A 57,671-nucleotide genomic window follows, 5' to 3' on the forward strand; every position below is an offset into this window, starting at 1 on the left:
CTAGACGACTTGACGTACGATCCACTGTTTAACTAGGAAAAAGCATAATTGTAAAATTGTGGATAAGGACTGCCGTTTTACTTGCCTGTTGTCCTTTTTTCACTTTGACCTGAACAACACAAATTCTGAATGTTCAGACTTGTACAGGTGACTAAAAAACAGTGATTTGACATTAGTAGAATTTATTTATGCAATGCTACTGAAAGACGATAAAAAATTCATAGCCGAAATTATGTAGAACAATAAAAAGAATAAATATAATTGAGGCAACAATAATAGAATATTTACCCTTTTTATTATTAAATGTAACCATTTAATAATAAAAAGGGTAAACGCAATTACAAATAAAACGATAAGTCCTGTAAATAAAAAATGGTATATTATTGCTCCTGAATCTCCATGAATTACCATCCATACACCTCCTTCTATCAAGAACATCGCACATCTATCACTTAATGTTAACATATAATTGGTTAAATTATGGTGATTTCTTCTTCCGTTACCCTGCCTCGTTAGCTGAATAACTTCAATAAAAATGCTTCACCCGTTCATGTTCAACGCACCCATTATGGAAAAGAGAAATAGGCTCTACTTGTTCCCTATTTCTCTTTTAAATTCATTTATCTGTAGAGATTCACTGGCTGTAAAATCCTCAATTATTTCTTGCTGACGCTCATTCCAGTTCTTCATTGGATTTTCATTTTGTTCATACTCCATTAGCTTTTCCCTCATTACAGCATGAGCATAAGAACTAAGCATATATTCATTCCAATAATCATCTTCAGAAATCCCTAATTGTTCAATTTCTTCTTGAATGCTAATCAGTACCTCTTTAACATTTTCAGCCTCTTCGTACTCCAACGTCTCTCTAGTTTCTTGAGACTTCTGCAACGCTTCCTCTTCTGAAACATTGATACCTACGTCAATTGCTCTATTGATTACTGCTACTTCATTCAATTGAACACGAAAAGCTTCTTCATCAGCTTCCTCTTTGGTTAGCCCTCGTTCATCTTGAAGCCTCTCTGCATATTTTGCATGTTCCTGTAATGAAAACTCGCTATTAACCAAACTATGCCCTTGACTATCTTGATTAACACTCGACGAGTTTCCGCTTGCCGCTAATAACAAAACAATAATTAAACTAAAAGCACTAGCACCAACTTTATTGATAATGAATCTCCCCTTTAAAAACTATTTTCTTATACAACTCTTCTGTCCAATAGTAAGACTGCTGCTTGTTCAGCAATCGCATCCGTTAGTTTAATTACTCTTTTATAGTATCTACTTCTTTTATTGCATTTGTTACATTTATCGAATTTTTATTCAATGTATGACCCTCTACAATTGAGATAAAGTATTCTTCGTTGGACAGGCTAATGAAGTTTGGTTTTTCATTAGTCTTTTCAAGAAAGATAGTATATTCGTTACCATCCATTGTGATTAGTTCCCAAGCAGCACCTATCTCCATATGAACACTTGCAGATATTTTAGAAGCATAAAATCCTTCGTCATCTTCCTTTAGTTCACCAACAAAATATATATTCTCGCTCGACTGTGCAACTAATAGTAGTTCATTCTTTGTTGTTGTAACTAAGTCAATGTTCCCTCTTATATTTTCCTTTTCAATAAAATGTCCTAACGTTTCTTCTTGAGTAGAAAAATGTCTGATTTCATCTTTAATATTTGAGGAACTTTCAGAACAACCCACTATTAGCATAAGCGTAATCACTAACAGCAAACTCACTTTAAATTTTTTAATGAAAACCGCCTCCTTTACCATACATTTAATCATAAAAAACCAATTACCTTGTTGAAGTAATGCACCCTTTCGTATTATAAGGTTAACCAGATAAGAGAATATGGTTGACCTTTTTTTATATGGTCTTATTATAGCAGTAGCCAGGGTAGAACGTCCGCCCCCGTGGGACTTAGATCCCGTCAACTAAACCGTTCACCCCCTACTGGTAGAAACATGTTTGTGGCTGGTTGGGACTTAGATCTCGTATAACAAGCGAAGCTATGATACTACTAGGAACCATTCCTGTAATGAAGGTATTTGAGGATGAAACAAAAAGAGCCCTCTTGGTACAGTACGAGGTGTCCTAAGCTTCGAAGCAAAAATGCCCCTAATTAGTAACCAAGGAGGACACAAAATCTGAAAATCTCTCAAATCACAACATCAACTCTTATCATTGGAAGTCGTATTTTTGGAGTAGAACTTATATGATTTTAACGACTGGTGGTGCGCCAATCGAAGTGATAAAGGAATACATTGAAAACCAAGGAAAAGAAGAAACGCCTAATCCCACTAAATCATAGATTTTGAAGGGGAATGCGGCGTTCATTTTTGTTCAAAATATAAAAGTTTCATAGGCGAAATTCTTAAACGATCACCTGTTTTTGCTGGATATCGTTTAAGGTGATCTATCGGATAGATTTCTTTCCTATCCTAACTCACTGTTTTTTCTCTCTCTTTTTTAATTATTGCTTTATTATTTTGCTCTTTAAAGTCTTGATTAAGTGCTTTTATCAAACCATAGCACATGATTAAGATAATGAATGTTAGTGGTAACGCACTAACAATGATAGCTGTTTGTAAACCAGCTAATCCCCCTGAAGCCATTAATACCACGGTAGAGGCTACTAAGATTAAGCCCCATGTGACCTTTACTTTGTTTGAAGGGTTTAGGTTTCCGCCAGTCGTCTGCATCCCCAAAACAAAAATTGCTGAATCTGCAGAAGTAACAAAAAAGGTTATGATAAGGGCCACCGTCAGAATGGACAGTATTATCCCAAAAGGAAATTGTTGGTAAACGTAGAATAACGCAGTTTCAATTCCTTGTCCAGATACGTTTACACCCTCGATAAATTCTAAATAAATACCTGTTCCACCAAAAACAGTAAACCATAGAGCGCAAACAAGGGATGGAATGAGGAGAACAGCCAGAATAAACTCTCGTATTGTGCGACCTTTTGAGACACGGGCGATAAACATTCCGACAAACGGAGTCCAGGAAATCCACCATGCCCAATAAAAGATTGTCCAACCTTGTGTCCAAGCCGCTTCGTTGGCATCAAAAGGAGACAATCGCAATCCCATTAATGCTACATTTTGTACATAACTGCCTAATGTTGATGTAAACATATTAAGCAGGAATAAAGTAGGACCAAGAACAAACATCGTAATAAATAGTAAAACGGCAATGGACATATTTACGTTACTTAAATACTTAATTCCTCTTGAAATACCTGTATTTGCTGAAATGATGAAGAGCACTGATATCATAGCTATAATCATGATTTGTACCATAAAGTTATTAGGAATACCTACAAGATATTCTAATCCGGCATTGATTTGAATTGATCCTAACCCTAGAGAGGCTGCTACCCCAAACAAAGTTGCAAAAACAGCCACCACATCGATCGTTTGACCGAGAGGACCTTTCACCTTTTCACCAAATACAGGATAGAGCGCGGCGCTCATTAAACCTGGTGCATTTTTTCTAAACTTTTGATAAGCAAAGGCTAACGCTACGATTGCATAGATGGCCCAAGCATGTAATCCCCAATGAAGCCATGTATACCTCATACTCAGAATGGCTGACTCCTCTGTACTTCCCTCTCCTAAAGGAGGGGCGGTAAAATGAGCAATTGGTTCAGAGACACCATAGAATAGGAGACCTATTCCCATTCCGGCAGAAAATAACATTGCAAACCAAGTGGGACGGCTGTACTCGGGTTTAGAATCAGGTTTACCAAGTTTGATTTTCCCATATTTGCTGAAAATCATAACAAAAGCAAATATAAGAAAAAAAGTAGCGACTAACTGATAAAACCAACCAAATGATTCAAGAATAAAACGTTGAACGACTGTCATTGCAGCAGCAAACTGTTCTGGTATAAGCACACCAACTAATAAAAAAATAGTAGCTATACCTACTGAAATTTTGAAAGTCGACCTATCGTTACGTTCCAAAACACATCACTTCCTTTTTCAGATCTTCTCTTAGAATTTATCCTTATGGTTCTTTAATTCTTCAATTGATTGAACATCAACAGCTGTTCCATGTTCAATCTCCTCTCTCCTATTAAAAAAACTACCTTTTTAAAGAAGGGTTTGACACGTATAACTTTAGTACAACGTGTCAAACCAGATTGATTATTCGACTTTCATACCTATTGACTCTAAGACAAAATCGTAAAATTTGGTAACGTGTTGTTCAATCGGTACTAAAATTCCGCCATTCTTGTATGCTCTTGATCCCATGTTTTCTTGACACCACTCGCACGCATCAAAATCTTGCATATTCACTCGATGGAACAATTCAACAGCATCTTCTAGATCAAAATCTGATTTTTCCATTTCTTCTGGATCAAATAACCAGTCACAAACTACTTTCGATTTCTCCGCACTAATTGGAATGATACGATGAACAATGACATGGTCCGGTGTTAAATTAATAAATCCGAGCGGAAGAATCGTTATGCCATAATATAAACGATCATCTTCTGGAAGCAATCCTTTTAGCATCGGACGATTGCCTTTGCCGCTTATTGAGAAAGCATCTAGCTCATCATTAAACACGGCTCCTCCACCGACTGAATTTTGAGTACCAATACCTGAACGGAATTCCGGAAGAGTCGCTGTTAATTCAGGATGAATAGAAGAACAATGATAACATTCTTGGAAATTTTCCACGATAAGTTTCCAATTTGCTGCTACCTCGTACTCTTTACGATGAGCGACTTTTAAATCTTGAATTTGATATCTACTAAATGTAGTAAGCTCGCCAAAACGGGCAAATATTTGCGTATCTAATTGTTGTTCAACCGGTAATGGATTTTCTGCTAGGTTCAGCCAAATCATTCCGTGCCATATTTGAAGGTGCACAGGCTCTAAGCCATAGTTTTCATTGTTAACCAACTCATCACGGCATTCACTTGTATTTGGAACTCCAAGCAAAGAACCATCAAGACCATAACTCCAAGAATGGTATGGACAACGAATAACTCCCGTTTTGCCGCAAGGGTCATTACAAAGTGTCGCTCCACGATGACGACACGCATTTATGAATGCACGAAGCACATTGTCTTTTCCTCTGACAATTAAAATATTTTCGTTCTGCACCTTTGTTGTAATGTACTGGCCTGGCTTCCCTACCTCATATTCAAAGCCAACTAAAGTCCATGTTTTAGCAAAAATCTGCTCTTTTTCTAGTTCAAAGATTTCCGGAGATGTATACAGCTCTCCTTTCAATGTTTCCTTTAATTTCCCTTTTTCACTTGCTACAGTCTGATTCATTTCCATCTGTCTTTCCTCCTTTATCGTCTAAAAAAAAATGTATTGCCGTAAAAAAACCTACTGATAGATAAAACGTTGGGGTTTGAATAAATCTATTGGATGACTGGTTTGCCCATTAATAACTAAGTCTGCTAAAACCTCCCCTACAACACTTGCAAACTTAAATCCATGCCCGGAAAATCCAGCTGCAACCGTTACTTGCGGGTGAGCCGGGTGAGCAGAAATGACAAAATGCTCATCAGGTGTGTTCGTATACATACAAGTTTTCCCTTGTAAAAAACGACCATTTAACTTTGGAATGCCTTGGGCAAGATAGCTTCTCATCATTTCTACTTCATCGTCATACACGTTTCGATCAATGGTGTCTGGAGTACAAGGTTTTCCCTTACGGAAGAAGGCGACTTTTGCTCCTTCAGCTCCTAGTGCTGAAGAAGGAAAACCATATAATTGCACATTATCTTCTGCTTCCCATATATAAATCGGCTGTTTTCCAACACGGAAGGGTTCAATTCCTCCAGTTGGCTCAAAGAACATTTGAATATGACGTTCGACTTGTAAACTTACACCTAAGTCGTTCAATAGCTGAGGTGCCCAAGCTCCTGCAGAAATAATTATTTTTCCTGCTTCATACGTTCCGTTAGCTGTCACAACACGTACACCTTCACCAGAAGGATGGGCTTCCCAGGATTGAACTGCTTCAAAGAATCGTAGGTCAGCTCCGTGTTTTTCCGCTTGAAGAAGATGACTATAGACACTTAGTTCCGGTCTGACAAATCCAGCCTTTGCTTCATATAAGGCTAGGGTATTATCAGATGGGTTAAATAACGGGAAACGTCTACGAATATCATTTGCCTCCAACACCTCATAAGCAAGATTCCACTGCTTTGCACTTTCAATGCTCCCAGATACCGTTAAGCTATCAGGAGGACCCATCATTAATCCGCCTGTTACCGTCAAAATCTCTTCTCCACTTTCTCGTTCAATCTCGTCCCATAATTCATAGGCGCGAAGCAATAAGGGAACATAAGCAGGATCTTCAAAATAAGATTGTCGAATAATCCTTGAGCCGCCATGACTCGAACCTTGATCATGTGCCGGGCCAAACTGTTCAAGCCCAAGTACCCGTTGACCTCTCTTCGCTAATTGATAAGCAGCCGTACTCCCCATTGCTCCTAAACCGATGATAATGACATCATACATTTTCGACATAGGACACCTCCTGTTTTCTCATTTTTTTATTAGACAGTCACAACAGATTCTCTGATGATTTTTGCTGTGTAACGCTCTCCAAAGTATTCAATACTTAATTCCTTGCTTGCTTTTACAGCTTCAGGTAATACCAATACATGTACAACCCCTTTGCCGAGATGATATGCATATCCAGCACTTGTGACAAAACCAACCGCTTTATCTTCATCAAATACAGGTTCATACCCCATTACAACCATTGAAGGGTCATTCAGTTCTAATGTAATTGCCAGAAGTTTCGGTCCCTCATCATTACGTTCAAGCAACGCTTCTTTTCCAATGAAAGTTTGTTTGTTAAGGTCAACCATATGATGAAGCCCTACTTCATATGGGCTATGCTCACTCCAAAAGTCTTTACCACTTCTTAACTTAAGTGATTCGATTCGAAGATTTTCAAGGGCACGATCTCCAACGGCAATGAGCTGGTATGGTTGTCCGGTTTCAACTAATCGATCCCATAATTGCAATCCTTGATCGAAAGTCGTAAATAACTCCCATCCTTCTGTACCAAGATAGGAATCATAAACAGCTAATACGGTAACATTTCCAATAAACAATTCTTTTGCTTGTCCAGGCTGCCATACCTTTGATGTAAAGGCTTCAGGAGCAAGAGATTGCATCACGTCGTTTGCCTTTGGACCGATTACACCAAGACCGCATATACCAGCTGTTACATCTTGAATCTTTACTCGGCTTGATGTTGGTAATTGTCTTTTGATCCAACTAGCTTCAACCGCTCCCGTACAAAGTACAAGGAAGGTGGAAACGCCTGTACGGATCACTCTTATTTCATCTTTTATTCCTGCTAATTCATGCAGCATTAACGTATTCGTTACTTGACCAACTGACATATCAATATTGCTTGTTGTCAGTTGTTGTAAAAATCCAACTGCGTCTTCACCGCTGATTTCGAGTCGCTTTTTGGTAGCTGTCATATCATAAAGTCCAACATATTTCCTTGTATGTAGGTGTTCAGCCTCGATCGTTGGTGACCAATACTTAGCTGCCCATCCTTTATGCTCCAAGATGTTTTTTTTATACATTGCAACAAGCGAATCATTTTCTTCATACCATTGTGGCTGTTCCCATCCAGATCTTTCGTTAAAGTAAGCCCCCAATGATTTTTGACGCAGATAATAAGGGCTCACACGCATGTCGCGTGATGTTTCTGGCGTCTCGAACGGATGATGGATATCATATATTTTTTCAAAATTTTCAATGGAACGCTTTTTATAATAAGTTGGACTTAGTGCGTATGTGTCAAAACGATTAATATCACATAACTCCAAATCAAGGGTTGGTACCCCATTAATAATCCATTCAGCCATTGCTTTCCCAACACCTGCAGACTGGGTTACCCATATAGCTTCTGCCACCCAAAATCCACGTACGTTCTGCGACTCTCCAAGCAGTGGCATTCCATCAGGCGTAAACGAGAAGATGCCGTTGATTCCTCTTTTTAAACCCGCTTGTGTTAATGCAGGAAACAATTTAAGTGAATCTTGCCATGGTTTTTCAAAATCTTCCGGTGTAAACGGCTTTACAGATGGCATTTCTTTCGTTTCGCCATATTTGGTAACTTCACGAATCTCAACAGGCAATGGACGGTGTTGATAAGAGCCAATGCCCAAACCGTTGAACACTTGACGATAATACATAGCATGATCTTGATCACGGATAAGAGGAGCTGTTACTTCTTCTGTTTCGTCAGCTAATTCCTGTAAATCATTCGTAAACACATATTGATGTGCCAGTGGTTGAAGAGGAATCGTCACACCTGCCATCTCCCCAATACGAGGTCCCCAAAATCCTGCACAGCAAATAACGATATCCGCTTCAAATCTTCCAGCCGTTGTTTCAACCGCTTTTATTTGGCTATCTACAACATCAATGGCGGTTACTTCTGTGTGACTATAAAATACCGCGCCTTGAGATATAGAAAATTCAGCCATTTTTTCATTAGCACGAAGCGGTTTGGCTATTCCATCTGACGGTACATATAGTCCGCCATAAATATTTTCCGAATTGATGAGTGAACACTTTTCCTCACATTCTTCTGGTGAAAGAATAAATGATTCCATTCCCCACGATGCAGCTAACCCTGCCTTACGTTTCAAATCCTCTAACCGTTCGGGAGTACTAGCCACTTCAATACTTCCAACAGAATAAAAAGATGGGTTTTCGTCAGAGCTTAACTCTTTAAAACATTCGACTGTTTGATTGGCCAAGGTTGTTAATAGCTTTGAAGGATTAAGTTGAAACACAAGTCCAGGGGCATGCGATGTCGACCCCCCTGTTTCAAATAATGGTCCTTGCTCAATGACCGTAATGTTTTGTTGACCCATTTTGCTTAAATAGTAGGCAGTGCTGCATCCAACAACACCTGCTCCAATGATGACAATTTTCTTTTGATCCATAACGCGGCATCCCTCTCCCTCTTGCTTATTACAAAATTAATTTGTTGAGGGAATTATAACTCCAATACTCAGAAGATTTAAATAATTAAAGTCAGAAAATTTAACACATAATTTTTAAGCTCTTTTTTTCTAATCGTTCGTAAAATGACCCTTTTTTTTCTTGTATAGCTCAAATAAACAGCAATTTCACAGGGATAACGAACTTTTTTCAGGATGGAATTTTCTACAAGTTAACTTAGCTTGTTTTGGTTTGATGGAGGGAGCAGGAAAAACTAGTTGGTTGATCATGAATTTGCATCTAAGGATCGAAACGTAATTATGCCAATATGAGCTTCTCATTTTTTGGTAGAGTGGATCCTTTACCGAATTAGACAAACACGCATGCTACTATATCAACTCCGTTCTTCCATAGTATATTTTTCGTAACTATATGATTTCAAAGTGCGTACTTATTTTTTGTCAGCATCTCATCTACACTAAAAACCATATCAACTAAACTACATTATTAAGAAGTAAACATTTTATGGCACTTCAGTTAGCTTTAGATCTTGTAAACATTCTAGTAAAAGAGGTTCAGAAGCATATTGATGTTGTAGAAATGAGAACACCTGTTGTGATTAACGAAGGTCTTCGTGCGGTTAAAGAAATCAAAGAAGCTCTTCCTTCTTTAAGAGTGTTGGCTGATTAAAAATTATGGACGCTGGTGCTTATGTGGTGTCATGTACTTTTGGCGATGAGAATGAAGGAAATGAGGAATCTTGAATGTTTAAAAGGCTATTTTCCAACGAAAGGACATTAGAGAAAATTGTAAACCTCCCCCCATTAAAAACGACCCATTTAAATTCTAATAATGCACTACATTTTTTATCGATTCTAATTGATTTGCGTGTAGAAAATATCAAAATCGGTATTCGTAACTATTCAATGACTTATTGGGACCAATTAGATATTACAACTTGCATAGCAGAAGAAAAGAAAAGTGTGCTTTTGAATAAGATAGAGTTAAATTTGGAAGCAGACACTCACGATATAGATTTCCAGTGGAAGGATGAAGTAACTTTCATGTTATCCATATATAATAAAAGGATTTCTGGGATCGTTGGAGTCATTCTCATTGGTGAAATCCCTATCAATAAGAAACCACTTCTCATTTCTAGCTCCAAGGCCAATACAGCGGACTGAAAATAAGACTTATTGTTGTAAGGAATTACGTGTATTGTGAGTCCATCCCATTTGTGTATTTACAAAATAAATATCGATTACTCATACCAACCTGAATGTAGATAGGTTGCTGAATCAAAAATAAATTTATAATAGGCTAAATCTTTCAAAGGTGAAACTCCGATTATAAAACATGGTAGATATTGTCGAAGTTGTACTAAAGAGGCGGATTTCATGTATCTTTTAAAAAACTTTTTCTAACAGTATACTTTTAGTCACTATATGATATTAAAGTGCGTACTTACTTTATTGAAAAATATAACCTAGAATAAGTTATAGAAACATCATAATAAAAATTCAAATGAGGAGTGAAGGAAGATATGAAACTTCAATTAGCATTGGATCTTGTCAATATTCCAGAGGCAAAGGAAGTAGTAAATGAGGTACAGGAGTATGTTGAAATTGTAGAGATTGGTACACCAGTTGTCATTAATGAAGGGCTTAGAGCTGTAAAAGAAATCAAAGAAGCGTTTCCTTCTTTACAAGTATTAGCCGATTTAAAAATCATGGATGCAGGTGCATATGAAGTGATGAAGGCATCTGAAGCTGGTGCTGATATTATTACTGTACTTGGAGCAACTGATGATGCAACAATCAAAGGGGCTGTGGAAGAAGCTAAAAAACAAGGGACACAAATTCTTGTCGATATGATTAATGTAAAAGACTTAGAACAGCGTGCATATGAAGTGGATGCACTTGGTGTGGATTATATTTGCGTTCACACAGGCTATGATCTTCAAGCAGCTGGTGAAAACCCTTTTGAACAGCTTCAAGCCATTAAGCGTGTCGTAAAGAATGCAAAAACAGCAGTAGCAGGCGGGATTAAATTAGACACACTTCCAGAAGTGGTACAATCACAGCCTGATCTTGTGATTGTAGGCGGTGGTATTACAGGACAAGAAGATAAAAAGGCAGTTGCTGCTCAAATGCAAAGAGTAATTAAACAAGAAACTTTTGCATGAGAAGAGGAAAATCATTATGCAGACAACTCAATATCTCACTGAAATCATAAAAGAATTAAATCGTACCGCTGACTTACTAACTGCTGACTTACTAACTAATGAAGAAGCTGAGAAAATGGTAGACCATGTCCTTGAATCAAAGAAAATTTTTGTGGCTGGTGCAGGGCGATCTGGATTTATGGCTAAGTCCTTTGCAATGCGAATGATGCATATGGGTTTAGATCCTTATGTAGTAGGCGAATCCGTCACCCCTAACTTAGAAAAGGACGACATTTTGATTATTGGATCCGGATCAGGAGAAACGAAAAGTTTAATATCGATGGCTGAAAAAGCAAAAAGCTTAGGTGCAACCGTAGCGCTTGTGACCATTTTTCCTGAATCAACGCTTGGAAAAGTAGCCGATATTTCTATTAAATTACCTGCCAAATCTAAGGCCGAAACAGACAGTGAATTTAACACCATACAGCCAATGGGATCATTATTTGAACAAACGCTCCTATTATTCTTTGATGCCATTGTCTTAAGAGCTATGGAGAAAAAGGGATTGAATTCCGAAACTATGTTTGGCAGACATGCCAATCTTGAGTAGAAAAAGAAATTTTGGTTAGATCTTAGATAAAGTAGTAAAAAGGCTCCGGACTTAATAAAAAATCCGGAGCCTTTTCAATGCAACATAATAGTTTCGTATATTTATATATATCTAATCTCCTGCTTTAAACTCACTTTTGATAAGTCTCATAACATGCTGTTTATATTTTCAGCAAGAATTGAGTTATTTAAATAAACCAGACTAAAACTGAGCTAAGCCGTTATATAGAAGAAAAAGATTTTTCAATTGATTAATTCAATTTTTTCTACCCTTTGTTTCATAACAGTCTCCTTATGGTGTTTTCCCCATTCGTACATAGAATCAAGAATCGGCATCAGAGTTTTTCCTTTTTCACTAAGTGAATATTCCACTTTGGGTGGAACAACGGGATAAACTTTACGCTCAACAATGAAGTCTTTTTCCAACTCTCGCAACTGATTAGCAAGCATTTTTGGGGTAATATCTGGGATAACAGACTTCAGTTCACTGAATCGTTTCGTTCCCTCTTTACCCAAGTACCATAAAATAGGTAACTTCCATTTACCTCCAATAATAGAAAGTGTTAACTCCTTTTCACAGTTAAACATCTTATCACAAGTATTATACCCCATGTGTTTCCCCCCTAGGAAAAATAACTAACAATATGTCTTTTTCGAAACTACTATATTATTAATTCATTTTAAATTGTTTTTTTTAATTACATTACAATTATGTCAGAGTTCCTAACATAAATTTATGTATTCCGGCCAAAAGATCAGATAACAGATGGGTTTAAAGAAGTGTACCATTGATGGAAAGCAGGAGAGATAACAGCTGTGAAGTCCATGTAGGAAGTAGGTCTAAAAAAGACGACCTTTTATAAATCTGTCAGGGAGGATGAAGAAGGAGCACAAAAATAAATCTATATAATAGGAAGAAACTCGTCAAAATATTAACATCTGTCGGTCACTGTCGGTCAGCAGCTGCTTTTTCATCTCCCCGTGTTTAAAGGGTGATTTGCATCCAAAACAGCTTACCTTGAGAAAATAATGAAAAAAAGAAAGGCGATCAAAAAAGTAACCCTCCATATCAACCGGAACAAAGGGTTACTTTTTGAAAAACAATATAACTGTATACTTAAAACGCTTTGTTTTTAATACACATCACGTTGATAACGCCCTTGCTTCTGCATATGTTTAAGATACGCTTCAGCTGCATCGCGGGCCATCGCGCCTTCTTTTTCAATAACAGTAATGAGCGCATCGTTAACGTCTTTCGCCATATGTTTCTTATCCCCACAAACGTAGACATACGCTCCTTTTTCAATCCATTCAAACAATTCTTTGCTATGTTCGAGCATTTTATGTTGCACATAAATTTTTTGAGACGTATCACGGGAGAAGGTAGTATCAAGTCTTGTCAATACCCCATCTTGTTGATATTTTTCCAACTCATTTTGATAAAGGAAATCTGACGCTGCATGCCGGTCTCCAAAAAATAGCCATGACCGGCCAGTAGCTTTATTCACTGCTCGTTCTTGGATAAAAGAACGGAATGGTGCAATGCCTGTCCCAGGCCCAACCATTATAATATCTTCATCTTGAGACTCTGGCAAATAGAAGTGTTTATTTGCTTGAACAAAGACTGGAAGCGTATCTCCTTCTTGAACACGTTCTGCACATAAAACAGAACAAACGCCTTTTCGATCACGTCCGTGCGCCGTGTAGCGTACAGCACCGATGGTTAGATGAACTTCATCTGGATTAGCAGCAATACTGCTTGCAATAGAATAGAGACGCGGTGTCATTTTTCTTAATAATGAGACGATTTCTTGGGCAGAAGCCTTCCATGGACCAAAATCACGTAACATATCAAGTAAATCACGCCCATAACAATATTCCTTTAGTTGAATTACATTTTCAACCAGCACAAGCTTTTGCAGCTCTTCGTTTTCTGAAAATACAGCTGCCTGTTGTAAAATCTTCTTCGTCAGCAGTGTAATTTCAAAGTAGCTTATTAACGCTTCCTTCAGTGGCAGTGTCTCACCTTGCTTACTAACAGTTACAACCGCTTCTTCATCCCATTCCATTTCCTTAATAAGAGAAGCCACAAGCTCTGGATCATTTGATGGGTTAACGCCAAGTGCATCACCTGGGACATAAGAAAGGCCTGACCCTTGTAATGATAACTCAATATGCCTTGTTTCCTTACTAGAGCCAGCTCCATTTAAATTAATATTTTTTAAAATCTTTGCTTGAAATGGATTGGTCCTTGAAAATGGGAGTTTCTCACTTTTGGCTTTTTTACAATCTTCTAAATTAAGTTTCATAGCTCTTACCTCCAAAGGTAGTATATATAGCACCATAATGTGATCGAATTTGACTGTACGACTTCTTTACGAAGAAAAAACATATCCAAAACATAGCCAACATACCCCATTTAACATTCGATACGAGCTCTGTTCTATCAATGTCCCTTTAAGCTTTTCTTTTTAATTTAATCGTCCCACTGTGCACATGCAGTTGAACTTAAGGTTTCTCCAATAAGAAAGCCACGTTCAGCTGTATAATCAATTTCGACCTCTTCATCTAAATAACGTTTCGTAAAACGATCCATTCGAATCGGGATCCCCTCGTACTCAATAATCGTATCGTTTCGTCGCGGTTCATCAAAAACTAGCGTAAACTTAACAGTCATCCCGCATCCCCCAGCTATATCAGCGTCAATTCGAGGAGATTCTTCGTCCTTGAACACTATTTCTTTTAGCTGTTTCAACGCCACCTCTGTTAACGTAATAACCATCGGATTCTCTCCTTCTCACCAGTGTCCTACCTTTTAATATTACACATTCGCTTTTGCTGCACGGACCTGTTCATCTGCATGGTAGGAAGAGCGAACGAGCGGGCCTGCTTCACAGTGACTAAACCCTTTTAACAATGCAATTTCCTTTAATTCATTAAACTCCTGTGGACTCCAATATTTTTGTACGTTTAAATGACGTTTCGTTGGCTGTAAATATTGACCAATTGTCATAATATCAACATCGTTAGCACGAAGGTCCTCCATCGTTTCTATGATTTCTTCTTTCGTTTCTCCAAGACCAATCATCATGCTTGATTTCGTTGGAATATTGGCATTCATTTGTTTTGCACGTCTCAAAAACTCAAGCGAACGTTCATATGTTGCACGTGCACGAACTGTCGGCGATAAGCGTCTGACGGTTTCTATGTTATGATTTAAAATGTCTGGTTTTGCATCCATTAATGTTTTTAAGTTGTCATATTCTCCACCCATATCAGATGGAAGGACTTCAATACTGCAAAATGGAGTGCGACTCCTCACCTCTCGTACCGTCTCCGCAAAAACTCCAGCCCCACCGTCTTTTAGGTCATCCCGGGCAACGGCCGTAATCACGACATGCTTTAAGCCCATTTGCTCCACTGATTCTGCCACACGTTTTGACTCTTCCCAATCAAGCTCTGTCGGAAGCCCTGTTTGAACCGCACAGAATCGGCAAGCACGTGTACATATACTTCCTAAAATCATAAAGGTTGCCGTTTTGCGTACAGCCCAGCATTCATGAATATTAGGGCATTTTGCTTCTTCACAAACCGTATGAAGCTTTTTTTCACGCATCATTTTTTTTAGGCCTGTATACTGTTCATTGGTATTTAATTTAATTTTGAGCCACTCCGGTTTACGGACATAATCGATGGTCATATCTTTCACTCCTATGAACGAAACATAAAATTGGCTTAAATCAGTGGGGGATGCTCCCCCCACACTGATGGAAGATTTATTTTATGCCTTTACAGTTTCTTTTTCTTTCTCTACCGCTTCCTCTTTTGTATAACGCAAGATAGGTTGTCTTGCTGCTTGAACTTCGTCCAATCGGCCAATGACCGTGGTATGTGGTGCCTCTAATACGATACCTGGATTTTCTTCCACTTCTTTAGCGATTTGAATCATCACATCAGCAAAGGCATCCATTGTTTCTTTTGACTCTGTTTCGGTCGGTTCAATCATTAAACATTCCTCTACATTTAAAGGAAAGTAGATTGTTGGTGGATGGTAGCCGAAATCAAGCAGACGTTTAGCCATATCAAGTGTTCTCACACCGAGCTTTTTCTGTCTAGATCCGGATAACACGAATTCATGCTTACAAATTTGGGAATATGGTGCATCAAAATACGGTTCAAGCTTTTTGCGAAGGTAATTCGCATGAACCACTGCCCCTTCAGATACTTGACGCAATCCTTCAGGACCCATCGTGCGAATATAGGTGTACGCACGAACCAAAATACCAAAGTTCCCATAATACCCCTTTACACGGCCGATAGAGAGCGGGTGACTAGAGTTCAACACAAATTTCTCACCGTCTTTTTCAATACGCGGTACTGGTAAGTACGGAATAAGTTTCTTTTTCACACCGACAGGACCAGCTCCGGGACCTCCTCCGCCATGAGGCGTTGTAAACGTCTTATGAAGATTTAAATGTACGATGTCAAAGCCCATTTTCCCTGGTGTTGTTTTCCCTAAAATCGCATTAGCATTCGCGCCGTCATAGTAAAGTAATCCGCCTGCTTCATGAACAACTTTAGCGATTTCTACAATTTCTTTTTCAAACAACCCAAGTGTATTAGGGTTTGTTAGCATCAATGCAGCTGTATCATCGTCAACATGCTTCTTTAATTCTTCTAAGTCCACCAAACCATTTTCATTGGATGGGATGGTGACCGTTTTAAAACCAGCAACGGTGGCACTCGCAGGATTTGTACCGTGCGCTGAGTCCGGAACCAATACCTTCGTTCTTTTTTCTCTTTTCTGTTCAAGATAGGCCTTTACCATCATTAAACCGGTCCATTCTCCTTGAGCCCCTGCAGAAGGCTGTAACGTCACCGCATCCATGCCTGTGATTTCAGCCAATTCTTCCTGCAATTCATATAAAAGCTCTAGTGCACCCTGTACCGTTTCAGCTGGCTGATATGGATGGATGCGGCTAAAGCCTTCGAAGCGTGCCACATCTTCGTTAATTTTCGGGTTGTATTTCATCGTACAAGAACCAAGCGGGTAGAAACCATTATCAATCCCGTGGTTTTTATTAGAAAGTGCTGTGTAATGGCGCACAAGCTGAAGCTCTGATACTTCCGGGAGTTCCGCAGGCAAATCACGAATCAAATGCTTCAAAAACTTATCATGTAAATCAATGCCTTCTACGTCACTTTCCGGAAGGCTTGAACCGACACGCCCTGGACGACTGATTTCAAAGATTAGCTCATTGTATTCAACCATTTACAACCGCCTCCAATATCTGTACAAATTGGTCAATCTCTTCTTTTGTTCGCTGTTCAGTCACCGCAATGAGCATTTGATTGTCAAAGCCGTAATCACTTCCTAAGTCAAATCCTCCGATGATTCCTGCCTCAAGCAATTTTGCGTTGACCTCCTTGACCGAACAAGGAAGCTCGACCACAAATTCATTAAAGAATGGTGCTTGATTCTTAACAATAAAGTTCTTCTTTTGAAGACATCTTGCCATGTAATCGGCTTTCTCAACATTTAGCTGTGCCATATGTCGAATTCCTTGCTTTCCAAGTGCTGTCATGCAGATGGCAGATGCAAGAGCGTTTAATGCCTGATTGGAACAAATATTGGATGATGCGTTATCACGGCGAATATGTTGCTCACGTGCTTGCAGGGTTAGCACAAATCCACGTTTTCCTTGGTCATCTGTCGTTTGTCCCACAATGCGTCCCGGTACTTTACGCATAAATTTTTTTTGAACCGCAAAATAACCACAGTGCGGACCCCCAAAGGCCATTGGTATTCCTAGAGACTGCATATCACCGGTGACAATATCGGCCCCAAGTTTACCTGGTGCCTGCAAAAGCGCTAGTGCCAGCGGGTTGGCACTGACGATGAAAAGCGCTCCTTTTGCCTCTGCAATTTTCTTCACCTCTGCTAAATCTTCAATAGAACCAAAGAAATTTGGGTATTGAACAATAACAGCCGCAGTATCCTCTTCCATTTGTTCTTGTAGTTTTTCTAAGTCTGTAACATCATCAACAAGATTCACTTCTTCCACTGTATATCCTTGTCCACCTGCTACCGTATTTAAAATGGCGCGGGATTCAGGATGAACGGCCTTTGATACAAGTACTCTTGAACATTTTGTTGAGGCAACAGCAAGTGAAGCAGCTTCGGCAAGTGATGTAAAGCCATCGTACATCGAAGAATTGGCTACATCCATTCCTGTCAGCTCACAAACCATGGTTTGGAACTCAAAAATGGCTTGTAACTCACCTTGGCTGATTTCCGGTTGATAGGGTGTATAAGCCGTGTAAAATTCAGAGCGTGAAATCATATGATTGACCACACTTGGAATGTAATGATCATATGTACCCGCACCAAGAAAAGTCAGGTAGTTGTTAGCATTTTTATTTCGCGAAGCAAGCTGGTGCATTTTTTTCAAAAGAAGCGGTTCAGGAACGGCTTTTGGAATGTTTAGCTCACCATCTAAACGAAGTTCAGATGGTATGTCTTCAAATAACTCATCTATAGAAGAAATGTTCAAAAAAGCGAGCATTTCTTCTTGATCTTGTTTCGTATCAGGAAGATATCTATAAGTGTTTGTCATCTTATTCCTCTCCTTCATTGATAAATGCTTGGTACTCACCTTCATTTAGAAGCGATACTAACTCTTCTGGATTGGATATTTCCACTTCTACTAACCAACCTGCTTCATACGGATTTTCATTGATTGCCTCAGGAGTATCGTTTAACTCCTCGTTTACACGAACAACTGTACCTGATACTGGAGCGTAAAGTTCAGAAACTGCTTTAACGGATTCGATTGTTCCCATTGGTTCATCCACTTTTACTTCATCACTAACTGCTGGACTCTCAACAAAAACAATATCCCCTAACTGCTTTTGTGCATAATCAGAAATTCCAATTCGTACTCGATTTCCGTCTAATTGTAGTACCCACTCATGTTCCTCGCTATATAATAAGTTTGCTATTGCACTTGTCATTGTTTTTTCTTCCTTTCACTTTGGGTTTTAATATTTTTATAATTTCGAAAATTCATTACCTGTAACGTGCTTGTCGATTTGCCGTCTTTGTAAAGAAGAGACTGACAAGTACGTATCTTCAAACAATGCTCGCTATAATCTACTAAAAATTTCATGAACCCCTTTTATAGAACGGTGTTTTTACAACAATGGCATCAATCATTTTTTTGCGCACTTCAACCTTTAGCTGCGTTCCCACTTCAGCATGCTCTGCCGATACAAGCGCAAGACCTAAGCTTTTCTTCAAAAACAGGGAACGGGTTCCGGATGTAATAAAGCCAATTTCCTCTTCACCCGCTGAAAATACCTTGTACCCGTGACGAGGAATTCCCCTGCCTGTCACTTCAATCCCTACTAATTTTCGTTTTAATCCTTCTTCTTTTTGAGCTGTAAGGATGTCTTTGCCGATAAAATGACTTTCTTTGTTCGTTTTGACGGCAAAACCGATTCCTGCTTCAAGCGGACTGATATCGTTTGTGAGCTCTTGTCCATATAACGCAAGCCTTGCTTCAAAACGAAGCGTGTCACGTGCACCAAGTCCACATGGTTTTAATCCATTTTCCTTCCCTGCTTCTAGAAGCTTCTCCCAAAGGGCTTCCGCCTGATCTGCCGCTAAATAAAGTTCAAATCCATCTTCCCCTGTGTACCCTGTACGGGATACGAGAACGTCTGTAACCCCATCCAGATTGACGAATTGAGCAAATTGGAAAAAGCCAATTTCTGCTAAGTCTGTTTCTGTTAAGCTTTGTAAAATACCTTCTGCCTTTGGACCTTGAAGGGCGAGCTGGGCCATGTCACCTGAAATATTTTGAATCGTTACATCTCCTTTTACATGCTGATCCATCCACTCATAATCTTTTTCAATATTTGCTGCGTTAATTACGAGTAGATATTTTTCATTTGCTAATTTGTAAACAAGTAAGTCATCTACCGTACCACCGTCTGGATAACACATAGTTGTATACTGAGCTTGATTGATACGAAGCTTTGTTACATCGTTTGTTACAAGGTAGTTAATATAGCTTTCTGCATCTTTCCCTGTAACCAACACCTCTCCCATATGAGAGACGTCAAAGAGTCCTGCTTCCTTTCGGACAGCCTCATGTTCTTCTAAAATGCTAGAAAACTGTACCGGAAGTTCCCACCCCCCAAAATCAATAACCTTTGCACCATATTTTTTATATGTTTCAAAAAGCGGCGTTTTCTTTAATCCTGTTTCTGTACTCATGGATACACCTCCGATTGCGGCTTCTTATGAAATAACTGTTCTTTTACCTTTTTACCTGTTTCGGTCATCGCAAGACCTCCAAGTGCGGTTTCCCGTAGTGTCCGCGGCATTTCTTTTCCGACCTTATACATCGCTTCAATGACTTCATCACATGGAATGCGGCTTTCAATACCAGCAAGGGCTAAATCAGCAGCTGAAAAGGCAATGGATGTTCCTATGACATTTCGCTTAATGCAAGGCACTTCAACAAGTCCTGCGACCGGATCGCAAACTAGACCTAAGAGTGACTTCATAGCAATGGCTGTCGCATTCACGGCTTGCTTTGGTGTACCTCCTTTTAGCTCTACAATTGTTCCTGCTGCCATAGCCGTTGCAGATCCTACTTCTGCTTGACACCCGCCGGCTGCACCTGAAATAAAGGAACGATTCGCAATCACATAACCAAGCATACTAGCCGTAAACAAGCCCATGACTAAGTCTTTATAAGAAGCCCCCTCATTTTTATGCAATGAAAATAATACACCGGGCAAAATACCGGCTGCCCCAGCTGTTGGAGTAGCCACAATAACGCCCATTCGTGCATTGCTTTCAGAGGTTGCCAGAGAGAAAGTCATTGCATCGCTAATATAATTTCCAGACAGTGTTTTACCTTGATTTATATAGTCGTACATTTTCACAGCATCACCGCCGGAAATACCACTTGGCGCAGTCGAGGCATCTTTTATCCCGGTATCAACGGCTTCTTTCATTTTGATCAATCGTTCTTCCATCATACTAATAATGGTTTCTTCATCTTTTCCCGACTTTTTCGCTTCCATCATCAGCATCACTTCACCAATGGTTCTTTGCTCACTCTTGCAAGCTTCAATCAGCTCTTCCATGGACTGAATTTCCATTATATTACCCCCATAAGTAATTTCCTTCTTAGCTGATACTGATTGGCAAGTGCGGCAAAGTCATCGCCAGCGCTTAGGCGAATATCTATCATCTCTTCGTCAATCATAAAAATTTTAGATAAACCGCCACCAAGCGATACACCACCTACTTTTACCATACATTCCCCACGCTTTGCCGTAACGACCGTTGTATTTGGGTGGTCATATTCTAAACAACTGTCTTCAAGATAGAATTCGTAACATAGTCCATATTGTTTGATCATCTCGACTGCATATCTAATCCGAGAATCATCTGTATCCATACCTAGCAATCCACCAATAAGGGCTTTATCAGTTCCATGTCCTTGATATGTTTCTGCAAAGGAATCATAGAAAATAATTTCAGCCTCTTCTGGACATCCTCCCAATAGCTCGTAAATAAACCTGCCGATGGATACGACACCTGCTGTATGAGAACTTGATGGTCCTACCATAATCGGGCCAATAATATCAAAACAACTTTGAAACTTCATGATAATGCTCCTTTCTTACACAGTAATTGATGTTTGAAATAGTGGATACATATCACAAATAGCTTTTGTTGTTTCTTTTGCTTGTTTAAGAACTTCCGTATCGCCTTTGCTTTTCAGAACAGATGCAATTACTTTAGCGATTTGCACCATCTCTTCCTTTTTCATCCCACGTGTTGTTAACGCCGCTGTCCCCATACGGATCCCACTTGTAACAAACGGACTTTGAGGATCATACGGAATCGTGTTTTTATTAACCGTTATACTAGCCTCTTCAAGCAACTTCTCGGCTTCTTTTCCTGTTAAGTCCCATGGGCGTACATCCAACAGTACAATATGATTGTCTGTGCCACCTGAAATTAGAGCTGCACCTTCTTTCTTTAATTCTTCGCCAAGTATTACTGCGTTTTCGATGACTTGCTGTGCATATTCCTTAAAGCTTGGCTGCAGTGCTTCCTTAAAGGAAACTGCTTTTGCAGCGATAATATGCATAAGTGGCCCACCTTGAATACCTGGGAATACAGCTTTATTGGTGGCTTTAATGATTTCTTCATCATTGGTTAGGATAATACCGCCACGGGGACCTCTTAATGTTTTATGAGTCGTACTTGTCACAACATCCGCATAAGGGATTGGTGATAAATGAAGTCCGGCTGCTACAAGCCCCGCAATATGGGCCATATCTACCATCAATTTCGCGCCAACTTTATCAGCAATTTCTCTAAAACGAGCAAAATCAATCTTTCTTGTATAGGCACTTGTACCTGCAATGATTAGTTTTGGTTTTTCTTTTTGTGCCACTACTTCTAGTTCATCATAGTCAATCAAATGATTATCTTCTCTCACCCCGTAAGACACAACATCAAACCATTTTCCTGACATGCTTACCGGACTGCCATGTGTTAGATGTCCACCGTGCGATAGGTTCATCCCCATTACTTTATCGCCTGGCTGAAGTAACGCATAAAAAACAGCTGTATTTGCTTGTGCACCTGAGTGTGGCTGTACGTTTGCATAGTTAGCATCGAACAGCTTGGTCAAACGTTCAATAGCAACTTGTTCTGCTACATCGACAAATTCGCATCCCCCATAATAGCGCCTTCCTGGATACCCTTCTGCATACTTGTTCGTCAACACACTTCCCATTGCTTCTAATACATCTTCGCTTACAAAGTTTTCTGATGCGATCAACTCTAGTGTTTGATGTTGGCGATTCTTCTCTTTCTCAATTGCTTCAAAAACAATTGAATCTTTTTGTCGTAAACTCATTTTTATTCCTCCTCGAAATCTTGCTTATGTTCCCTTGGCTGTACCAACTATAACTTGAAGAATTCTCTTTCTTGCTACTGACTTACTTTTCTATGAAAACTGTTTAAAACATTATGCTTCACTACTTTTTTACATAGAAAAAAAGACACAGAAAGGTAGCATAACGTTCTCTACCCTTCTCTGTCCTTTTACCTGAGAGTTTAACTCCATTCTTAATTCAAAGAGTCTTCCCCTTTGGTGGCGTACTACTGTATACGCGCTCTCCAGAGGTGCGTCCCGTTGTGGTTCATTCTACCTGAGAGATTTGTTTCCAAGGGTCTTTTTGGAACTTGCTCCTTCGGTGGCTTGTCGCATTGCACTCTCCCACAACCATCATCCGCTATTATGAAATTATACAGATTGAAACTTTAATTGTTTTTTACTACACATCAGTAATCAGAAATAAAATAAGAATTCAACTGGAACTCTCTCAAATACATATATTTAAAAAGCCTCTAGTATTAATTGATTTTCTAGGTAATGTTGAACTTCTAGTGCTGCGATACATCCATCCCCAGTAGCAGCTACTACCTGCCGGACTGCATTTTGTCTAATATCTCCTATCGCAAAAATTCCAAGAATATTCGTTTTCATTCGATTATCCGTTATGATCCACCCTTCTTCATCCGTAATATTTAGATTTTTCACGAAATCTGAAACAGGGTTCATCCCTATATACTCAAACACACCATCAACTGGAAAACTCTTCTTTTCACCTGTTTTTATATTTTCAATAAGGACATGAGTTACTTTATCCTCTCCTATAATCTCATTGACAACAGTATCATAGATCACATCAATTTTATCATTATTAAGCATCCGCTCCACTAAAATAGGCTGAGCTCTGAATTGGTCCCGGCGATGAAGGACGGTTACTTTCTTAGCAAACTTAGTTAAAAAAACCGATTCTTCTACGGCAGAATCTCCCCCACCTATAACAACTAGTTCTTTTCCCCTAAAAAAGGCTCCATCGCAAACGGCACACCATGATACACCTCGACCTGAAAATTCTTCTTCTCCAGGAACGCCCAACTTTTTATATTTAGTACCTGTAGCAATAATGACAGATTTAGTCTGATACGTTTTATTCCCTGCATATACTACTTTCATATTGCCCTCATTTACAATGTCTTCTACATTGGCTTGTTCATACTTGGCACCAAAGCGTAAAGAGTGCTCAAACATTTTTTGTGCTAAATCTGGTCCGGATATATGTGAATAGCTAGGAAAATTCTCTATCTCTTCCGTATTTTGAAGTTGTCCACCTGGCACTCCACGATCTAAAATTAACGTTTTAAGATTGGCCCTTGAGGTATAAACAGCAGCTGTCATACCACCAGGACCTGCACCAATAATAATGACATCGTAAATGCTATGGCTCATATACAACACCTCTTCTTTCCAAGTAAAAGGATCTGTTAATACTCCTTAAAGATATTGAGAAATTAAGTTCTTTAATTTCTCCTCTGGAGAAAACCCTAAACTCTGTTTAGCCACTGAACCATTTTTAAAAATTAAAGTAGTAGGAACACTCATAATATTAAATTTTTCTGCTAATTCACTGTTTTCATCAATATTGACATCTCCAAATGTCACATTCTCTATAGTAAGAGATAAACGATCCAATACTGGGGCAATCATTTTACAAGGACCACACCATGGCGCGCCAAATTTAATGACCGCTACCTCATTAGAATTTGTAATTTCTTCAAAATTAGCTTTATTAACTGCTACTACATTCGACATTGACATTTCCCCCTTTATGAGCCATTCTTTCATTTTTTCACTTAGACTCCTCATTCGTCATGCTAAGGAGTCTAAACATTCAGATTTTTGATTCTATATAGCTATAAAATAAGTAAACCCCATTATTATTTACAATGTTTTTTGGCCTGGTTTCCAGTTAGCTGGACATAATCCCCCTGTCTGAAGCGCCTGAAGTACTCGAAGTGTTTCATTCATATCACGCCCAATATTATTGTGGAATACAACTTGGTACATTAACTCACCTTCAGGGTTAATAATGAACAATCCCCTAAGGGCAATCCCTTCGTCTTCAATAAGTACGCCGTATTCCCGGGAGACAACATGGTTGGTATCAGCAGCTAAAGGATAATGCAACTCTCCTAGACCATTATCTAGACGATCAGTATTAATCCATGCAAGATGCGTATGTATGGTATCTGTAGAAACTCCGATGACCTCTGCATCTAAATCTTGAAACTCATCATAACGTTCAGACATTGCGGTAATTTCAGTTGGACAAACAAAAGTAAAATCCATCGGATAAAAGAATAGTACGGTCCATTTACCGTTCTTCATATTTTCTTCTAAACTTACTTTCTTAAATTCCTTATTGGGCATAACTGCATCCATTTCAAAGCGCGGTGCTTGTTTACCTACCATACGTTCTACCATTTTATTCATCCCCTTATTTAATTTTTTATGTTATGAACATGTTAATATATTAATCAATCAAGCCCTTTGTTTCCTTAAACAAACCATATACTCAATATGATCGTAACTGATGAATGTTACAGTCTCATTATCCATATAAAGATGACCTCTTTGGATATAGAAAAGGGTTGAAGTATCAAGTTGGAATTATATAAAAATGTTATATGAATTTATCTACTAAATTGGCAATAATGTTACCGCTTCTTCTGCTTCCAAGTTCTCAATCATTTCATGCCAAGACTTTGGCTTATTTGACAAGACCGAATAATAACGGTTCAAAAATTTCACAATTAGTTCTGTTTTCACTTCCGTGCTGCTGGATTCCATTGGAAGAAAACAAAGATCAAGTCCTGTTACGGCCTCTCCATCATTGTGCCAGGATGGATGGACATAAGGAAAATTAAGACGCTTATAACCAAGATGGGACAGTACCTCCCGGCGAACATATGGATCCATAGATATCACTGCACCAAATTCATGATATTCTACCCGATAAGGATCATAAATTTCGGCGAACATCCCGAAAAGCTGCTTTCCACTCGCTACGGCTAAGGCATTTAAGTCCTCGAACCTCTTTTGTGCTAAAAACGGACCAATGCCGAGCCCGTCGCGGCCAATGATTGTAAAGTCTGTCATCGCAACATTAAAATCCTCATAATAGCGATACTCCGTCGCCCCTACTACCTCCCCTTCAAGATCAGCAACAAAGACACGGATTCCTGGATCTTCGAGAGGTTCTTTCCAAAGGTCGAATTCCAATACTTCTTCTGGAGGAAATATGTCTTGCATTAATTGATGCATTTGTTTGAATAAAGGATCTCGTATACTCTCAATTCTTCGATATTCCATTTTCATCCTTCTCCTTGTTTCAATATTCATGTATAGAAAGGGTTTTTCCATTCCATGAGCGCTCCATAATTGGAAGACTCTGTATCCTCCAAATAGTTTTCTACTATTTTAATAGGAGTACGGCCGCAGCGAAGTAAAAAGGTGATGACAGGATCTTTTAGTTCCCCTTTTACGACTGCCTCAAGGTATTGTACCGGCGTCATCTCCTTTGCTTTTTTATGATACCCCGGCATTCTGCCTCCGCCTAACAACCGGTCCAGCCCCTTGTGAACGACAACATCATACATTGCTAGCATTAGCCATTTTCCTAATCTTAATTTTCGATAGGAAGGCCGCACGCTAATATCGACGACATAAAGAGTCTTTCCATTAGGATTATGATTGCTAATATAGCCATTATCCGTAATCTCTTCCCATGTATGCTCCGGATAATTTGGGTCAAAGTCAACAAGCAACCCGGTCATTGAACCCGCAATCTCACCATTTACCTCAATGCATAACGCGCCCTCGGGAAACAAGGTAACATGGTTGTGTAATTGCTCCGTATTCCACCATAATTCAGATGGGAATGGCGGAGGGAAACTTTCCTGTTGAATGCGAATTAAACCAGAAAAATCCTCTTCTTTATAATTACGGATCACCGCCAGCGTAGGATGATCCTCGTCGAAGACAAAAAACTCTTTTCGATACACGACGACTCCTCCTTACTTACTTACACTTGTGCGATGAGTTCTTTTTTGGGTTCCCAATCTGGATAAAGATCGGTACGACGATCACGCCATGTGGTGACAGAACCACTTTCACGAACCTGATATAACAGCTCTAAATCCAAATCAGCCGTTACAATCATATCTTGATTGATTTCACCTTCTACTAGAATACCTCGGGGAGGGAATGGAACATCGTTTGGCGTAATCACTGCTGCTTGTCCAAAATTACCTCGCATAAAGTCAACGGTAGGAAGGGAACCAACTGTACCGGTAGTAACGACATACACTTGATTTTCAACGGCTCTCGCATGGCTAGTGTAGCGAACACGATGAAATCCATGACGGTCATCGGTACATGAAGGACAGAAAATAATATCAGCCCCCTTCGCTTTCGCCATTCGGACAATTTCCGGAAATTCGATGTCATAGCAGGTCAACATGGCAATTGTTCCTTTGTCAGTTTTGAACACTTCTAGGCTTTCACCAGGGGTCATGTTCCATTCCTTCACTTCCGTCGGAGTGATATGAAGCTTTGCCTGTTCTGCGACTCTTCCATCCGGATAGAACAAATGAGCAACATTGTATAATCGGTCACCTTTACGAATGACATGAGTTCCTCCAATTATATGCATCTTTGTTTGCTTCGCGAAATTTATAAATAAAGACCGATACTGTTCCGTAAAATCAGGCAAATCTTGAATTGTCAAAGAATTGCCTTGCTGATTGCCAATAGACATTAGCTGAGTAGTGAAAAATTCCGGGAACATGACAAAATCCGCTCCAAATTCTTTAGTTGTTTTCATATAATGTTCTACTTGTTTGGCAAATTCGTCAAAGGATTGTATCGTGCGTAGCTGATATTGAATCGCTGAGACTCTTAGTTTCATAGCCTTCTCCTTTCTTAACACCTTTATATGCCTTATTTTTAAACAACGAAAGTACTGGATACAGAGAATCAAGACACTTCAGGTCCTTATAAGGTATAAATGACCCTCTATGGTCTCTTTTATTTTCGTTATTACAATAAACACGACCATCGATAAAAAGCACTCTTAACCCCTGCCGGATATAATCCTATAAGTATTTCAACCTTTTTACTCAGAAGGTATCTAATCTAAATACACAAAATACCCATCAATAAAATCCGAAGTTATAATACTAATTATTTAGATAATGAATTTCACTCTTTTTCATAAACGCTAATGCATTAGAGTAATCAAAAGAAATCGCCATGAAACCTTCTCCTCTTCATATGAATGTTTATCACTACCCATATACATAATTTTCAAATAATTGCTTATCTTAAGATCTTATTGCGTTCTCACTTTTTTCTAAAGCATGCCCTCCAAATTCGTTGCGTAAAGCTGCTACCACTTTACCTGTAAAGGTATCGTTTTCTAAGGAACGATAACGCATCAATAGAGACAAGGCTATTACAGGTGTGGCTGTTTGTAGGTCAAGAGCTGTTTCAACCGTCCATTTCCCTTCCCCCGAAGAATGCATAATCCCTTTTATGTCTTCTAATTTTGCGTCTTTAGAAAAGGCTCGCTCTGTTAAATCCATAAGCCACGAACGAATCACTGATCCATTGTTCCATACTCTTGCTACTTTTTCGTAGTCATAATCAAATTCGCTTTTCTCTAATACCTCAAACCCTTCACCAATAGCAGCCATCATCCCATATTCAATTCCATTATGGACCATTTTTAAAAAATGACCGCTCCCTGCTTTTCCTGCATATAAATATCCGTTTTCTATTGCTGTGTCACGGAAAATAGTTTCTACAACATTCCAGGATTCAGGATCGCCGCCAACCATGTAACAAGCACCGTTACGAGCACCTTCCATCCCGCCGGACGTTCCAACATCCATAAAGCTAACACCATATTGTTTTAACCGATTGTACCGGTTAATGGATTCCTTATAATGGGAATTACCAGCTTCAATGACGATGTCCCCGCTATTTAAAAAAGGTGTAAGTTCATTAATCACTGAATCAACAACTGTATGGGGAACCATTAACCAAAGAACTCTTGGCTGCTCTAATGATTGAACAAGCTCTAACAAACTAGAAGTACCTTTAGCTCCGTATTTTTCCATTTCTTCTACAGCCCGTTGGTTTATATCAAAAACGGCTACTTCATGCTTACGATCCATTAAATTCTTACCTAGGTTCAATCCCATTTTTCCTAACCCGATTAACCCGACCTTCATGATGTTCCCTCCTATAAGTCATTTAATAAAAAGACAAATTTTTCGTGTGAACATTCAGCCTTTCCGAGTATTTATAAATCCCACCAATTAAAACCATCCTCTTGCAATAATTCGTAGGAAGCATCTGGACCCATTGAACCCGAACGATACGGATGAAGGGGAAGGCTATTTTCTTCAAATGATTCAAGAATTGGTTGTACCCATTTCCACGATAATTCAACTTCCTTCCAATGGGTAAAGAATGTTGAATCTCCGCGCAAAGCATCGAACAACAAGAGTTCATACGCTTCTGGAACATTTTTTGGACTAGCTGAAAATTCTATATTGACAGGCTCAATTTGATTCGTTAATGGGTTTTTCATATTTAATTGTAGTGAAACGCCTTCGTGCGGACTAATTTGGATGACCAAAAGATTCGGCATCATTACATCTTGATGGAGCATATTCAGATCTTTTAATGGATTTTTGAATTCAATCACAACACGCGTTAACTTTTCCTTCATTCTTTTTCCCGTACGAATATAGAATGGGACTCCGCTCCATAAAGCATCATCAATCCATAAACGTGCTGCAATAAACGTATCATTAGTTGAAGAATTCTCAATTCCAGACTCTTCTTTATAACCAACAACCGGTCTGCCATCTATTTCTCCCGAAACGTATTGCCCCCGGATAACATCTGTAATGACACCTTTGTTCCCCAAAGGCCGAAGAAATTCCATGATTTTCCTCTTCTCATCACCGACCTCTCTAGCGCTGAGTTTGTTGGGAAGATGCATGGCTGTCATCATAAGCAACTGCAGTAAATGATTTTGAAACATATCTCGGATAGCTCCGGCCTGATCATAATAATCAGATCGCTCTTCAACCCCAACCGTCTCACTGGCTGTGATTTGTACATTGGCAATGTACTGATTATTCATAAACGCTTTAAGTACAGGATTAGAGAATTTTAATCCCTCAAGATTCTGGACCATCGGCTTGCCAAGATAATGATCAATGCGATAAATCTCCTCCTCTTCAAATGTCCGACTTAATTTTTCATTCAACTCTAAAGCTGATTTCAAATCATGTCCGAATGGTTTTTCTATAATGAGACGCTTCCACCCCTTTTTAGAGCTTAACCCGCTTTCCTTAATATTTGACGTAATAACATCCACAAACTCCGGTGCAACGGATAAGTAAAAAATGCGGTTTTCAGGGAGCCCTAATTGCTCTTCACGTCTTTCAATAGTTTCAAGTAATTTTTTATATCCTTCATACTCCGTTACATCCAGGGAACAATACCGAAATGCATCAAGAAACTTTTCCATTTTTAAAGAATTATCGATCGAACGCCTAGAGAATGTTTTAATTGACTGTTCAACATGGATTTGAAATGTATAGTCAGACCATTCCCTTCTTCCTAAACCAATAATTGAAAATGAGTTAGGCATCTTTCCATCAAGAAATAAATTATATAAAGCAGAGAAGATTTTCCTCTTAGCCAAGTCCCCTGTTGCTCCAAATAAAACAAAGGTCATAGAATCCAGTTCCAGCATATTTGAAACATCAAAAGAATTCTCCTCTAGATAATTACTGCGAGAAATAGCTAATTTACTCATTAGATCCCCTCCTAAGTTCTTTATCACTTTTTCAATATCTTTACAGACATCAGTATAACGCGTATAATATTTACTTGTAAGTACGCACTTTATGTTCATATAGTATCAAAAAGTATACCGTTACCTATAACCGACATGGAGGGGAAATGCATGGGACGTATTTGTATAAAAGAGTTTAACTGTGAAAAAGAGTTAACCCTTTCTGTAATTGGGGGGAAATGGAAGATGCTAATTTTATGGCATCTAGGAAAAGAAGGTACAAAACGCTTTAATGAATTGAAATCTCTTATACCTGGTATTACTCAAAGAATGCTTGTTAACCAATTACGTGAACTGGAAGACGATCTTATTATTCACCGTGAAGTTTATCCCGTTGTACCACCTAAAGTAGAGTACTCACTAACAGAAAAAGGAGAAAGTCTAATGCCTATTCTCGAATCGATGTATGAATGGGGTAAGAACTATATGGAAACTATTTTGAAAAGCCAGGAAGAAGAAGAAGTCAAATCTAGCAAATAGAAAGAAATCTCTTTGGAAGTAAATTGCGTATTCACCATGAATGCGAGATAAACCTGTTAAGAAAAACAGGATTATTAAGATTCCTAGATTCCTGCATGTGGTTGAGAATATGCCTATATATCAACACTTCAACCTCTCTCAAGGGTACCATAAACGACCGTTTATTAATTTCCGCATCAGCTCTAGTTTTTTGACTAGGGCTTTGTTTTTTATGTCTTGAAACCATTGAGAGATAAGGGTTTCAAATTATGAAATTCACTCAGTTTTGCACTAGAACCGAAAAAAAAAGAGTCTTTTTGCTTGCAGAACGACATTTTTAAGTGTTATATATCAGGTATAATATAATGAATAATCAATTCATATGGGAGTAACTGTCTATGCAAAAAAAAAATTTGTTTCTCTTGATGAACATCAGATTTTTCTACAAGGACCAGTAGTGGTATTTAAGTGGAAAAATGCCAAGGATTGGCCGGTTGAATATGTCTCATCAAATGTAGAAGAAAATTTAGGATATAAAAAAGAAGATTTTTTGTTAAGTCGTATAAAGTATGCGGATATCATTTCTGAAGACGATTTACTCCGGGTTTCAAATGAGGTTTCGAACTACAGTTTAAGTGAACGCAATATGTTCGAGCAAGAGTACGGAATTGTAAAAAGTAATGGAGAAATCGTCTGGATCTATGATTATACAACAATAGTTAGAGATGAGAATGGGGCAATTACTCATTTCTATGGTTATATATTAGATATCACTAAACATAAAAGAAACGAAGAAGCTCTTAGGAGAACAGAGAGATTAAATACAGTAGGGGAATTTGCTGCAGGAATTGCACATGAAATCAAGAATCCTTTAACCTCATTAAAGGGATTTCTTCAGCTAATGAAAAATGGAGAAATGAAAGAAGAGTACAAGAATGTCATGGAGTCAGAGTTGGATAGGATAGAATCCATTCTCAATGAGTTCCTGATACTATCCAAGCCACATTTAACACAATACAATAAACAAGATGTTCATGTTCTATTAAAGCAAATTCTTCCGCTTTTTGAAACACAAGCAACCTATAACAATATACAATTGGTTACTGAATTTGATTTAGAAGAATTACTGATTAACTGTAATGAAAATCAATTAAAACAAGTATTTATAAACTTTATAAAAAATGCTATGGAATCCATGTCTAATGGAGGAGTTATTAAAATCGAATGCAAGAAAGAACATAATGAACTCTGTATTCGTTTTATTGACGAAGGTTCTGGTATTTCTGAAGAAAACTTAAAACGTCTTGGAGAACCTTTCTTTACTACAAAGGAGAGCGGTACAGGTTTAGGTTTAATGATCAGTTTCAAGATTATAGAAGAACATGGCGGAACTATTCAAGTTGAAAGCCAATTAGGCATAGGGAGTACATTTAAAATTAAATTGCCTTTTTGTTAAAGGCGCTGTTAAAGGGTAATGTTGATATTTAGTATCAAAAAAGAGACTTCCTAATTTATGGAAATCGCGTTTTGATATATCGGCTTCTTCAACTAACGCACCCCTTCGTTTAACAACGTACTTAGTTAGAGAGTATTCTTACATACATCCCTCTTGTGGCTTTCTCATACGCTATTTCACTCATAACCCTTACTTTTTTTGGTAGTTCTGACACTGGTTTTAATTCTCCATCTTTTAAAACAGAAGGGTCAATCATGCGAAGTTTGTTTTTTCGATGTAGATGGTAATTCTCTCTATCCTCTATCACTTGCACATTGAGATTGAGTTTTCTTAATAAACCCAGTAATTCCTTATCTTCTGATGATTTTATTTTGATTATCAATTCATCATCTTTACCAAGAAAATCATTCGGATTTAATATGTTTTTTTCTAATGACAGTTTCAAAGTCTTAGCCAATATATCATAGCCATAGATATTTAAAGGGTCCATAAAGAAGTCAATTACTTCTTTGTAATATGTTTTGACAAACCATTCAGCTATTTCAATGTTTTGAAGATACATTTTCCCTTCGACAACGGTTAAGTTCTGCAAAAAACAATTTACTTCGTCTAACGAGATATTTCCATACACATACATATCACGAAGAGTATAATCTACTCTATCTGCACATAATTCTGGTGCTGGCTGTTCCAACAATGTCCACTTAGTATCATCAAACAAAATATCCTCATAATTGTAATCATACTTGGCTAAAATTGTTGGGATTTCAGAGTTTTCAACAACTGAACTATATATTTTTTCATGATAGTCTTCTTCCTTATTTTCAAATACGAAATCAATTACATGAGAAAATGCTGTGTGGGAAACATCATGCAATAACCCTGCAATCTGCTCTTCGACTGTTCCACCAAGTTTTTTTATTAACAACATGACACCTATTGAGTGGTCAAAACGAGTTACATTCCACTTTCCATTAACTAAGTAACTTGCTCCACCTTGATGAATTCCCTTTAACCTTTGAATTGGCTCACTTAAAATTAATTTCTCTAATATACTATCTACTTCAAATTTACCGTAAATTTCATCTGATATAATCAATTGTCTCCCCCATAAATTCAAAGAATAGAGCAATACTTCATTATCTCTTCTTAAAGTATTCTGCCCGTTACTTCAACAAGAGAAAGGCGATAACCTTTATAAAGCTATCGCCCCCGTTCGTTCAATAACCTCTTTCTTTTTAAATAACTAAAAACCAAAATACCTATACATCCACCTAATGAATTTAACATAATATCATCTACGTCAAACACACCTAATTGCGTAACGTATTGCACTGACTCAATAGTAAGGCTAAACATCAATATTAATACTATTGTCAAAGCGTTCTTTAATTTAGGTAAAAGGAGTGGAATTAAAACTCCTATTGGGATAAATAGTAACAACACACCGAAAGTATTATAAAACCAAACATCAAAGTTATAGCTATGAATATTAAATAGGTAAGTGCCAATGGTAGCAAAAGGGACAAAATTATGTGACACTCCAGTATAACTCCCATCAAGTCTCCCTGGATAAAACGAACTGACTCCTACAAAGCTAACGAATAACACCAAAGAAATATAGAACAAAGTTAAAACAATAAGCCACCACTTTGATTTCAAATCAACAACTAACAGCTTCAAAGGACATACCTCCTCAATAAAAGGTATGTCCAAGCGATGTTTGTTATTCTTAACCAGTTATTTACCTCGTTAGCACAACAAGAAGCGCTGACCATGTTAAATCAACGCACCCCGTTAGCTGCATAACGCCTTACATCTCTTCAAATATTAGTTCTTCGGTCATTTCATTTCCATCTTCTAACCAATGAATGTGCGTAATCCATTTAAAACCAACTTCATAACCTCCTAAAAGCCCTGTATCTGCTAATTGCATCTGATATGGGTTTTCTTCAGTAGGTAAAAATTCACTATTTGAGACAATGGAAGGACCATCACCTTTCCATTCAATAGTATGTTCATAGCTGATTTCTTGTTCAACCTCCTGTTCCTCTCCTGTATAGACAAACTCTATTTGAATATCTATATTATCTTCAGGAGGAGGATATTGTGTTGCTTCCATTTCCGCATCCCAATTTTCGGATGTTGCGAAGAAATAAAATTTTTCTTCCTTAGCTTCACTTCCACAAGCTGTAAGAAAGACCGTTAAAAATAATAATCCTAATATTTTTTTAGACATAAGACACCACCCTTTCAAAAAAACAATTATTTCAGCATTCATTTGTTCTTCTTTTCTTATTGTTTTCTTCTTCTACCACGTTTGTTTAAGTACAACCCTTCACAAACTTAGATGTCTTCGATAATTACTGGTTTTATGTCATCATCATAAAATTGAATGAAATAAATAAAATTTTCAAATGGGAGGTACCCAGCATGTAACAGTTCTTCATTAACAGTTAGTGGATATTCCCTTTCTTTTGGAAATATTCCATTTAAATAATATAACTCATCTTCTGGTTCCATTCTGTATGACCAAATAACCTCTTCTTCTTCTATTTCCTCCAATTTGAAAATAGAACCCGAAAATACCGTTCCGTTCACTGAGACATAAGCATGAATGTTATTGGAAGATTTTAGTACAAATACAGTTCTTTCTCCATCAGAGTAAGTTACTAAATCCTCTATATTTACTTCCTGGTTTTCATAAGAGGAAATCCGTTCAATGACCTCTTCTTGCTCCTCTGAAACATTATCCGATGAACACCCTATCATTAACAAACATATAAAAATTAAATAGATATAAAGTATATTTTTCAACATTTCACCCTCCTAACTTATTAATATTAATCGTAACATCTATATCAATGTGGTAAAAAAAAGTAACTCCTTCTTCCGTTTTCCAGCTTCTATAACGCAACAGGAGCTGCCTCACCTTGTTTAGCTATTGCTCCCGTTAGCCATCCATGCAGCGCAAAATCGGCGCTGCACCACAGAGAATGAAAATGGTTAAAAACCGTCAATACTGATTCTACGGCTGGGAGAGGAAGGTCGATACACTATGGCGCTAGTAGAGCCCATCCGTTAGTCTGACTCCTTCGACCACGGTGCACCACTGACTGTTGCTCCCTTGCGGAAGCACTCATGGTAGATTAATCCTATTCTGGTTGTTGCACCAGCCTCCATTATTTTAAGTCGTAGAAAGGATGGTTTCAATGGATGTAATCATTGAACGGGCATGTGGTATGGATGTTCATAAGGACTCTATCACTGCATGTATTATCACTCCAAAAGGAAAGGAGATTCAATCATTTTCAACGAAAACAGTGTTTTTATTGAAACTACTCGACTGGGTTAAGGAACATGGTTGTACACACGTTGCCATGGAAAGTACGAGTGTGTATTGGAAGCCCATTGTGAATTTACTTGAGAGTGAAGACATTGTGTTTCTAGTAGTCAATGCCCAACACATCAAAGCTGTTCCAGGTCGTAAATCTGATGTAAATGATGCCGAATGGATCGCGAAGCTGCTTCGTCATGGATTGTTGAAAGCTAGTTTTATACCTGATCGAAACCAACGAGAATTACGGGAACTTGTTCGTTATCGTCGGAGCATCATTGAGGAACGTGCGAGACAACATAATCGGATCCAAAAAGTGTTAGAAGGAGCTAACATCAAGCTAGGTTCTGTCGTGTCAGATATTATGGGAGTATCCTCAAAAAATATGCTTCGTGCCATAGCTGAAGGTGAAGATGATCCTGAAAAACTAGCAAATTTGGCTCAACGTACATTAAAACGAAAAAAGACTGATCTTGAACTGGCTCTTCGAGGTTATATAAGTCCACATCAACGATTAATGTTAAAAACAATTATAAAGCATATTGATTTTTTAAGTGAGGAAATTGAGATGCTTGATCAAGAAGTAGCGAAAAGGGTCAGCTCCTATCAAGAGGATATCGATCGATTAGATTCTATTCCTGGGATCGCTACTCGAATGGCTGAACAAATTTTATCTGAGGTTGGAACCGATGTGAGTAAGCAGTTTCCAAGCGCAGCTCACATGTGTTCATGGGCAGGTCTCGTACCTGGACAGAAAAAAAGTGCTGGCAAAAGGAAGTCTCCTAAAACCAAAAAAGGGAACAAGTATCTGAGATCGGCATTAACAGAAGCAGCTCATTCAGTAAGAGGATCCAAAAACTACCTTGGCGCACTGTATAGGCGTACAGCATCGCGCAAAGGTAGGAAACGAGCAGGAATTGTCGTCGCCCACGCCATGTTACGTATCTCTTATTATCTCTTAACCCGTAAAGAAATGTATGTAGACTTAGGCGAAGATTACTTCGATAAGCAAAGAGAGCAATCAATTGTTCGACATTCGCTGCGTAGACTTGAAAGTTTAGGTTACACCGTATCATTGTCAGAATCAGAAGCCTCTTGATCCAGTCCATTTAGCTTCAAATAATATCAACGAAACAGGCGCTCTCCCCTTTTTTAAAAAATGAATGAGCTGCGTCTTATTCAGTATTGCCGTTTTTCCTAAGTTACAGAAGTTTATTTTCATGGTAGTTGAAGTACAACTCTTCGCAATGCGCTATAAAGCCTTATCCTTTACTAGCCTCATTATTATTTTTTCTATTAAAAACTCTTAAACGACTTCCAAGAACATCACTTACTAACCCATACCGATAGCCTAACAAAAGATAAATACCAGTTCCTATAAGTAGTCCTATTAGTAATACTATAAATGTATTTATCCAAGTTTCAGCAGGGATAACTAATTGCAAACTTTGACTTGATAAATATATAGTTAAGCTCATTACCGCTGTAAAAAATAAAATTAAAGTGACATGTCTTTTTAATAAGCGAAAAGAATAATTTGCGTATCTTCTAATAGTTAAACATGTAATTGATATAGCCACACCGAAACCAAGATATGTAGCCAAAATTCCTCCAAGTGGTCTTAGATTGTATAACAGCATGTAATTTAATGAGAGTTTAATCAGTAGTCCACAAATCAGTGCAATCACAGCATACTTTTGCTTGTTTAGTCCTTGTAAGATTGCACTCGATACAGCAAATATAGAGAATAGTAAAGTAACGGGAGCATAATACCTTAAAACCATTCCACCCATTTCAATATTTTCTAATCCATAAAAGGTTCCAAATATAAAATAAGATAAAGTTGACATCCCAAAAGCAGCAGGTAACGTCAAAAATAAAATGACCTGAAATGTTTTCGTAATTTGATTTTGGAGATTGACATAATCATTTTTAGTAAAAGATTTTGTGATTGTTGGTATTAAAGTAATGGAAAACGCCGTACCTAGAGCCATAGGAATTAAGATAATCTTATGTGCAGTTTGCGTAAATATGGCAAAGAAAGTGATTGTTTCTCCCTTTTTCATTAATCCACTATTTATTAATGCATTGTTGACAGTAAACAAGTCTATTAGTTGAAAAAGTGGGATGGCTAAACCCACAAATGAAATCGGAATGGCATAACTAATTAGTTCTTTGTACATATCAATTGTAGAAATAGAATGTTTAACTTTACTAGCTTTGATTTGGTTTAAAATGCCAGAACGTCGCTTAAACCAATAATATATGAGTACGGTCATACCACCTAATGCACCAACAAACGCACCAAGAGTAGCAAATCCAACTGCTAACCCTAATTGCCCATCCATATAATGTAAAATGACAAATGTAGCTGAAAGGATAAAAGAAATTCTTACAATTTGCTCAACCACTTGTGAGACCGCAGTGGGTCCCATTGATTGATGTCCTTGAAAGTAACCCCTAACAATAGACATAATCGGAACAATAATCAAGGCTACACTTACCATTCGAATGGTAAATATAACGTCATCCATTGTGTTTCCTTGAAGTTCAGTTGGGTCACTTATTATCCAATTCGAAACAATTGGAGCTGAAATAAATAAGATTACAAAAGCAACAATTCCATTTATCAACATAAAAATAAGTCCAGACCTTAAAAGTCGAAATCCAGTTTCGTAATCACCTAATGCCTGATATTTTGAAACAAATTTGGATACTGCTAATGGAACACCTAATGTCGCTAAACTTAATAACACCGTGTAAGGAATAAATCCAAATCCATAGAGCGCGTTACCAGCTTGTCCTACAATTGCAGTAAAAGGAACAACATAAATAAGACCTAATATCCTAGATAAAAATGAAGCGGATGTTAGCAACATTGTTCCCCTAACAAGTTTATTTTCTGCCATCTTAATACCTCATTTTAATAAGTTAATTACCATTTCCAAATTATAACATAACTCCTTTTCAAAAAAAGTCCTCAAAAAATATTTTCCTAAGCTATTCTGCCCTTTACTTCATAAGAAAAAGAGCAATCCCTGCTTACTCAAGGATTGCCCCCGTTAGCACAACAGTGAACAATTCGTTAGTAACGTCTTGACAATACAACAAATGAAGTGAATACGGTTATTATTGTTAATGTTGCTAATAAACTAACTGTCTGATATCCATTTAAGTCAATGATTTCAAATTGTAAAAGTGGCATAAGAATAACCATATAACCCAAAATAAAAAAATAACTAAAAAACATGCCTCTTTCTCTGATTTTTTTTGAACGTTCATCATTTTCCTTAAATTGCGGGTATAGATATGATAGGCAAAAAGCCATAACTGTTGTACCTAAGAAAACAAGTTCATGTCCTACAAAGAAAGCCCCTGTTGATATACTCGCAAAACCTATTAACAGACTATAAAATAAGAATAGAAAGCCAAATATTAAGAAAAACCTTCTTCCTGCTTTACTACTCATTTGCATGAAAACACCCTCCTATTAAGGTAAATATAACCTGGTTAAACTACTCTGCTTCTTCATCTTCTAAAAGAAAAACTTTTTCTACAATCGTGTTAAAACAACGAGCAATTTGAATAGCGAGAGGTAATGAAGGGTTGTAACGCCCTTTTTCAATTGAAATAATTGTCTGTCGAGACACACCTAACATTTCTGCCATTCGTTCCTGAGAAATTCCATTATCCTGCCTTATTTGTTTCATACGATTTTTCATATATATACAATCCTTTCTATATACCATATTAACGTAAAGGAAACTTTACTGTAAAGTGTACTTTACACACATATAAAAAAGAACCTGGTTAAATAGATAACCAAGTTCATCATTAAAAATTTTTGTTATAGCCTCCGTTAGTTGAACTAATCTTGTTTATGTCCTCCACCCCACAAAGCAAAATCGTACCCTAAAACCTTTTTATTATCGGAAACAGAAACCCATCCAGCTGGTGAAAGTTTTACATCATCAGAACCTCGAGTATCTGGATAGTTGATATAAATAACCCAGTTATTCATTTTATCTACTCTTTCAGTTTGAATAACCTTTAATTCATTTGTAGAAATGTTTAAATTGTTTTCAACTGCATTGTTTTTTGCAAAATCAAGAGCAATAGTAGTAGCTTCTTCCTCTGATAAATCTCCGATAGAGCAACCTATAACGAATAATAATATTACAATGATTGATGATAGCAATTTTATGTATTTCATTGTTATCCCCCTTTCAACCTTACATTTACATTTTTTGTATCTATTTCCTGCTTTTTAAGCTCTACTGCTCCTTTAATTCAACAAGGAAAAGGGAATACCCTTGTTCAGCATTCGCACACTTATCTACAGTATGCTTTCCCACCGTATTCAAAGTTTTTATAGATACTAAAAATGGCTGTTTTCTAACTTCGTGGACACATTATATACAGTAATTTTTTACAGTATTCAACGTACAAAAGGATAGGACTTTATTTGGAGCGGTGGGTATGATAGGTTTGGTTGCTAGCATAGCTATTAACATGTTAATTAACGAGTGACTATTCGCTATTAGCCGCTGGTTAAAAATATGTTAAAATGCCTGTTATTTTGGATGTTATTTAACGTATGTCTCACTAAAGGTTTTTTGGGATTTTATGTTAAAATGCTAACGAGGTTTATTCAACTAGCGGGCAGTTATATATAGTATCAGTCCTAAAAATATTGATAGAAAGCACTTTTATCTATGTTTACATTTTACCACAGATAAGCGTTTAAGGACTTGACTTGGAGCCTCTATGGGTACGATTTGTCTTGAAAGGGCGAAGCTAAAGTTTCATCAGGCAAACGAGCCTATCATACCCACCTCTCCAAGTAAAGTCCTATCGTTGTTTACGTTGAAAACTATAATTATTTACTCAATATAATAAGTAAAAAAAGTTAGATAATAGGCTGATTTTATATCGTTATTTACGTTAAATACGGTCAAAAATTATACTACATATAAGAACAGGATAGTTGAATAAGAATAATATCTTCGTAATGTGCAGAAAATAAATTTAACTTAAATAGGGGTTTTGTTACAAAATTAAAACGACTCAGAAGTTACTACTCATAAACCAAAAATTTTACTAGGGAGACATATTAATGTTAACCACCATTAGTCCATACATGCCATTGACCCTTTCTATATTATTGCCAATAGTAGCGTGGCTCTTTGGTGATTGGAGAAATTGGAAGAAATACTACCCAACTATCCTTTTTTTAAGCTTTGTAAGTCTAATTGTTTTTCTTCTTACACATAATTATCCACTATGGAAGTTTCACAGCTCATTTCTCTTTCCAAATCGTACGATACAAGAATTACGTTTAGCTTTTTTTATCTTACCTTCTATTTGCTTACTTTTTCTTACGTTTTATAAGTATAAATCACGAATTATTCAACTTTTTTTCTACATTACATTCTGGGTTGTTTTCTTATCGGTAATAGAAACCCTTCTTGTTAAAGCGTCGATACTAACTTATCACAATGGATGGAACGTTTGGTGGACAGTCTTATTTTGGTACGTCTCTCTTCCTGTTATACGTCTTCACCATACTAACCCTCTTTGGGCGTGGTTATCTGCTTTAGTATTGATTATTTTGTCAATTGTTTACTTTGAAATACCAATTAGTAAACTGGATTAATTCTGTTCCGTTACATGTTCAACAAACAGGGCGTTGGTTGAGTAAGGAACGAGAATATGAGTAAAAGCACAGATATTAAATTTATATCTGTGCTTTTTGTATGCTGATTTCACTGTTAATTTGGTTGAGAAAGGAATGCTAATTGGGCTGTTATTTAGCTTGTAAATTCACTTTTTCCCTCCCAAAACTGAACCCGTTATGAAAATATCAATAGCTCTTGCTAATAGCAAATAAAGTACGAACATAATCAATCTCCTCACACATTGCAATTAGGACAGCTTAAAACAATTACACTTCTTCTTGAACAACCTGCTCGTTTACTTGAATAACTGTTGTATGGATTTTAACAATAATTTCCTTTTGGCTGTTTATGAAAAATGCGTCTCTGTTATTACAGGAACGCCTCCGTTAGCTGAATAAAGTTGTTTACTCATTGCTCTTTATTTAGCCAATTTTTAAAACCTTCCTGGTTTATTTCAGTAATAACATTTACTGCTCCACCTATTAAGTAGCTATCTGATTCTAATTCCGTCTGATAAAGTTGGTACATATTTTCCTCTTCAAAAGAATCAACAAGATAATAAATTGATTCACCTGAGCTATCCCATTTAACCCCATAAACTTTCTTAAATATAAATGAGCCTCCAGGTGCTTGCTTACCCTTTTCCATTTCAAAATGATATAAATCTATTCTGGCTGAATCATTATATCCACCAATAAATGCAAGTAAATTTTTGTTAGGTGCCCATGCAATCCCAAAAGGTGATTGGTAGCCATCATAATCGTATTGATAACCAATAGTTTCGGACAAATTAATCTTTTCACCTGTTTCTAAGTTAATAACAAAAATTTTCATTCCATTTTCCACCATAACATCATAAGCTAAAAATCGTTTATCATATGAAAAATGCAAACTTTGAATTGTACTATGCTTTTCAGGTAATGAAACCTCAAATTTATTATTTTTGTCATTTATAATTATGTCACCATCTACAGTTGATAGCTGATAATCACCTATTTCAGCACCATCAATTACTTCTTGAAAATTAACGACATATGGGTTTGAATAATATTTTATTTCCTTTTGAGAACATCCTAATAATAGCAAAATAAAAATAACCATTAATATACATAGATTTATATTATTCCTCACGGTTTCACCTCCAATATTTTTGTCTGTTCTTAACCTCTTCTGCCACGTTAGTTAAACAGCGTTCCTGCTGCTATTGCAGGAACGCTTCCGTTAAAACAATACTAATTATCCTTAGTATTTTCAATTTCGTTTAACTTTTGTTCCATTCTCTTTAACTGTTTACTCTTCCTTATGGATGAACGAATAAACCATGCAACTAAAAGAATTATAGAAATAGGAATTAAAATAGCTATTACCTGATAAATCGCAGTTCCCATTTAAACACCTCCATAACAACCTAAATTTCAACATATTTATTAAAGACTTTGAGTTATTATCCTAAGTTCTTTAATAAATTAACCTGCTCCTTTACTTCAATAAGAAAAAATAAGCACTCCTTGTAGAAGGAATGCACACTTTAGTCCAATTTCTTACGACGATATAGCCCTACAATTAAAATTAAAAATGCAGTAGACAATAATATTTTAGAAACAGAAGTTACTATTGATGGAAATTGAATTAAATAGTTTACTCCATAAAATAAGAAAATTTCATTAGAAATCATAAGTAAGAAAAAGATAATGCCTACTTTAAAAGAACGTTTCCAGCATACAATACAACCAATTACAAGTAGCAACGGATAGACAAATGATAATACAATTGACAATAATGGCAATAAAGTTCCGAATAAAATGTCATAAACCTCCTTCATCTTTTCTACAACTTCATTTAACGATAACACAATCAAATTATAATATGGGTAATAAAAGGAAAATCCTTCTTAAAGTATTCTGCCCCGTTACTTGAATAACCATTGTTATGATTTTAACATTAATTTCCTTTTATGTTGCACAGAAACGCACCCGATAGTTTAAGTGTAATAATTCATACTTAGCTTTTATTACAGAATGCTGCCCGTTCGACAAGGTAGTATTGCATTTGAATTCAATGGAGAGGTAACTATGAATAAATTTAATGATTACCCTAACACAATGGTTATTACACTAAAAGAAATATTAGATGGGAAAAAGCCAGTGCTTTATGTAACACAAGATGAGGATGATGGAATGTGGCAATTTGATAGGTCAGTTGGACTTTATGCAGATAATGCCAGAATAGTTACTCTTGAAGAAATAATAGATATAGATAATTCTCTTTTTTCTTTATGGGATTTACCGCTTGGTTGGAAAGCCGAAAGAGATAATAAAAATACTGAATTGGTTAGGAAAGAAAACCTTTAACCGCACTTTACCAAACGCTTATTGTGCTAAAGGGGGCATTAATTTAAGAGTAAGCGTAAATAAAAAAACCTGTAACTATGATTACTATGTAATCTATGTTACAGGCTTTAGATTAGATCTTTTATTGACCCTATAAAGGTTTATTTGTTTTAAGTTTAGTTAAAGGCTATTAGATACATTAGGTACTGCTTACCCAATGATCACTCTCTCTTTTGGATAATGATAATGCTCATCTGTAAGTTTTCCTCTAATGATAAATAAGAATGCAAATACTCCAATTCGGCCGACAAACATTAGAAAGATGATCGTTAATTTACCAGCTGTACTTAGATCAGGAGTAATTCCCATCGATAATCCTGTAGTTCCAAATGCCGAGCAAACCTCGAAGATAATTGCGGTTAAAGGAAATGGCTCAATATAGGCAAGAAATATGACAGCTGACGCAGTAAGCATAATCGCTACACTAATAACTATAAAGGACTTTAACATATCCTCTTGATCAATTTCTCTTCCAAATAGTTTAATAGAACTTTTTCCGCGAGCAAAGGTATAAATAGTCAAAATGACGATAGCGAAAGTAGTGGTTCGAATTCCCCCTCCTACACTACTCGGCGATGCCCCAATAAACATTAGGGCGCTCAAAAATAACTGTGTAGGAATATAAAATTCTGCTATGTCCATTGTTGCTAATCCACCATTTCTAGTAGTTACAGATTGAAATAGAGCATAAAAAAACGTCTCATGCCATGATTTATCAAGGAAGAAATGATTCCTTTCTAATAAAAGGATTCCAAGAAACCCAACCAGAATCAGTAACCCAAACGTTGTTGTTGTTAACTTTGTATAAAGCGAAAAGCGCTTAGTAAATGGTCTTTCTTTTGCCGTCAGGAATTCTTTTAATTCAATTAGAACAGGGAAGCCAATGGCACCTAGCACTAATAAAATTATATTTACAAATTGTACAAAATAATCATGGGCAAAGGGCTCTAAGGAGCTTCCTGTAATGTCAAAGCCAGCATTGGTTGTTGCACTTACGGATGCAAAGAAACCTTGAATAAATGCTTCTTGCCAAGTAGGGAAATATTGTAGAAAGTGGATACTAAGAATGAGTGCCCCGATAGCCTCAATCGCTAGAATCATGAACAAAATCTGTTTCATGACCATAACCAATCCTGCCATTTCTCCGCGGTTTTGATCGGTCATGATCAATTGTCTTTCTCGTAATCCAATCTTTCGACGAAAGAGCATCCAGACAAATGTTCCTAATGTCATAATTCCAATTCCACCAAATTGTAGTACAAAAGCTAGAATAAAGGTACCTGGCACACTAAAGGTTTCTGCGGTCGAAACAACCGTTAGTCCTGTTACACTTACTGCACTCACAGCAGTGAAGAGAGCTTCTATAAACCCCCATTGCGTTCCAGAATTTCGTGCAATTGGTAAGCTAAATAAAGCCATTGCAACAATTACAGCAACAACGTAATACAAAACAATAATCTGAACAGCTGAAAGATGACTTAAATGCTCTTTTATTTTAGCCATATATAAAACCTTCTTTGGTATATTATTTACTTCATGTTTTTTCCTTATCTACAATCCTTCATCTTCAAAACGTTTTAAGTCATTCTTATGTCCAATGACAATGAGAAGGTCCTTTTCAATAATGACCTCATCTGGCAGTGGTGAAACATTTACATCCTCACCACGTTTAATAGCGAGAATGGTACACCCATACTTAGCTCGTATATTCAAATCAATAAGCGATTTATTATGAATTTTACTTGTTGCTAATAATTCAACGATGCTATACTCATTTGATAATTCAATATAGTCTACAATTTTCTCTGAGGTTAGATGTTGGGCAATCCGAATGCCCATATCGTGTTCTGGGTGGATAATTCGGTCAGCACCTATCTTTTCTAGAACTTTATGGTGATAAACATTTTGCGCTTTTACCCATACATTCGGTAGATTCAATTCTTTTAACACAAGTGTTGTTAGTATACTGGTTTGTATATCATCACCGATCGCTACAACTACATATTCAAAGTTTCTGATCCCTAAGGAAAGTAAAGCTTTTTCATCTGCAGAATTTGCTATAACAGCGTGTGTTGCATATTGGGAAAATTCAGTAACCTTTGCTTCATTGATGTCAATCGCTAACACTTGATGGCCCATCCTAAATAATTCTTTACAAATGCTACCACCAAAACGTCCTAACCCAATAACAGCGAATTGTTTCTTTTTATCTGCCAATCCAAACTTCTCCTTTTTTCTCCAAATAAAAAAGACCATCACAAAGAATGGTCCCAAAAGAACCTTCTCTTTTATAACGCTTACGAGGTTAGCTGTCGGATTAGGGACTAAGAGTATCCCCTCTTACTAAGTAAGATTCACCCCAAGATGGAAATGATCCATCCAAAAATGGTTCCCCCGCTCAAAATGATTAAGCGAATAAAGGTTTTATATAAATTTTAACTATTAGTGAATTTACTCCTCTTTATGGAACATGTCAATACATATTTTTTTAACGAACTTCCATGATTTTTACATAGGCTTCCTTACTACAAATGACATAAAGTTCTGCCTCAGTAGGAATTCGCTCTTCCAATTTAGCGAGGATGTTAAAGTCATTTCTATCAGAGATTAAATTTGCTCCAAGCTTTTTTAAATCATCAAAAGCATCATTATACGTCTTCCACATTTGCTTTTTCTTTATTTTTCGTATGTCAACGCCACTTCTTCTACTTAGAAGTTCCATAATCAGTTTACTTGATCCTTTATCAACAGCAGCTTTAGCCATAAGGTCAGATAATGCTTCATCTGCAATAATAAATTCATCAACATTTGCATGCTCGAAATTTGAGATGTATTTTTCTTTGAGAATCTCTACAATAGTATAAATTTCTTTATTCATTTCTATAGCATAACTCTCAATAGATGAGACGATTAACAATGATTGTCCATCTGCTGTGACAGGGTTATACTCCCTATCTCTCGTGAAAATTAAAACAGCTTTTGCTTCAAGGATATTAGCCTTTTCTAACGAATCAATAACTAGAATTTTGGCATAATCATCTATTTACATTATCTCATTCATTGTATGCTTTGCCTTATTCGTCCAGCCGATGATGATATAATGATTCTTACCTTTATATCTCAATTTCCCTTCCTCCTTTAACTTGCGGTATATACCGAAACCTTCAACAATTTTTCCAATGACAATCCCAATTAAACCGATCCCGACTAAATATAAAAAAGTCCAAAAATACGCCCGATTGTGGTTTCTGGCACAAAGTCTCCATACCCTGTTGTTGTGACGGTTGTCATAACATACCAAAACCCAATAAAAGGGGTAACAAAAATCTCTGGTTCTAACCAATGCATGAAGAAGGCGCTAATTATTAAGAAGAGGACTGTTGTTAACAGAAGGGTTAACTTTTTTATTCTGACCGTCATTTTCATGATTTCAAATATAAACAGCATTTAATAACCTCCTTTAGCAATTACAATTTTTTTATATTTCCCTGTCTAATCTAATAATATAAAGATAACAACTTTAAGACAGGGAAGAATTAAATTCATCCCTTATAGGTGTTGGAATAGGAAAAGGTTTGAGAGATTTTACTCTAAATAATAATTTGTGAAATGTTACAATTAAAGTAGCGGAGGTGTTAGTGAAATAAAAAGGGAACCCACGACTAACGAGAGTTCCCTGAATTTTTGTTATAAAATCAAAAATATTATTTAACATAGCTTACTTTTAATTACAACATCTAACATCTTTAAAAGATTGAGTTTATTTTGGAAAACTCAATGATTAAAGATGAAATTTATTTTTGATAATACAATAAAAGTATCCAACAACTGGATGCTTTTATTGGCATCTCCATATCCTCTTCACGAAAGAATGTGTGATTTCCGATAACTTCAACCTTACTCGTTTATAAATAAGATTAGCCCGATATTTATTCCTTGGTTAAAATGGTTCTTTTACTTTAAACCCTATTCATACAAATTAAAAGAAGGACGACCTGATTCTCGCGATCACCCTTCTTATTAATAATTCTAGTTAACCCTTCCCTTGACTCTGCTTATAAAACTCATGAAACAGTTTCATTAACGCTCTTTTTTCAATTCTAGATACATAACTACGTGATATACCAAGCTCTTTCGCGATCTCACGCTGGGTGCGTTCTTCCTCCAAGTTTAAGCCGAAGCGCCCCACAATGACTTCTTTTTCACGCTCATCTAAGACATGGATAAACTTATAAATCTGCGTCTTCTCCATATTCGTTTGGATGACATCAACGATATCTTCGCCTTCCTCTTGAAGAACATCAATCAACGTGATTTCATTTCCTTCTTTATCGGTCCCAATCGGATCGTGCAGGGAAACATCCTTCTTAACCTTCTTTAAGGCTCGTAAGTGCATAAGAATTTCTATTCTAATGTCAGAAGAGGAGCGTCTTTTTAAAAGCCTCATTCAGCTACATTATGGGGTTTTGGGAAGAAATTTATAACCAAAAACAGGTATGGGTTTTAACTGTTTTTAAACAATAGAAGAGAACATGATTTACGGACAAATATAGTAGTTCTAATTTAAGCATAGTTAACTTTAAACTTAACATTAGAAAAGCATTGGATTTAATCCAATGCTTTTTGTGAATCCATTTTAATCTCAAGCTCCCGTTACTTTAATTAGTTCACATAGTTAAATAAATTTTATTTTAGGCCCAGTATGGTTGTACTACCATGAAAATAACTTCTAGCCGTAGAATCAGTATAGACAAAGTATACTTATTTTAATTCTCGGTGGTGTATCTGTGGTTTTAAAATACATGAACGACTGTGCAGCAAATGAGTTTGTTTTGGTAGTTGTACTTCTTCAATATAAGCATCCGTTCGTTGAAGAAAAAAGCGATCTTTTTTGATCGCTCTTTTCTAAAGATACGCCTGATTATACAGGGTTTGAAAAAGACGTATAATTTTATAAGCTTTTATTTAATCTTTTAGATTTAGACATAATTATCGTTAGTAAGAATGATGCTATAAGAGAAATAGTTACAGCTATAATAAAGTTAATAACACCACCAGCTTCAATTGTAACAAATCCAATAACGCCAGCTGGTCCTGGTGCTACGTTTGTAATTTGAGCTAACGCAGCATAAGAGCACCCTATTGCCGAGCCGATCATCGCTGCATAAAACGGATATTTCATCTTAAGATTTACACCAAACATGGCAGGCTCTGTAATTCCTAGTAACGCAGATATACCTGAGGACACTGCAATACTTTTCATTTTCTTATCTTTTGTAAGGAGCATAGCAGCAAACGTTGCTCCTCCCTGAGCAACGTTGTTACACGCTACAAGGGCAAGTAAGAAAGATCCTCCTGCTGCAATTAACTGAATATCAATCGGGAGAAGACTATGATGCATACCTGTTAATGTTAGCGGCGCCATAATAAAGCCAAAAATAGCGCCTCCGAACAAACCAAGTGTATCGTAAATCCATACCAAACCATCTGATAAAAGGTCACCAGCTGACCTCATGATACCGCCTACAATAGTGAAAGTAAGAAAACTTGTAATGAAAACAGTTAGTAAAGGTGTTAATAAGTTATCGAGCACGGAAGGAATAATTTTACGCAAGTTCTTCTCAGTCCAGGCCAAGATAAATGCTGCAGCAAGTATAGGGAAAACAGTACCTTGATACCCTACTTTTTCAATTGTTAACCCAAAAATGTTCCAAACAGGGACAGAATCATTAAGTACCGCATCACCATATCCATATGCATTTAAAAGAGCGGGATGTACCATGATCATTCCCATAACTGCTCCTAAAAAAGGATTCCCACCAAACATTTTCGTCGCAGAAAAACCAATTAATATAGGGAGAAAAACAAAAGCTGCATTCGCAAAGACATTAATCATATCAGCTAGGTCTGTAATTTGCGGGTAAAGGTCAATTAGTGACCTCCCTTCTACAAACAATCCTTGAGAAGTTAAAACATTATTTATACCCATAAGTAGTCCTGCAGCAACTAGGGCAGGAATAATAGGTACAAAAATGTCAGATAGCAGTTTAACTAACTTTTGAACGACATTCATTTTTTTGTCCGCTTCTATTTTCACTTCTGATTTAGTTGATTCGGTAATATTGGCGAGTTTGATCAATGAAGCATAAACTTCATTGACAGTGCCCGCCCCTATAATAACTTGATATTGTCCAGAGCTGCTAAATTGACCTTTTACGAGTTCTATATTCCCTAATTCTTCCGTTTTTACTATTGATTCGTCCTTCAATACTAAACGTAGACGAGTGGCACAATGGGCTGCACTTATGATATTTTCTGGTCCGCCAATCGTTTCTAAAATTTGTTGAGCTGTTTGATCTATTTTTTTACTCATTTTTCTCAAGCCTTTCTTGTTGTATTTTATAGATAATCGCTTCATATGGTCTTAATGTTAGATTCTTCACTTCTAAACTAGAGTCATTATAATTACTTAATAGAATTTCTACATTTTCATTGGTCGCAATTGTATATGAAAAATCTTGAACATGTTCGTAAAAGTTACAAACAATTAAAAGCTTTTCTTCCCCTAAAATACGTTCATACGCATAAATATTTTCATCACCAGGATTTAAGAGTTGATAAGTACCATAAACAAGAGTTTTATTATTCTTTCTCATCTTAATTAATTTTTGATAGTGATAGAAGATGGACTCTGAATCATTAATTGCGCTTTCAACGTTAATAAATGTGTAATTAGGATTGAGTTTCATCCATGGTTTCCCTGTAGAAAAACCTGCATTTATATCATTAGACCATTGCATTGGGGTTCTAGCATTGTCTCTTGCTTTCATATAAAACGATTTCATTATTTCTTCTTCGCTAAAACCAGCAGCTAGTCGTTCTTTGTAAATATTTTGAGTTTCAATATCTATATAATCATCAATCGAATCAAAAGCAGCATTCGTCATACCAATTTCTTCTCCTTGGTAAACATATGGTGTGCCCTTCATTCCATGTAATAATGTTGCTAACATTTTTGCCGATTCTACCCGATACTCACGATCATTCCCCCACCTAGATACAATCCGTGGTAAGTCGTGGTTATTCCAGAAAAGACTATTCCAACCATTTTGATCTAGAGCATACTGCCATTTACTTAACACTTGTTTTAATTCTATTAATTCTAATTTCTTTAAGTCCCATCTTTGCTTTCCAGGTATCTTATCCAATTGCAAATGTTCAAATTGAAAGACCATATTTAATTCTTCACGTTCAGGGTCGGAGTATAATTTAGCATTTTCAGTTGTAGCTCCCCATGTTTCTCCGACAGTTAATAAATCATGCTTCCCAAAAGTCTCTTTATACATTTCTTGCAAATATTCATGTAGTTTGGGACCGTTTTCTTTTATTTGTTGATCTGGGTCCTTCCCAATTAAATCAATAACGTCCATTCTAAAACCACTAATACCTTTATCAATCCAATAATTCATCATATCCCAGATACTCTTTTTCATTTCTTCATGTTCCCAATTCAAATCAGGTTGCTCTTTGCTATAGAAATGTAAATAATACTGGTTTGTATTTTTATCATACTCCCAGGCTGAACCGCCAAAATTAGATTTTAGTTCATTTGGCACCTGACCATTCACAGGGTCACGCCAAATATAATAATCTCTATAAGGATTATCTTTCGATTTTTTTGCTTCAATGAACCAAGGATGCTGATCTGAAGTGTGGTTTACTACTAGATCCATAATGATTTTTATGCCTCTTTTTTCGCTTTCAAGTAGCAATTTATTCATATCTTCCATTGTTCCATATTCCGATAAAATGGAGTAGTAATCACTAATATCATAACCATTATCTACATTGGGAGACTTATAAACTGGACTTAACCAAATGACATCTATCCCTAATTTTTTTAAATAATTTAATTTGCTTATAATCCCCTGTAAATCGCCAATTCCGTCACCATTACTATCATAAAAGCTGCGAGGATATATTTGATAAATAACACTTTTATGCCACCAATTTTGCTTTGTTTTTTTCATTTTAAATCCTCCCCTTTGTGTTGCGCTTACAAGTTCAGTATAATGATTACGAACTATTACTTCTTGCACTTTCATAAAAAAAGTAACACTATTTTCACTTTAGGGGATTTATTATGAAAAAGTCATCGTTAAAAGAAAACTCAATTCATGGTACTCCATTATTTCCATTTCACGTTTACAGTAAGGTTAGAGAAAAAGATTATCATGTAGGCTATCATTGGCATGAGGAATTAGAATTTATCTTTGTTGAGGACGGAGTGATGGAAGTTATCATTAATTCAGAAATAGTACAAGTAACGAAGGGGCAGTTTATTTTTATTAATTCTGGGGACTTGCACCAAGTTTCCTCAACAGGTCCCTCGATCCATCATGCTATCGTATTTCACCCACAGATATTAAATTTTGACTATCCCGATACGAGCCAAAATTCTATAATAAAACCTATAACAAAAGGATTTTTACGTTTTCCTTCTTTCGTTCAGATTGAAGGAAAATTTAAAAATGATATTGCTGATAAATTAATAAAAATTATTGAAATAAACAAATCCGTATCTGAACTCTCTGCATTAAATATTAAGATCACGTTACTCGAAATTATTTTTGCACTTTTTGAAAGAAACCTTTTTTTGAAACTACAAACAAATGTGAAAGAAAAACAGGAAAATATAAAAAAAGTAATTACCTATATCCAGGATAATTACGATAAAAAAATATTACTTGAAGACTTAGCCTCTCTTTTAAATATGAATAAAAACTATTTCTCAAAATATTTTCATGAGGTAATTGGCAGAACACCTATTACCTATATAAATGAATATCGATGTGAAAAAGCAGCTGAGTTATTAAAAAGCAGTAATCTAAAAGTCTTGGATATTTCCTTTATGGTTGGTTTTGAAAATTTCAGCTATTTCATTCGGAAGTTTAAAGAGCATAAGCGATATTCTCCATCCCAATATAGAAAGAAATTTGATGTGCGAGATATTTCAAAATAATAATAAGAGTATTGATCATACTTTAATTAACCTCGTTAGTTACATTCTTTCACAAAGTCGGCTAAAATGAGGACATTTGCTGCGTAGTATTTAGTCTACTCCGCAGTATATAATGACGATTTTCTAATTCCACATTACTGCCCTTTAATTTAACATTAATTTCTTTTTTGTTGTTGCAAAAAATGCGTCCCTTCATGTAGGGAACGCACCAATTACTTCAATAAAATGTTCCACACATACCCAATCAGTTACAGATAATTTTACTGCTTGAGAAGAAGAATAAAAATGAAAAGAGCTGTAGGTGTTGGCAGCGCTATAGCTGCTCTTTTTCTGGCTTTCTAATGAATAGGATTTCACTTAGTTTATTATTTAGACAATGAAAGTATCTCTTCATCCTGTTCATTCCAAAAACCTTCTAACATTTTTAAAAAGATTGAATTAATTTTAGAACACCTCTATGAATAAATATTTTAATAATACAATAAAAGCATTCAACAACTGGATACTTTTATTAGCCTCTCCATATCCTCTACACAAAAGAATGTGTGATTTCCGATAACTTCAACATTACTGCTCGTTCGTAAATAAGGTTAGCCTGATATTTATTCCTTGGTGAAAATGGTTCTTTTACTTTAAACCTGTTCATACAAATTAAAAGAAGGACGACCTGATTCTCTCGATCGCCCTTCTTTTCAATATTCTAATTAGCCTTTCCCTTGACTCTGCTTATAAAACTCATGAAACAGCTTCATTAACGCTCGTTTTTCAATACGAGAAACATAGCTTCTAGAGATCCCCAATTCTTTTGCGATCTCACGCTGGGTGCGCTCTTCTTCTAAATTCAAACCAAATCGTCCCACAATGACTTCTTTTTCACGCTCATCTAAGACATGGATGAACTTATAAATCTGCGTCTTCTCCATATTCGTTTGGATCACATCAACAATATCTTCGCCTTCCTCTTGAAGAACATCAATCAACGTGATCTCATTCCCCTCTTTATCCGTTCCAATCGGATCGTGCAGGGAAACATCCTTCTTGACCTTCTTTAAGGCTCGTAAGTGCATAAGAATTTCATTTTCAATACATCGTGCAGCATAAGTTGCCAGCTTTGTCCCTTTTCCATCAGAATAGCTTTCTATAGCCTTAATTAATCCGATCGTTCCAATTGAGATGAGATCTTCCGTATCTTCCCTTGTATTTTCAAATTTCTTGACGATATGAGCCACCAAACGTAGGTTATGTTCAATTAGAAGGTCGCGTGCTCGTTCATCACCCTCCTGCATAAGCTTTAAGTATTTACGTTCTTCATCTTTTTTGAGTGGCTGTGGGAAGGCGTTATTTTTCACATATGATACGAAAACGATAACTTCCTTAAATAAATAAGAAATCGCTGCAATTAATGTTGACATCTCATCACCCCCATAATGTCGTTACTATAACACTATGTAAAACTGGGCTTGGTCGTGTCTGTACAACAAAAATAAAGTGTGATTTTGTCTATTTTATATATTTATCTTACTTTTGTTTTTAAAGGAATCAAAAAGAGAGAGCCTTTTGCAAATACATGCAAAAGGTTCTCTCTCTTAAGTCCAATTAATTAATTTTTTCGCTTACTAACCGTTTTATTACCTTAGCTAATAATAACGTTCTTTCTGTTAGAGACGAAATAACTAAGTATTCCTTCTCACTATGAGCATGCCCACCTATAGGCCCTAGTCCATCAATTGTCGGGATCCCCATTGCTGAAGTAAAAGAAGCATCTGAACCTCCACCAGTTTTTGTATCTTTTAAGTCAATCCCTAACTCTGCAGCAACATTTCTGACGATCTGAAAAAGTTCTTCAATTTTCTTATTTTTTAACATCGGAGGTCTTCTCATGTCACCTGTTAGTTCAATTTCTGTCCCACTAACATCAGAAGAGGCGCAAACTTTCTCTATTTTATGTTCCATTTCTTCTGCTTGTTGTAAAGTAGCGACTCTAACGTCAATATGTCCAACGGCCATAGCTGAAACTGTATTAACTGCATCTCCACCTTCTATAATCCCAACATTGACGGAAATCCCCTGTTCGTGATCGTTTAATTCATGTAATTTTACAATCTTATGAGCAAGCTCTTCAATCGCACTTCTCCCTTTTTCAGGTTCTATTCCTGAATGAGCAGCCTTCCCATGAACTTCAATCGTAAATCGACCACTACCACGACGTTCCGTCACTACGGAACCATCCCTTCTAGCTGGCTCCATAATAAGTGCATATGACTTTCCAATTGCTTCTTTTTCAATAATTGGTCTGGATGTCAACGATCCTGTTTCTTCATCACTATTTAAGATTACTTGAACATCTTTATAAGCTTCTGAACCTATGTCTTTTAAATAGCGTAGTGCATAAATAACGGACACAAGACTTGCCTTCATATCAATGACACCAGGACCATAAGCACGTTCGTCTTTTATTGAAAAAGGACGTGCCTTGGCCGTCCCTTCTTCAAACACTGTATCCATATGAGCAACAATCAAAATAGAGGACTTCTGCTTTTCTGAATGACGAAGGATCAAATGGTCGCCAACCTCATTCTGCTTCACCCTTTGAATATCAAAGCCTAGCTCAGTAAAATAAGGCGAAAGTATCTTTCCAATTTGATCAACACCCGTTTTATAATATGAACCACTATCTATATTAACTAATTTCTCTAGTAAACCAAGCATCTCTTTCTCTTTAAAATGAACGTCCATCTTGCCCTTCCCCTTACCCTAATTCCATTTGCTACTATTATTTTCATGTATTTCAACTCTTTTTGCAAGTAACATTCGTCTAGTTCCAAATTATACATGTTATCAATGTCAATTACACAAATCAAAAAAATTGAGCGATTCAATTGAACCGCTCGCAATGGGGGAGAGTAGAGAGAACATTTTTGGAAGCTAGGTCAATGACCTTTCCTGTAATTAATGTACCTTACTCTGAACCTGTTTACAGCATTTATGTAACATTTCCTTACAGAAAACTTCTTAATTGTCATATTTCGGTAAATCTATTCACACTTTTAGGAGCTTGCAAAGCCTATCTATAAACTGCTATCTTCTATTAATGCTGTATAATATATATTATCTACGTAATTTGATACTGCCTACCTGACTTACGTTACTTTTACTTCAATATTATAAGGAGGTTTCTTAATGAATGAACTTTCTGCAATAAAGAGGCAACTTTCATATAGAAAAAGTGGCATTCTTGGATCACAGGCAATGCAGTCTGCTGTTATTGTTCCTTTGGTTTATGTAAAGGATGAATTGTCAGTCCTGTTTGAAGTGCGCTCTAAAAAATTAACGAAACAGCCTGGTGAAATTTGCTTTCCAGGAGGAAGAATTGATACAACTGATCCGACACCAGAAGCAGCTGCTATTCGTGAATTAACGGAGGAAATAGGCATATCTGAAAAGCATATAAATATTATCGCTCCACTTGATATACTTGTCACGCCATTCCGTGGTGTTATTTATCCTTTTATAGGTGACTTACAAAACCTTGATGAATTAAAAATCAACCATGATGAAGTCGATCACACTTTTACAGTTCCACTCTCCTATTTGTACGAGCATGAACCGGACGTTCATTCGATGAAATTGTGGTTTGAACCTGGTGCAGGTTTCCCAATAGATAAAGTTCCTAATAAGCGCTCTTATTCCAATCGATATAATGAGATTCCTGAATACTTCTACTATTACCAAGACTATGTAATTTGGGGATTAACAGCACGAATTTTAAGTCATTTTTTAGACATAACCATACCAAGATAGCCTACCTGGCATCTTGGTGTTTGATTTACTTTGTAAAACAAAAAAGAAGTGAACTCAGCTGAATCTCTGTCCACTTCTTCTATCTTATGAATGATTGTTATCTTCATATATCTGCTTTTGGGTATTCATTGCTAAACGATTAAATACAACTGCTAGTGCTAGCGCAACAAAAATGCCGCTAACAATTAAACTAGGTGCCGTAATAACCGTATGCTCTGTCGGAATCACTAACCCGATAAACAGAAATATACTTAAAGACAATAGAATGAAACCAAACTGTTTGTAATCCTTTACTTTCGCTTCAAGTTGCTTTAATTTTTTATCTTCCATTTATCTTCCTCCTACTCTCCATTCATTCTATCATCTTTTTAAAAGAATAGATGATGCAATGTTTGTTAATTTAGAAAGAGGATTCCAATTTAATGTTTTCATTTTCACCTTAAGACTTTGGCTTCAAGCACTACACGCTTTCATCTCTACACATAATACGGTATCATTATCTTTAGTTTGAACTACATATATTGGAGGAACATGAAACATGAAAAGTATTGTACGAGAAATGAGCCTTGCACCTGAAGGGCATTTAAAAATTGATTGGGTGAAAGAACATATGCCTGTCTTAAATCGCATTCGTGAGGAATTTGAACTTACGCAGCCTTTCAAAGGGCTAAAAGTAGCGATTTGTCTTCATTTAGAAGCGAAGACAGCTTATCTTGCTAAAGTAGTGAAAGCAGGAGGAGCCGATGTGTATATTGCGGGAAGTAATCCTCTTTCTACTCAGGACGATGTTTGTGCTGCCTTAGTTGAAGATGGGATTACCGTTTTTGCTAAGCATAAACCGGAGCCAGAAGAATTTAAGCAACACTTAATTATGGCCCTTGAAGTAGAACCAGATTTAATCATTGACGATGGTGGAGACTTTA

Annotated in this window: 56 protein-coding genes, 2 pseudogenes and 2 riboswitches (1 of these 60 running past the window's edge); of the genes and pseudogenes, 13 read left to right on the forward strand and 45 right to left on the reverse strand. The window is 36.8% G+C overall.

Annotated features, from left to right (window positions below):
• Positions 1-588 precede the first annotated feature (588 nt).
• Positions 589-1,068, reverse strand: a complete 480-nt coding sequence (locus tag AC1FXP_RS13125) for a hypothetical protein (protein WP_480062071.1) — start codon at positions 1,066-1,068, stop codon at positions 589-591.
• A gap of 196 nt (positions 1,069-1,264) precedes the next feature.
• The gene (locus tag AC1FXP_RS13130; protein WP_480062073.1) at positions 1,265-1,942 is read right to left on the reverse strand and encodes a hypothetical protein; all 678 of its coding nucleotides are present in this window, start codon (positions 1,940-1,942) and stop codon (positions 1,265-1,267) included.
• A 236-nt stretch (positions 1,943-2,178) separates the two neighbouring features.
• Here AC1FXP_RS13130 and AC1FXP_RS13135 point away from each other — a divergent pair, with 236 nt between their 5' ends.
• Complete coding sequence (locus tag AC1FXP_RS13135) at positions 2,179-2,319, forward strand: transposase (RefSeq protein WP_480062450.1); 141 nt, start codon at positions 2,179-2,181, stop codon at positions 2,317-2,319.
• A 130-nt stretch (positions 2,320-2,449) separates the two neighbouring features.
• On the opposite strand, the gene AC1FXP_RS13140 is transcribed toward AC1FXP_RS13135, so the two are convergent.
• From AC1FXP_RS13140 to AC1FXP_RS13155, 4 genes are all read right to left on the reverse strand, one after another.
• Positions 2,450-3,976, reverse strand: coding sequence for a glycine betaine uptake BCCT transporter (locus AC1FXP_RS13140; protein ID WP_480062075.1), 1,527 nt, complete (start codon positions 3,974-3,976; stop codon positions 2,450-2,452).
• Between the two features lie 183 nt (positions 3,977-4,159).
• Positions 4,160-5,308: an aromatic ring-hydroxylating oxygenase subunit alpha gene (locus AC1FXP_RS13145; RefSeq protein ID WP_480062077.1), complete on the reverse strand. Its 1,149-nt coding sequence runs from the start codon at positions 5,306-5,308 to the stop codon at positions 4,160-4,162.
• 51 nt (positions 5,309-5,359) lie between these two features.
• Positions 5,360-6,511 carry an N-methyl-L-tryptophan oxidase gene (gene solA / locus AC1FXP_RS13150; RefSeq protein ID WP_480062079.1) on the reverse strand — a complete coding sequence of 384 codons (1,152 nt, stop codon included), beginning with the start codon at positions 6,509-6,511 and terminating at the stop codon, positions 5,360-5,362.
• A 29-nt stretch (positions 6,512-6,540) separates the two neighbouring features.
• Entirely contained in the window at positions 6,541-8,967 is a 2,427-nt protein-coding gene (locus AC1FXP_RS13155) for a GcvT family protein (protein WP_480062081.1), read from the reverse strand.
• A 523-nt stretch (positions 8,968-9,490) separates the two neighbouring features.
• On the opposite strand from AC1FXP_RS13155, the pseudogene AC1FXP_RS13160 reads away from it, so the two are divergent.
• From AC1FXP_RS13160 to hxlB, 4 genes and pseudogenes are all read left to right on the forward strand, one after another.
• Positions 9,491-9,684 (forward strand): annotated as a pseudogene (locus tag AC1FXP_RS13160) (orotidine 5'-phosphate decarboxylase / HUMPS family protein); the annotation flags it as partial.
• A gap of 45 nt (positions 9,685-9,729) precedes the next feature.
• Positions 9,730-10,149 (forward strand): hypothetical protein, encoded by a 420-nt coding sequence (locus AC1FXP_RS13165; protein WP_480062083.1) that lies wholly within the window; start codon positions 9,730-9,732, stop codon positions 10,147-10,149.
• A gap of 359 nt (positions 10,150-10,508) precedes the next feature.
• Positions 10,509-11,150 (forward strand): 3-hexulose-6-phosphate synthase, encoded by a 642-nt coding sequence (gene hxlA / locus AC1FXP_RS13170; RefSeq protein WP_480062085.1) that lies wholly within the window; start codon positions 10,509-10,511, stop codon positions 11,148-11,150.
• A 16-nt stretch (positions 11,151-11,166) separates the two neighbouring features.
• On the forward strand, positions 11,167-11,739 hold the full coding sequence (gene hxlB / locus AC1FXP_RS13175; RefSeq protein WP_480062087.1) for a 6-phospho-3-hexuloisomerase: 573 nt from the start codon (positions 11,167-11,169) through the stop codon (positions 11,737-11,739).
• Positions 11,740-11,981: 242 nt separating this feature from the next.
• Here the strand turns inward: hxlB and AC1FXP_RS13180 are convergent, their stop codons facing one another.
• The 19 genes from AC1FXP_RS13180 to zwf form a co-directional block, all read right to left on the reverse strand.
• On the reverse strand, positions 11,982-12,350 hold the full coding sequence (locus tag AC1FXP_RS13180) for a winged helix-turn-helix transcriptional regulator (protein ID WP_480062089.1): 369 nt from the start codon (positions 12,348-12,350) through the stop codon (positions 11,982-11,984).
• A 521-nt stretch (positions 12,351-12,871) separates the two neighbouring features.
• Positions 12,872-14,047 carry a sulfite reductase subunit alpha gene (locus tag AC1FXP_RS13185; protein ID WP_480062091.1) on the reverse strand — a complete coding sequence of 392 codons (1,176 nt, stop codon included), beginning with the start codon at positions 14,045-14,047 and terminating at the stop codon, positions 12,872-12,874.
• Positions 14,048-14,214: 167 nt separating this feature from the next.
• The gene (locus AC1FXP_RS13190) at positions 14,215-14,520 is read right to left on the reverse strand and encodes an iron-sulfur cluster biosynthesis family protein (RefSeq protein ID WP_480062093.1); all 306 of its coding nucleotides are present in this window, start codon (positions 14,518-14,520) and stop codon (positions 14,215-14,217) included.
• Between the two features lie 39 nt (positions 14,521-14,559).
• Positions 14,560-15,438 carry a lipoyl synthase gene (gene lipA / locus AC1FXP_RS13195; protein WP_480062095.1) on the reverse strand — a complete coding sequence of 293 codons (879 nt, stop codon included), beginning with the start codon at positions 15,436-15,438 and terminating at the stop codon, positions 14,560-14,562.
• Between the two features lie 81 nt (positions 15,439-15,519).
• Positions 15,520-17,010 carry an aminomethyl-transferring glycine dehydrogenase subunit GcvPB gene (gene gcvPB, locus AC1FXP_RS13200; protein WP_480062097.1) on the reverse strand — a complete coding sequence of 497 codons (1,491 nt, stop codon included), beginning with the start codon at positions 17,008-17,010 and terminating at the stop codon, positions 15,520-15,522.
• Entirely contained in the window at positions 17,003-18,355 is a 1,353-nt protein-coding gene (gcvPA, locus tag AC1FXP_RS13205) for an aminomethyl-transferring glycine dehydrogenase subunit GcvPA (RefSeq protein WP_480062099.1), read from the reverse strand. Before gcvPA ends, gcvPB begins: the two co-directional genes overlap by 8 nt.
• 1 nt (position 18,356) lies before the next feature.
• Positions 18,357-18,752, reverse strand: a complete 396-nt coding sequence (gene gcvH / locus AC1FXP_RS13210; RefSeq protein WP_480062101.1) for a glycine cleavage system protein GcvH — start codon at positions 18,750-18,752, stop codon at positions 18,357-18,359.
• A gap of 151 nt (positions 18,753-18,903) precedes the next feature.
• Positions 18,904-20,019, reverse strand: a complete 1,116-nt coding sequence (gene gcvT, locus AC1FXP_RS13215) for a glycine cleavage system aminomethyltransferase GcvT (RefSeq protein ID WP_480062103.1) — start codon at positions 20,017-20,019, stop codon at positions 18,904-18,906.
• Entirely contained in the window at positions 20,016-20,915 is a 900-nt protein-coding gene (sdaAA, locus tag AC1FXP_RS13220; RefSeq protein ID WP_480062105.1) for an L-serine ammonia-lyase, iron-sulfur-dependent, subunit alpha, read from the reverse strand. Before sdaAA ends, gcvT begins: the two co-directional genes overlap by 4 nt.
• The gene (locus AC1FXP_RS13225; RefSeq protein ID WP_480062107.1) at positions 20,915-21,427 is read right to left on the reverse strand and encodes a serine dehydratase beta chain; all 513 of its coding nucleotides are present in this window, start codon (positions 21,425-21,427) and stop codon (positions 20,915-20,917) included. The genes sdaAA and AC1FXP_RS13225 overlap by 1 nt, the downstream gene beginning before the upstream one ends.
• A 15-nt stretch (positions 21,428-21,442) precedes the next feature.
• A complete protein-coding gene (gene glyA, locus AC1FXP_RS13230) occupies positions 21,443-22,693 on the reverse strand; it encodes a serine hydroxymethyltransferase (protein WP_480062109.1) in 1,251 nt (416 codons plus the stop codon).
• A 170-nt stretch (positions 22,694-22,863) separates the two neighbouring features.
• Positions 22,864-22,970, reverse strand: a riboswitch (glycine riboswitch).
• A gap of 206 nt (positions 22,971-23,176) precedes the next feature.
• Complete coding sequence (gene trxB / locus AC1FXP_RS13235; RefSeq protein ID WP_480062111.1) at positions 23,177-24,115, reverse strand: thioredoxin-disulfide reductase; 939 nt, start codon at positions 24,113-24,115, stop codon at positions 23,177-23,179.
• Between the two features lie 45 nt (positions 24,116-24,160).
• Positions 24,161-24,478, reverse strand: a complete 318-nt coding sequence (gene trxA, locus AC1FXP_RS13240; RefSeq protein ID WP_480062113.1) for a thioredoxin — start codon at positions 24,476-24,478, stop codon at positions 24,161-24,163.
• A gap of 129 nt (positions 24,479-24,607) precedes the next feature.
• Positions 24,608-25,150, reverse strand: a complete 543-nt coding sequence (locus tag AC1FXP_RS13245; protein ID WP_480062115.1) for a peroxiredoxin — start codon at positions 25,148-25,150, stop codon at positions 24,608-24,610.
• A gap of 216 nt (positions 25,151-25,366) precedes the next feature.
• Positions 25,367-26,038: a GNAT family N-acetyltransferase gene (locus AC1FXP_RS13250; RefSeq protein ID WP_480062117.1), complete on the reverse strand. Its 672-nt coding sequence runs from the start codon at positions 26,036-26,038 to the stop codon at positions 25,367-25,369.
• A gap of 26 nt (positions 26,039-26,064) precedes the next feature.
• Positions 26,065-26,730, reverse strand: coding sequence for a GNAT family N-acetyltransferase (locus AC1FXP_RS13255; protein WP_480062119.1), 666 nt, complete (start codon positions 26,728-26,730; stop codon positions 26,065-26,067).
• 20 nt (positions 26,731-26,750) lie between these two features.
• Positions 26,751-27,635 (reverse strand): carbon-nitrogen hydrolase family protein, encoded by an 885-nt coding sequence (locus AC1FXP_RS13260; RefSeq protein WP_480062121.1) that lies wholly within the window; start codon positions 27,633-27,635, stop codon positions 26,751-26,753.
• A 415-nt stretch (positions 27,636-28,050) separates the two neighbouring features.
• Positions 28,051-28,962, reverse strand: a complete 912-nt coding sequence (gene gnd / locus AC1FXP_RS13265) for a phosphogluconate dehydrogenase (NAD(+)-dependent, decarboxylating) (protein ID WP_480062123.1) — start codon at positions 28,960-28,962, stop codon at positions 28,051-28,053.
• Between the two features lie 71 nt (positions 28,963-29,033).
• Positions 29,034-30,494: a glucose-6-phosphate dehydrogenase gene (gene zwf / locus AC1FXP_RS13270; protein ID WP_480062452.1), complete on the reverse strand. Its 1,461-nt coding sequence runs from the start codon at positions 30,492-30,494 to the stop codon at positions 29,034-29,036.
• Positions 30,495-30,716: 222 nt separating this feature from the next.
• Here zwf and AC1FXP_RS13275 point away from each other — a divergent pair, with 222 nt between their 5' ends.
• Positions 30,717-31,085: a winged helix-turn-helix transcriptional regulator gene (locus AC1FXP_RS13275; protein WP_480062125.1), complete on the forward strand. Its 369-nt coding sequence runs from the start codon at positions 30,717-30,719 to the stop codon at positions 31,083-31,085.
• A gap of 361 nt (positions 31,086-31,446) precedes the next feature.
• The gene (locus tag AC1FXP_RS13280; RefSeq protein ID WP_480062127.1) at positions 31,447-32,520 is read left to right on the forward strand and encodes an ATP-binding protein; all 1,074 of its coding nucleotides are present in this window, start codon (positions 31,447-31,449) and stop codon (positions 32,518-32,520) included.
• A gap of 121 nt (positions 32,521-32,641) precedes the next feature.
• On the opposite strand, the gene AC1FXP_RS13285 is transcribed toward AC1FXP_RS13280, so the two are convergent.
• The 4 genes from AC1FXP_RS13285 to AC1FXP_RS13300 all read right to left on the reverse strand — a co-directional run bounded on the left by AC1FXP_RS13285 (position 32,642) and on the right by AC1FXP_RS13300 (position 35,340).
• On the reverse strand, positions 32,642-33,619 hold the full coding sequence (locus AC1FXP_RS13285) for an HD domain-containing protein (RefSeq protein ID WP_480062129.1): 978 nt from the start codon (positions 33,617-33,619) through the stop codon (positions 32,642-32,644).
• A gap of 104 nt (positions 33,620-33,723) precedes the next feature.
• Positions 33,724-34,203, reverse strand: a complete 480-nt coding sequence (locus tag AC1FXP_RS13290; RefSeq protein ID WP_480062131.1) for a VanZ family protein — start codon at positions 34,201-34,203, stop codon at positions 33,724-33,726.
• A 130-nt stretch (positions 34,204-34,333) separates the two neighbouring features.
• Positions 34,334-34,759 (reverse strand): hypothetical protein, encoded by a 426-nt coding sequence (locus tag AC1FXP_RS13295; RefSeq protein WP_480062133.1) that lies wholly within the window; start codon positions 34,757-34,759, stop codon positions 34,334-34,336.
• A gap of 107 nt (positions 34,760-34,866) precedes the next feature.
• A complete protein-coding gene (locus tag AC1FXP_RS13300; RefSeq protein WP_480062135.1) occupies positions 34,867-35,340 on the reverse strand; it encodes a hypothetical protein in 474 nt (157 codons plus the stop codon).
• 392 nt (positions 35,341-35,732) lie between these two features.
• Between AC1FXP_RS13300 and AC1FXP_RS13305 the strand changes: the two genes are divergently transcribed.
• Positions 35,733-36,956 carry an IS110 family RNA-guided transposase gene (locus AC1FXP_RS13305; RefSeq protein ID WP_480062137.1) on the forward strand — a complete coding sequence of 408 codons (1,224 nt, stop codon included), beginning with the start codon at positions 35,733-35,735 and terminating at the stop codon, positions 36,954-36,956.
• A 163-nt stretch (positions 36,957-37,119) separates the two neighbouring features.
• Here the strand turns inward: AC1FXP_RS13305 and AC1FXP_RS13310 are convergent, their stop codons facing one another.
• The 4 genes from AC1FXP_RS13310 to AC1FXP_RS13325 form a co-directional block, all read right to left on the reverse strand.
• Complete coding sequence (locus AC1FXP_RS13310) at positions 37,120-38,766, reverse strand: putative polysaccharide biosynthesis protein (protein WP_480062139.1); 1,647 nt, start codon at positions 38,764-38,766, stop codon at positions 37,120-37,122.
• Between the two features lie 176 nt (positions 38,767-38,942).
• Positions 38,943-39,332 carry a hypothetical protein gene (locus AC1FXP_RS13315; RefSeq protein ID WP_480062141.1) on the reverse strand — a complete coding sequence of 130 codons (390 nt, stop codon included), beginning with the start codon at positions 39,330-39,332 and terminating at the stop codon, positions 38,943-38,945.
• A 40-nt stretch (positions 39,333-39,372) separates the two neighbouring features.
• Positions 39,373-39,579 (reverse strand): helix-turn-helix transcriptional regulator, encoded by a 207-nt coding sequence (locus AC1FXP_RS13320; RefSeq protein ID WP_480062143.1) that lies wholly within the window; start codon positions 39,577-39,579, stop codon positions 39,373-39,375.
• A 146-nt stretch (positions 39,580-39,725) separates the two neighbouring features.
• Positions 39,726-40,070 carry a hypothetical protein gene (locus AC1FXP_RS13325; protein WP_480062145.1) on the reverse strand — a complete coding sequence of 115 codons (345 nt, stop codon included), beginning with the start codon at positions 40,068-40,070 and terminating at the stop codon, positions 39,726-39,728.
• A gap of 903 nt (positions 40,071-40,973) precedes the next feature.
• On the opposite strand from AC1FXP_RS13325, the gene AC1FXP_RS13330 reads away from it, so the two are divergent.
• On the forward strand, positions 40,974-41,513 hold the full coding sequence (locus AC1FXP_RS13330; protein WP_480062147.1) for a CBO0543 family protein: 540 nt from the start codon (positions 40,974-40,976) through the stop codon (positions 41,511-41,513).
• A 430-nt stretch (positions 41,514-41,943) separates the two neighbouring features.
• Here AC1FXP_RS13330 and AC1FXP_RS13335 read toward each other — a convergent pair whose 3' ends face one another.
• The gene (locus AC1FXP_RS13335) at positions 41,944-42,666 is read right to left on the reverse strand and encodes a TolB-like translocation protein (RefSeq protein WP_480062149.1); all 723 of its coding nucleotides are present in this window, start codon (positions 42,664-42,666) and stop codon (positions 41,944-41,946) included.
• Positions 42,667-42,767: 101 nt separating this feature from the next.
• Positions 42,768-42,923 carry a DUF4083 family protein gene (locus AC1FXP_RS13340; protein WP_480062151.1) on the reverse strand — a complete coding sequence of 52 codons (156 nt, stop codon included), beginning with the start codon at positions 42,921-42,923 and terminating at the stop codon, positions 42,768-42,770.
• A 684-nt stretch (positions 42,924-43,607) separates the two neighbouring features.
• On the opposite strand from AC1FXP_RS13340, the gene AC1FXP_RS13345 reads away from it, so the two are divergent.
• Positions 43,608-43,886 (forward strand): hypothetical protein, encoded by a 279-nt coding sequence (locus tag AC1FXP_RS13345; protein WP_480062153.1) that lies wholly within the window; start codon positions 43,608-43,610, stop codon positions 43,884-43,886.
• Between the two features lie 189 nt (positions 43,887-44,075).
• Here AC1FXP_RS13345 and AC1FXP_RS13350 read toward each other — a convergent pair whose 3' ends face one another.
• From AC1FXP_RS13350 to AC1FXP_RS13380, 7 genes and pseudogenes are all read right to left on the reverse strand, one after another.
• A complete protein-coding gene (locus AC1FXP_RS13350; RefSeq protein ID WP_480062155.1) occupies positions 44,076-45,428 on the reverse strand; it encodes a TrkH family potassium uptake protein in 1,353 nt (450 codons plus the stop codon).
• A 48-nt stretch (positions 45,429-45,476) separates the two neighbouring features.
• Complete coding sequence (locus AC1FXP_RS13355; protein WP_480062454.1) at positions 45,477-46,181, reverse strand: potassium channel family protein; 705 nt, start codon at positions 46,179-46,181, stop codon at positions 45,477-45,479.
• A 22-nt stretch (positions 46,182-46,203) separates the two neighbouring features.
• Positions 46,204-46,349, reverse strand: a riboswitch (cyclic di-AMP (ydaO/yuaA leader).
• A gap of 64 nt (positions 46,350-46,413) precedes the next feature.
• Entirely contained in the window at positions 46,414-46,842 is a 429-nt protein-coding gene (locus AC1FXP_RS13360; protein WP_480062157.1) for a hypothetical protein, read from the reverse strand.
• Between the two features lie 290 nt (positions 46,843-47,132).
• Complete coding sequence (locus AC1FXP_RS13365) at positions 47,133-47,372, reverse strand: ion channel (protein ID WP_480062159.1); 240 nt, start codon at positions 47,370-47,372, stop codon at positions 47,133-47,135.
• A 586-nt stretch (positions 47,373-47,958) separates the two neighbouring features.
• A pseudogene (locus tag AC1FXP_RS13370) lies at positions 47,959-48,339 on the reverse strand (sigma-70 family RNA polymerase sigma factor); the annotation flags it as partial.
• A gap of 537 nt (positions 48,340-48,876) precedes the next feature.
• On the reverse strand, positions 48,877-50,298 hold the full coding sequence (locus tag AC1FXP_RS13375) for a sucrose-specific PTS transporter subunit IIBC (protein ID WP_480062161.1): 1,422 nt from the start codon (positions 50,296-50,298) through the stop codon (positions 48,877-48,879).
• Complete coding sequence (locus tag AC1FXP_RS13380) at positions 50,291-51,955, reverse strand: glycoside hydrolase family 13 protein (RefSeq protein WP_480062163.1); 1,665 nt, start codon at positions 51,953-51,955, stop codon at positions 50,291-50,293. Before AC1FXP_RS13380 ends, AC1FXP_RS13375 begins: the two co-directional genes overlap by 8 nt.
• 113 nt (positions 51,956-52,068) lie before the next feature.
• Here AC1FXP_RS13380 and AC1FXP_RS13385 point away from each other — a divergent pair, with 113 nt between their 5' ends.
• Entirely contained in the window at positions 52,069-52,947 is an 879-nt protein-coding gene (locus AC1FXP_RS13385; RefSeq protein ID WP_480062165.1) for an AraC family transcriptional regulator, read from the forward strand.
• A gap of 704 nt (positions 52,948-53,651) precedes the next feature.
• Here AC1FXP_RS13385 and sigK read toward each other — a convergent pair.
• Together sigK and AC1FXP_RS13395 are read right to left on the reverse strand one after the other, a co-directional pair.
• On the reverse strand, positions 53,652-54,359 hold the full coding sequence (sigK, locus tag AC1FXP_RS13390; RefSeq protein WP_480062167.1) for an RNA polymerase sporulation sigma factor SigK: 708 nt from the start codon (positions 54,357-54,359) through the stop codon (positions 53,652-53,654).
• 184 nt (positions 54,360-54,543) lie between these two features.
• On the reverse strand, positions 54,544-55,683 hold the full coding sequence (locus AC1FXP_RS13395; RefSeq protein WP_480062169.1) for a M20 family metallopeptidase: 1,140 nt from the start codon (positions 55,681-55,683) through the stop codon (positions 54,544-54,546).
• Positions 55,684-56,127: 444 nt separating this feature from the next.
• Between AC1FXP_RS13395 and AC1FXP_RS13400 the strand changes: the two genes are divergently transcribed.
• Entirely contained in the window at positions 56,128-56,748 is a 621-nt protein-coding gene (locus AC1FXP_RS13400) for an NUDIX hydrolase (RefSeq protein WP_480062171.1), read from the forward strand.
• Between the two features lie 84 nt (positions 56,749-56,832).
• Here AC1FXP_RS13400 and AC1FXP_RS13405 read toward each other — a convergent pair whose 3' ends face one another.
• Positions 56,833-57,078: a YrhC family protein gene (locus AC1FXP_RS13405; protein WP_480062173.1), complete on the reverse strand. Its 246-nt coding sequence runs from the start codon at positions 57,076-57,078 to the stop codon at positions 56,833-56,835.
• Positions 57,079-57,286: 208 nt separating this feature from the next.
• Between AC1FXP_RS13405 and AC1FXP_RS13410 the strand changes: the two genes are divergently transcribed.
• Positions 57,287-57,671: the beginning of an adenosylhomocysteinase gene (locus tag AC1FXP_RS13410; RefSeq protein WP_480062175.1), read on the forward strand. It continues 866 nt past the right edge of the window; the window shows 385 of its 1,251 coding nt (coding positions 1-385); it begins with the start codon at positions 57,287-57,289; its stop codon lies beyond the right edge, outside the window.

The sequence above is a fragment of the Halalkalibacter sp. HAAS-P013 genome, assembly GCF_056619925.1.

Coding starts and splice junctions, on each gene's coding strand:
- AC1FXP_RS13145 (WP_480062077.1), bottom strand. CDS start 5,308: ATGGAAATGAATCAGACTGTAGCAAGTGAAAAAGGGAAATTAAAGGAA.
- solA (WP_480062079.1), bottom strand. CDS start 6,511: ATGTCGAAAATGTATGATGTCATTATCATCGGTTTAGGAGCAATGGGG.
- AC1FXP_RS13155 (WP_480062081.1), bottom strand. CDS start 8,967: ATGGATCAAAAGAAAATTGTCATCATTGGAGCAGGTGTTGTTGGATGC.
- AC1FXP_RS13165 (WP_480062083.1), top strand. CDS start 9,730: ATGTTTAAAAGGCTATTTTCCAACGAAAGGACATTAGAGAAAATTGTA.
- hxlA (WP_480062085.1), top strand. CDS start 10,509: ATGAAACTTCAATTAGCATTGGATCTTGTCAATATTCCAGAGGCAAAG.
- hxlB (WP_480062087.1), top strand. CDS start 11,167: ATGCAGACAACTCAATATCTCACTGAAATCATAAAAGAATTAAATCGT.
- AC1FXP_RS13180 (WP_480062089.1), bottom strand. CDS start 12,350: ATGGGGTATAATACTTGTGATAAGATGTTTAACTGTGAAAAGGAGTTA.
- AC1FXP_RS13185 (WP_480062091.1), bottom strand. CDS start 14,047: ATGAAACTTAATTTAGAAGATTGTAAAAAAGCCAAAAGTGAGAAACTC.
- AC1FXP_RS13190 (WP_480062093.1), bottom strand. CDS start 14,520: ATGGTTATTACGTTAACAGAGGTGGCGTTGAAACAGCTAAAAGAAATA.
- lipA (WP_480062095.1), bottom strand. CDS start 15,438: ATGACCATCGATTATGTCCGTAAACCGGAGTGGCTCAAAATTAAATTA.
- gcvPB (WP_480062097.1), bottom strand. CDS start 17,010: ATGGTTGAATACAATGAGCTAATCTTTGAAATCAGTCGTCCAGGGCGT.
- gcvPA (WP_480062099.1), bottom strand. CDS start 18,355: ATGACAAACACTTATAGATATCTTCCTGATACGAAACAAGATCAAGAA.
- gcvH (WP_480062101.1), bottom strand. CDS start 18,752: ATGACAAGTGCAATAGCAAACTTATTATATAGCGAGGAACATGAGTGG.
- gcvT (WP_480062103.1), bottom strand. CDS start 20,019: ATGAGTACAGAAACAGGATTAAAGAAAACGCCGCTTTTTGAAACATAT.
- sdaAA (WP_480062105.1), bottom strand. CDS start 20,915: ATGGAAATTCAGTCCATGGAAGAGCTGATTGAAGCTTGCAAGAGTGAG.
- AC1FXP_RS13225 (WP_480062107.1), bottom strand. CDS start 21,427: ATGAAGTTTCAAAGTTGTTTTGATATTATTGGCCCGATTATGGTAGGA.
- glyA (WP_480062109.1), bottom strand. CDS start 22,693: ATGAGTTTACGACAAAAAGATTCAATTGTTTTTGAAGCAATTGAGAAA.
- trxB (WP_480062111.1), bottom strand. CDS start 24,115: ATGAGCCATAGCATTTACGATGTCATTATTATTGGTGCAGGTCCTGGT.
- trxA (WP_480062113.1), bottom strand. CDS start 24,478: ATGTCGAATGTAGTAGCAGTTAATAAAGCTAATTTTGAAGAAATTACA.
- AC1FXP_RS13245 (WP_480062115.1), bottom strand. CDS start 25,150: ATGGTAGAACGTATGGTAGGTAAACAAGCACCGCGCTTTGAAATGGAT.
- AC1FXP_RS13250 (WP_480062117.1), bottom strand. CDS start 26,038: ATGGAATATCGAAGAATTGAGAGTATACGAGATCCTTTATTCAAACAA.
- AC1FXP_RS13260 (WP_480062121.1), bottom strand. CDS start 27,635: ATGAAACTAAGAGTCTCAGCGATTCAATATCAGCTACGCACGATACAA.
- gnd (WP_480062123.1), bottom strand. CDS start 28,962: ATGAAGGTCGGGTTAATCGGGTTAGGAAAAATGGGATTGAACCTAGGT.
- AC1FXP_RS13275 (WP_480062125.1), top strand. CDS start 30,717: ATGGGACGTATTTGTATAAAAGAGTTTAACTGTGAAAAAGAGTTAACC.
- AC1FXP_RS13280 (WP_480062127.1), top strand. CDS start 31,447: ATGGGAGTAACTGTCTATGCAAAAAAAAAATTTGTTTCTCTTGATGAA.
- AC1FXP_RS13295 (WP_480062133.1), bottom strand. CDS start 34,759: ATGTCTAAAAAAATATTAGGATTATTATTTTTAACGGTCTTTCTTACA.
- AC1FXP_RS13300 (WP_480062135.1), bottom strand. CDS start 35,340: ATGTTGAAAAATATACTTTATATCTATTTAATTTTTATATGTTTGTTA.
- AC1FXP_RS13305 (WP_480062137.1), top strand. CDS start 35,733: ATGGATGTAATCATTGAACGGGCATGTGGTATGGATGTTCATAAGGAC.
- AC1FXP_RS13310 (WP_480062139.1), bottom strand. CDS start 38,766: ATGGCAGAAAATAAACTTGTTAGGGGAACAATGTTGCTAACATCCGCT.
- AC1FXP_RS13315 (WP_480062141.1), bottom strand. CDS start 39,332: ATGCAAATGAGTAGTAAAGCAGGAAGAAGGTTTTTCTTAATATTTGGC.
- AC1FXP_RS13320 (WP_480062143.1), bottom strand. CDS start 39,579: ATGAAAAATCGTATGAAACAAATAAGGCAGGATAATGGAATTTCTCAG.
- AC1FXP_RS13325 (WP_480062145.1), bottom strand. CDS start 40,070: ATGAAATACATAAAATTGCTATCATCAATCATTGTAATATTATTATTC.
- AC1FXP_RS13330 (WP_480062147.1), top strand. CDS start 40,974: ATGTTAACCACCATTAGTCCATACATGCCATTGACCCTTTCTATATTA.
- AC1FXP_RS13340 (WP_480062151.1), bottom strand. CDS start 42,923: ATGGGAACTGCGATTTATCAGGTAATAGCTATTTTAATTCCTATTTCT.
- AC1FXP_RS13345 (WP_480062153.1), top strand. CDS start 43,608: ATGAATAAATTTAATGATTACCCTAACACAATGGTTATTACACTAAAA.
- AC1FXP_RS13350 (WP_480062155.1), bottom strand. CDS start 45,428: ATGGCTAAAATAAAAGAGCATTTAAGTCATCTTTCAGCTGTTCAGATT.
- AC1FXP_RS13355 (WP_480062454.1), bottom strand. CDS start 46,181: ATGGTCTTTTTTATTTGGAGAAAAAAGGAGAAGTTTGGATTGGCAGAT.
- AC1FXP_RS13365 (WP_480062159.1), bottom strand. CDS start 47,372: ATGCTGTTTATATTTGAAATCATGAAAATGACGGTCAGAATAAAAAAG.
- AC1FXP_RS13375 (WP_480062161.1), bottom strand. CDS start 50,298: ATGAGTAAAAAAATAGATCAAACAGCTCAACAAATTTTAGAAACGATT.
- AC1FXP_RS13380 (WP_480062163.1), bottom strand. CDS start 51,955: ATGAAAAAAACAAAGCAAAATTGGTGGCATAAAAGTGTTATTTATCAA.
- AC1FXP_RS13385 (WP_480062165.1), top strand. CDS start 52,069: ATGAAAAAGTCATCGTTAAAAGAAAACTCAATTCATGGTACTCCATTA.
- sigK (WP_480062167.1), bottom strand. CDS start 54,359: ATGTCAACATTAATTGCAGCGATTTCTTATTTATTTAAGGAAGTTATC.
- AC1FXP_RS13395 (WP_480062169.1), bottom strand. CDS start 55,683: ATGGACGTTCATTTTAAAGAGAAAGAGATGCTTGGTTTACTAGAGAAA.
- AC1FXP_RS13400 (WP_480062171.1), top strand. CDS start 56,128: ATGAATGAACTTTCTGCAATAAAGAGGCAACTTTCATATAGAAAAAGT.
- AC1FXP_RS13405 (WP_480062173.1), bottom strand. CDS start 57,078: ATGGAAGATAAAAAATTAAAGCAACTTGAAGCGAAAGTAAAGGATTAC.